Here is a 41,078-nt window from a genome sequence, read left to right on the forward strand (position 1 = left end):
CTCCTCGGCACGGTCCATAACCTCAACAAACTCATCAGCCACAGACCCCGAGGGCGCTCTTGACCTTCGGGGGCCGGGAGTCGTGCGACAGCCTCTGTACGGCCTCCCCGCTTTCACGTTTCCCGCACCCGGCGAGACGATGAAGCTGCCCGAACCCGACGCGGTGGCCTGGCGGATCGCCGCCGAGGGGTACGGAGCCGAGGAGACCTGGGAAAGCGCCTTTGGCCGTTTCTGTGGCGAGGTCGACACCACTCGGGTCCGTGCCCTGATCGTGGGCCTCTGGGAGGACCCGGAAGACACCGATCCCTCCGGCGTCATCGAAGCGCTGTTGAGCGCGCGTGACCGGCTGCCGGCCCTGCGGTCGGTGTTTCTCGGGGACATCGTGGTCGAGGAGTGCGAGATCTCCCGGATCAGCCAGACCGACGTCACGCCGCTGCTGGCCGGCTTTCCCGAACTGGAGGAGTTCGGCGTGCGCGCGGGAGAGGGCATCAGTGTGGGGGAAACTTTGAGGCTGGAGTTCCCCGCCCTGCGCCACGACGCGCTGCGCAGGCTGACCGTGCAAAGCGGTGGTCTGCCGGTGAACGTCGTCCGTGGTGTGGGGGCGAGCGAACTGCCCGCGCTGGTCCACCTCGAACTGTGGCTGGGCACCTCGGAGTACGGAGCCGACTGTGAGGCCGCCGACCTGGAGCCGATCCTGTCCGGTGCGCGGTTGCCCCGGCTGCGGCGTTTGGCCCTGCGTAACAGCGAGATCCAGGATGAGATCGCCGCCGCCGTGGCGTCCGCTCCGGTGGTCGCCCGGCTCGAGGTGCTCGACCTGTCCATGGGCACCCTGAGCGACGACGGCGCCGACGCCCTTCTGGGTGGCCAGCCGCTGACCCATCTCAAGAAGCTGGACCTGCACCACAACTACCTGAGCGAGCCGGTCCGGCAGCGCATACACACGATGCTCGAGCCTATGGGTGTCGAGGTGGATCTCGACCAGGACGACGCCGAGTGGGACGAGGGCGACGACGGCACCGTGCGGCACTACGTCTGTGTGGGGGAGTGAACGCTGAGTTCCTGTACGGCGTGGCGAAGCCAGTGGAGCGGCCGCTACAGGTGGCGCTGCCAGGTCTGGCCGACGAGGTGGTGGCCGAAGCTGTCGTGAGGTTCTTCGGCGACGAGTTCGAAGCCGTGCTTCTGATAGATGCGCCGGGCGGCGCCGAGCACATCGTTGGTCCACAGGGTGATCGCCTCGTATCCGGCCGCCCGCGCGAACCGCAGGCACTCTTCGACCAGGCGGGCTCCCAGGCCCAGGCCGCGCGCCGCCGGATCGACGAGCAGCAGCCGCAGCTTCGCGGTCCGGTCGTCCGCGCATACGCAGAAGACGCAGCCGGCCCGCACGCCGTCGACCTCGGCGATCCATGCCGCCTGCGGCCCGGGTTCCCTCGCGTCGGCGTAGTCGGCGACGATCCGGGCGACGAGCGCCTCGAAGCTGGTGTCCCAGCCGAACTCCCGGTCGTAGAACTCGCCGTGTGCCATCACCACCCAGCCCAGGTCACCGGGGTGGTCCAGCGTCCGAATGGCCACCTCACGCTCCGCCATGATGTCCACCCATGCCCCATCACTCTGCACTGAAACGACTGTTTCAGTAGACTAGCCCGGTGACCCGATCCGAACCAAGCCCGTCCCCGCGTCGGCAGGAACTGCTGGAGGCGGCCTACGCCTACGCGCTGCGCAGCGGTCTCGGCGAGCTGTCCCTGCGCCCCCTCGCCGAGGAGATCCACTCCAGCCCACGCGTGCTGCTCTATCTGTTCGGCAGCAAGGACGGCCTGATCCGCGCCCTGCTCGCCAGGGCCAGGGCCGATGAGCTGGCACACATCCAGCGGATCGCGGACTCGCGGAATGACAGCGGTGAGCTGTGGTCGGTCGCGCGTGAGCTGTGGCGGTGGCTGTCCGACGAGGCTCACCGTGGCCTGCTGACGCTGTGGGTGGAGAGCTACGCGCGCTCCCTCACCGACCCGGACGGGCCGTGGGCCGGTTTCGCCCGCGACACGGTCGACGACTGGCTGGAGCTGCTCGCCGCCGGCCAGCCCGCCGCACTGCGCGATACCGAGGAGGCGCTCGCGCAGCGCACCCTCGTGCTCGCCGTCCTGCGCGGGGCGCTGCTGGACCTGCTCGCCACCGGCGATGCCGCGCGCACCACCGCCGCGGTACACCTCCACCTCGAGCCGGCCCGGACGGGGTGACGCGGGCCGCCGCCGAACGGCGTCGGCGACGGCTCCGCCCCCGGATCAGGCGTGCGCGCCCGGACCGCCGCCTATCCCCGGCACGCTGCACTTCGGGACCTTCGACACCAGCCGGAACGACACCGCCTTGGTCGCGTTGTCCTTGCCGAACTCCGCCACGATGAGCAGCGTCGCACCGGCGACCCGTCGGCCGTCCGACGCGACGGTGTCGTCCGGGATCATGTCCGGGTGGATGATGGCCTTCGCGGGGTCGGACGGGAACGTCATCGCGTAGCCCGCGGTGGCCCAGGGGGCATGGGGCGGCGCGCCCGTGGGGCAGTTCTTGTCTCCCTCCAGGACAGCCGCCCGCACGCCCATCTTCTTCAGCTGCTTCTGGAGGCCGGGCAGGCCCTCGGGGCGGTTCAGGAGAAGGGTCAGGGAGCCGTCGTCCTCCCGGGTCACGGCGTACGCGGGCGAGCTGCCCGAGCCGGTCAGCGTCGGCACGACCACGGCCGCGGCGGCCGCCGTCGCCACCGCCGCGATCGCGAACGGGAGCCGAAGACGGTGGGCCGGGGCCCGGGTGGCGGGAGCGGGAGCGGGAGCGGGGGCCGGGACCGGGACCGGGTGCGTGGCCATGGCCGACAGCTCCGATGCCAGGCGCTGCTTGAACTGGGTGGGCGTGTTCATGAGACGGCCTCCAGGGTGGGTTCCGCGTGCGTGACGACGGGTGGGCGTTCGGCGCGCAGCGCGCGCTTCGCGCGGTGCAGGCGGACCCGCACCGTCGCCTGGTTGAGCCCGAGGACCTGGGCGGCCTCGCGCGGGGTGAGGCCGTCGACGGCCACCAGATCGAGCACCTCGCGCAGCGGCCGGCTCAGCGCGCTGTGCCGCTCCACCAGCTCGCGCGCCGCGCGTTCCGCGTCGATCCGCTCCTCCAGCGCGGCGATGTCCTCCTCGTCCAACATCCGGCGCCCGTTCAGCCGGGCCACCGCGTGCTGTTCGCGGGCGCTGCCCCGGTAGTGGGAGGACAGGACGTTGCGGGCGATGCCGTGCAACCAGGCGGCGGGCGTCCCGCGCCCGGGGTCGTACTGGCCGGCCGCCTCCAGCGCGGCGACGAAGATGTCGGCGGTGAGGTCCGCGGCCAACTGCGGGCAGGTGGTGCGCCGGGTCACGAAGCCGAGGACGGCGTCGAAGTTCTCCTCGTAGAACGCCGCGAATCCCGCGGCGTCCGGCCGCGGAGGCGCGGCCCGGCTCGCCCGTCGTTGGGGCACTGCGGCCCGTTCGGGTATCAAGGGCACCCGTTCCTCCAAGGTGGTCGGTGGTCCCTTCACCCACTACTTGGACGGGCGGCAGCCATTCGTTTCATCCGTCACGCGCGTCGGCGATCGCGGCGGTGTCCCCATGGAAGGGGCGGACCTCGGGGGGGCGGCGACGACCGCGTCGCCGCCCCCCGGGTCCCGCGCGCCCCTTCTGCCGCGATCTGGCCGAAAACGTGTGGTGCGTGCCGTCGCCGCAGGTCACGGCCGCGGGATGGAGCGCGATCCGCGCCCTCCTCGCGAGATTGAGCCGAAAGTGGACTTTTAGCTGAAGCTAAAGGTGGGATCCTGACACTGTGAAGAGAAGAAGGATGCCATGACGCCGACACAGCGCGGTTTGGAGTGATGCATCTTGCCGTGGAAGAGCAAGGGTGTGAGGGCGGACGCCGCGGACGCGACCGGCGCGCGGCTGGCCAGGCAGGCCACCGTCGAGGTGGCCGGGGTGCTGGGCAAGCGGGACATGAGCCGGGCCGATCTGGCCAGGCTGATGGACGTGAGTCCGGGCCGGGTGAGTCAGATCCTGTCCGGTGACGAGAATCTGACGTTGCGCAGCCTTGCCGCCGTGGCGGAGGCGCTTGAGCTCGACATCAAGATCAGCTTCGTTGAGCCCAAGGCCGTCCATCAGGACGCGGTCGCCATGGAGCAGGGCAGTTCCGACGTGTTCGTCTATACCCATTGAATATGGGGGGCGGGCACGTCACGGATGCGGCGCAGGGGCTTCGGCGAGCGGTTCGACGGCCATGGCCGTCCGCCGGATTCGCATGAGGTCCCTGTCGCTGCTGCGCTTCCCGTGCTTGTAGCCGAACTCGAGCATCTGCACGCAGGCCTCCCTGGCCTTGGCCAGCGCCTGCCGGCAGTCCTCCGCCTCCTCCCGCGTCCGGCGGTGCAGGTCTTTCGGGAAGTCCTGTAACTCTCGCCGCCGTCGGCTCGCCTCCGCGTCGGCCTCGACCTTCACGGCCTCGTCCAGGAGCGCTTGCACGTCTTCGTGCAGCCCGTCGATGGCTGTCTTGTCCTTGGTCTGCATGGCGCAGCCGCGCAGATGCGCGCGGGCGTCGAAGGCGAACATGCGCAGCTGTGCGATGTCCTCGAAGTCCCTGACCAGCCGGTGGCAGCGGCTGTACATGTCGTGGACGAGCCGCCGTTCGAGGTGGCCGAGCAGCACGGCGATGCCCAGCGTGATCAGGGCGACGAACGGCGGGGTGGACTGCTGGTTCTGCTGCTGGCGGACCCGCGGTGCCAGCGCGCCCCCGGCGGCGGCCGCTGCAACGGCGGGGGGCACGTCCGCGGCGTGCGGCAGCAGGAGCGTGATGGTGATCAGCGCGGCGGCGCAGGTGCACGCCGTGATCGTGCCGCACAGCGCGGCCGACCGGGCGGTCCCCAGCAAGCGGCCCTTCTCGGCGAACCGGTGCACCAGTGAAATCCAGGTGACCAGCGCGCAGAGCCCCATGGGTAACACGAAGTGTTGGAACCACCCCTGTTCATAGAGCTCGTACACCGCTCCCCCTGGTTACACCGTCCCGGATACCGGGCGTCCGGCCGTGGGGAGAGCGGGAAACCGGATTCCCTGTCCGCCTCAGTGCGGAAGTGTCGGCCAGTGGCCGTGCCATCCCCTCGCGGAGCGCCTCGTCGCGCCATCACGATAGTCCCACCCGAACGCGTAGCGCACAGGTCACTTTCTGTACAACTTTGGATCGTGGTTTGCGTCACGCGCAGGGGGGTTCCCCGGGTTCCCCGTGCAGACGGGTGTGCGCGGGCCGGGAAACCCGTTTCAAACGCTCCGTGCGCCTTCACCCCACACACCGCGCCCGCGCTTCCCCATCATGCGTGCGTGGGAATCGGTGGGCTCGTGTGATTTGTCGGTGACCGGCTGGGCAGCTCTGCTTGCGCGTCTTTCCATCTCTCGCCGACCGCGGAGGAAGTGATTCATTGATCCCAGGGGACGGGTGAGGTCATACGGCCGTGCGGCGGTACTGGGGTGCCGTCGCACGGCTTTGTGCGTCGTCGCGCGGTTTCGCTTGTGGCCACGCGACCTTGACACCGTCGATTTAGCTGACGGATAGTCAGAAAGCTTTCGACCCGCCCGGCCGTACGGGCGACGCCGTCGAGCGAAGGGGAGACCGCTGCCCATGCACCTCGCCCCCACCCCCCGCCAGCGGCGGCTGCGCGAGGAACTCCGCGGCTACTTCCGCGAGCTGATCACCCCCGAGACGCGCGCCGCGTTGCCGGACGACCCGGCCCGGCAGCGGCTGCTGCTGCGCCGCATCGGCGCCGACGGCCTGCTGGGGCTCGGTTGGCCGATCGAGTACGGAGGCCAAGGGCGTGGCCCCGACGAGCAGTTCGTGTTCTTCGACGAGGCGTACCGGGCGGGCGCGCCGGTCTCCATGGTCACGCTCAACACCGTCGGCCCGACGTTGATGAAGTACGGCACCGAGGAGCAGAAGCGGTTCTTCCTGCCGCGCATCCTCAGCGGCGAGTTCGTGTTCGCCATCGGCTACTCGGAGCCGGAGGCCGGCACGGACCTCGCCTCCCTGCGCACCAGAGCCGTGCGCGACGGCGGCGACTGGCTGATCGACGGCGCCAAAACCTTCACCAGCAACGCCCACAACGCCGACTGGATCTGGCTGGCCTGCCGCACCGACCCGGCGGCCCGCAAACACGAGGGCATCTCCATCATCCTGGTGCCGACCGACGCCCCCGGCTTCTCGTGGACGCCGATCGAGACGGTGGCCGGACTGACCACCACAGCGACGTACTACGACTCGGTCCGCGTCCCGGCCGACCATCTCGTCGGCCAGGAGAACGGCGGCTGGGGGCTGATCACCAACCAGCTGAACCACGAGCGGGTCGCGCTCGCCGCCATCGGCATGCAGGCCGAGGACTTCTACGAGGCGGCGCTCGCCCACGCCCGCACGCCGGACCCGCACACCGGCGAGCGCCCCGCCGACCGGCCCTGGGTGCGGTCCCGGCTCGCGGAGGCACACGCCCGGCTGGCGGCCACCCGGCTGCTCAACTGGCGGCTGGTGGGGGACGTGGGGGCGGGGACGCTGAGCCCGGGCGATGCGAGTGGGGTCAAGTTCGCGGGAACCGAAAGCGCCGTCGAGGTGTACAGGATGTGTCAGGAGATTGTGGGGGAAGCGGGGCTGATCCGGGCGGGATCGCCGGGCGCGTTCGGCGACGGCGAGCTCGAGCGGATGAACCGGGCCGCGCAGATCAACACCTTCGGGGGCGGTGCGAGTGAGGTGCAGCGGGAAATCGTGGCCACGATGCGGCTCGGCATGCGGCGGGGGCAGCGATGACCAGTGAGAGGGCGGGGTCGACCGATGAGCGGAAGGCCGGTCGCGGGGTGGCCGGCGACGATTTATACGGGCGCCTGAGGGCGTACGAGGGCCGGGCGGCCGCGACCGGGGGCGTGGGCAAGGACCCGGTCAACGAGCCGATGATCAGGCACTGGTGCGAGGCGATGGGCGACGCCAACCCGGCCTATCCGGCCATCGCGCCGCCGACGATGCTCCAGGTGTGGACGATGGGCGGGCTGTCCGGCCATGCGGGCGGCTCGGCGCGCTCCGAGGCGTACGACGAGCTGCTGGACCTCCTGGACGGGGCGGGCTGTACCTCGGTCGTCGCCACGGACTGCGAGCAGGAGTATCTGCGTCCCCTGCGGCCGGGCGATCGCATCACCCTCGACGCGGTGATCGAGTCGGTCTCGCCGCGCAAGACCACCAAGCTGGGCTCCGGCCACTTCGTCACGACGCGGATGGACATCCGGGCGGGAGGGGAGCTGGTCGGCAGACACCGCTTCCGCATCCTCAAGTACGCCCCGGCGCGCCGGGCGTCGGAGGGGAAGGCCCGCCCGACGGAGGCCAAGGAGGCGAGGCGCCCGCGCCCAGTGATCAACCGCGACAACGAAGGCTTCTGGGCGGGGGTCGCCGAGCACAGACTGCTCATCCAGCGCTGCACAGGCTGCGGGACGCTCCGTTTCCCCTGGCTCCCGGGGTGCGGTGCGTGCGGCTGCCAGGAGTGGGAGACGGTCGAGGCGTCCGGCGCCGGGACGGTGTTCAGCTATGTCGTCATGCACCACCCGCCGTTCCCGGCCTTCGACCCGCCATACGCCGTAGGCCTGATCGAGCTCGTGGAAGGGGTGCGGATGATCAGCAACATCACGGGCGTGCCGTACGACAAGGTCCGCATCGGCATGCCCGTCGAGCTGGAGTTTCTGCGCGTGGACGCCGATCTGGAGCTTCCCGTCTTCCGAGGGGCGGTGGCCTGATGGACTTCGCGCCCACCGTGGAGCAACAAGCCGCATGCGAGCTGGCGGCGGAGATCTTCGGTGATCTGTCCACCCACGAGCGGCTGTCCGCCCTCGGCACCGGCACGGACACCGAGCTGTGGAAGGCGCTGTGCGCGGCCGGGCTGCCGGCCGCCGTGGAGGAGATCGGCCTGGTCGGGCTGGTGCTGCTGATGGAGGAGCAGGGCAGGGCCACCGCCCAGGTGCCGCTCGCGGCGACTTGTGCGTATGGAGTGCTGCCGGTGACCGTCCACGGCACGGCGGAGCAGCGCGAGCGGCTGCTGCCCGCCCTGGGGGACGGCACGGCGGTCGCGACGGGCGCCTTCGGCCCGCGGGTGGCCACCGCGCGCCGGACGGCGGACGGCTGGCGGCTGAGCGGTACCTTCCCGGCCGTGCCCTGGCTGCGGGCGGCGACCCACGTCCTGGTTCCGGCCCGCGTGGCCGGGGCGGCGCCGCGCTGCTTCCTGGTCGAGGTCCAGGCCGCCGGGGCCGGATCCGTCGAGCGCAAAGCCGTCGGGACCGAGGCCGTCGGGACCGAGGCAGTCGAGATCGAGGCTGTTGAGACCACTGCGCCATGGGCGGCGGGCCGGCTGACCCTCGACGGGGCGCCCGCCGAGCCGCTCGGCGGCGAGGAGAGTCATGCCGATGTGCTCGGCCGGGCCCGCACCGCGTTCGCCGGGCTCCAGGCGGGGGTCTGCCGGGGCTCGCTCGACCGGGTGGTCCACCACACCGCGGTCCGCCAGCAGTTCGGCCGCCCGCTGTCCACGCATCAGGGCGTGCTGATGCGCGCGGCGGACGCCCATATGGACACCGAGGCCATCCGGGTCACGGCGTACGAGGCGGCCTGGCGCTACGACCAGGGCCTGCCCGCCGCCACCCATGCGCTCACCACCGCCTGGTGGGCCTGCGAGGCGGGTAAGCGGGTGGTGCACTCGGGCCAGCATCTGCACGGTGGCATCGGCGCCGATGTGGAGTACCCCGTCCACCGGCACTTCCTGTGGGGTCGGCAGCTGGACGCGTATCTCGGACCCGCGCCCGGGCTCCTGGACGAGCTGGGCGAAGAGCTGGCGGAGGTGGCCGGATGACGGTCCCTGCCACCGCGATCCGGGTCGGCGACGAGCTGCCGCCGCTGCGCATCCCGATCACCCGGACCCTCATCGTCTCCGGCGCGATCGCCTCCCGCGACTACCAGGACGTGCACCACGACGCCGAGGCCGCCAAGGAGAAGGGCTCGCCGGACATCTTCATGAACATCCTGACCACCAATGGCCTGGTGGGCCGGTACATCACGGATCACTTCGGGCCGCACGCCCGGCTCCAGAAGGTCGCGATCCGGCTCGGCGCACCCAACTACCCCGGCGACGAGATGGTGCTGACCGGGCGGGTCACGGCCGTCGCCGACGGCACCGCGGAGGTCTCGGTGACCGGGCGCAACGCGATCGGGAACCATGTGACCGGCAAGGTCACCCTGCGGCTCCCCCCGGACGGCCTGGACTCCCCGGACGGCCTGGACTCCCCGGACTCCCTGCACGGGGAGGCCCGATGAGCGTTCGTGGAGTCGACACGCTCGGCGGCCGGGCCGCGGTCGTGGGGATCGGGGCCACCGAGTTCTCCAAGGACTCCGGCCGCAGCGAGCTGAAGCTGGCGGTCGAGGCCGTCCAGGCCGCCCTGGCCGACGCCGGGCTCACCCCCGCCGACGTCGACGGCCTGGTCACCTTCACCATGGACACCAGCCCCGAGATCACCGTGGCGCAGGCGTGCGGCATCGGCGAGCTCTCGTTCTTCTCCCGCGTCCACTACGGCGGGGGAGCCGCCTGCGCCACCGTTCAGCAGGCCGCGCTCGCCGTGGCCACGGGCGTCGCCGACGTCGTGGTCTGCTACCGCGCGTTCAATGAGCGTTCCGGCCGCCGCTTCGGGTCCGGCGTGCTGCACCGCGAGCCCTCGGCCGAGGGCACCGCGCTCGGCTGGTCGCTGCCCTTCGGCCTGCTGACCCCCGCCTCCTGGGTCGCCATGGCCGCGCAGCGCTATCTCCACGCGTACGGCCTGGCTCCGGAGGTGTTCGGCCAGGTGGCCGTCGTGGACCGCCGCCATGCCGCCACCAACCCGGCCGCGTACTTCTACGGCAAGCCGATCACCCTCGCCGACCACGCCGCCTCCCGCTGGATCGTCGAGCCGCTGCGGCTGCTGGACTGCTGTCAGGAGACGGACGGCGGCCAGGCCCTCGTGGTCACGAGTGTGGAGCTGGCGCGCGATCTGCCGCATCCGCCCGCCGTGATCACCGCCGCGGCGCAGGGCGCCGGCCGCGGGCAGGAGCAGATGACGAGCTTCTACCGGGACGATCTGACCGGGCTGCCCGAGATGGGAGTGGTCGCCCGCCAGCTCTGGCGCAGCGGTGGGCTGTCCCCCGCCGACATCGATGTGGGCATCCTCTACGACCACTTCACCCCGTTTGTGCTGATGCAGCTGGAGGAGTTCGGCTTCTGCGGGCCGGGCGAGGCCCCCGGCTTCGTCGCCGACGGCGCGCTGCCGCTCAACACCCACGGCGGCCAGCTCGGCGAGGCGTATCTGCACGGTATGAACGGGATAGCGGAGGCGGTGCGCCAGATACGCGGCACCTCGGTCAACCAGGTTCAGGACGCGGCCCGCGTCCTGGTCACGGCGGGCACCGGGGTACCGACATCCGGGCTGCTCATCGGTGCAGACGGCTGAACCGTGCGCGTGTCTGCGGGCCCGGTCCCCCCACGGGCACTTTCACTCTTCATATGGACCGAAGAAAGAAGATCAGATGGAAGGTCGTCGGATGTGCGACCGGCCTGTCCGCGACGCTGGCCACGCTGATCGTCGGCGCCCCTTCCGCCGCCTCCTCTCCGGCGGCGGCCCCCGGCTCCTCCTCGGCGGCGGCCCTCCCCGACCCCCGGCCGCTGGGCGCCAAGGTCTTCCAGGGCTGGGGCTTCGACACGTGTCATGCCCCCTCGCTCGAGACGCTGCGTGCCTGGAGCGGCTCCCGGTACCGCGCGGTCGGCGTCTACTACGGCGGCCGTGGCCGCGCCTGCCCGAGCCAGCCGCACCTCACCGTGTCCTGGATGCGGGGGACCCGCACCATCGGCTGGCGGGTGCTGCCCATCTACGTCGGCTCCCAGTCCCCCTGCGTCCGCAACACGAACAAGAAGCACGTTCCCATCGGCTCCAAGCCCTCGTCGCAGGGGCGCAAGGAGGGCAAGGACGCGGTCAAGCGCGCCAAGGCGCTGGCCATCAAGAAGCGCAGCGCGCTCTATCTCGACATGGAGGCATACGACCAGACGCGCACCGGCTGCGCCAAGACCACCCTCTCCTTCATCCGAGGCTGGTGCCGCGAAGTGCGTTCACGCGGATATTTCCCGGGCTTCTACAGCAGCGCCGAGTCGGGGGTGCTGCATCTGGAGAAGGCCCGGAAGGCGGGCAAGCACGACCTCCCCTCCGTGATGTGGTTCGCGCGCTGGAGCGGGAAGGCGTCGCTGTCCGGTGAACCGGTCCTGGCCAAGAGCGCCTGGCATCCGCACCGCCGTATCCATCAGTACGTAGGCAATGTCACCGAGACGCACGGCGGCCGGACCCTGAACATCGACCGCAACAAGGTGGACGCACCCGTCGCGATCATCGACTGATCCCCCGGCCCTACTACTTCCGCGGCACACCCCCTGGGGTGCAACCCTGAGGTACTCTCCGCCACCCCTCCCCCCGCAGGAGGTGGTGCCAGCCCTACCCCTACAACCTGAGGCTGAGGCGTCTTCGGCACTTACGGCGGATCCCTGGCCCGCGGCCCGCTCCTAGCGTGGGAGGTATGACCACGAGTGTGTGCACCGGCGCGTCCACCGCCGCCTTTCCGTGTTTCGCGTCATATGTGCGGGCGCGGGGACCGGTGTTGCTGCGCACCGCCCGTTCGCTGAGCGCCAACGCCTGGGACGCGGAGGACCTGCTACAGACCGCGCTGACGAAGACATATCTGGCGTGGGAGCGGATAGAGGACCACAACGCGCTGGACGGGTATGTCCGCCGGGCGCTGGTGAACACGCGGACCTCGCAGTGGCGTAAGCGCAAGGTCGACGAGTTCGTGTGCGAGGAACTGCCCGAGCCGGACCCGGTTCCCGTTCCGGACCCCGCCGAACAGCAGGTGCTGCGGGACGCGATGTGGCGCGCGGTGCTGCGGCTGCCGGACCGGCAGCGGGCCATGCTCGTCCTCAGGTATTACGAGGACCTGAGCGAGGCTCAGACGGCGGAGGTACTGGGCGTGTCCGTGGGCACGGTCAAGAGCGCCGTCTCGCGCGCCCTCGGCAAGCTGCGCGAGGACCCGGCGCTCACCCGGGCCGCCTGAGCCCAGGCTGCCTGAGCCCGGCCCTCACCCGGGCCGCGTGAGCCCAGGCTGCCTGAGCCCAGGTTGCCTGAGCCCGGGCTGCCTGAGCTCGGGCGGCGTGATCAGGGGAGGGAGAGGGAGTTGGGTGTCGTGACCACCAGGTAGTGACATACCGCCCGGTCGGCTGCACAATCGGCGGACACCTCGACCCGCGCGTAACCGGAACCACCCCTGGAGGCCCCGGTGCTCAGCACGATGCAGGACGTACCGCTGACCGTGACCCGCATCCTCGTCCACGGGGCACTGGCGCACGGCAAGGCCCAGGTGATCACCTGGACCGGTGACGGCGAGCCGCAGCGCCGTACCTTCCACGACGTGGCACTGCGGTCCACCCAGCTCGCGAACGCCCTGCACGAAGAGCTCGGGGTCGAAGAGGGCCAGGTCGTGGGCTCGCTCATGTGGAACAACTGTGAGCATCTGGAGGCGTATCTGGCGGTGCCCTCGATGGGCGCCGTGCTGCACACCCTCAATCTCCGGCTGCCCGCCGACCAGCTGACCTGGATCGTCAACCACGCCGCCGACCGCGTGATCATTGTCAACGGCTCGCTGCTGCCGCTGCTCGCCCCGCTGCTGCCGCTGCTCACGTCCGTCGAGCACGTGGTCGTCGCCGGGCCGGGAGACCGCTCCGTACTGGACGGCTGTCGCGCCGCCGTCCACGACTACGAGGAGCTGATCGAGGGCCGTCCCACGCGCTACCCCTGGCCCGTCACCGATGAGCGCCGGGCCGCGGCGCTGTGCTACACCTCCGGCACGACCGGCGACCCCAAGGGCGTCGCCTACAGCCACCGTTCGATCTATCTGCACTCGATGCAGATCAACAGTATGGAGGGCTTCCGCCTGTCCGAGCGGGACACCCTGCTGCCGGTGGTGCCGATGTTCCACGCAAACGCGTGGGGCACTCCGCACGCCGCCTTCATGGGGGGCGCCTCCATCCTGATGCCCGACCGCTTTCTCCAGCCCGCGCCGCTCGCCGACATGATCGAGTCGGTCCGGCCCACCCTCAGCGCCGCCGTCCCCACCATCTGGCAGGGCCTGCTGTCCGAGCTGGACGCGGGGCCGCGGGACGTGTCCAGCCTGCGCGAGGTCTACATCGGCGGGTCGACCTGCCCGCCGTCCCTGATGAGGGCGTTCGAGGAGCGGCACGGCATCCGGGTCGTGCACGCCTGGGGCATGACCGAGCTCTCGCCGCTCGGCTCCGTGGCCCACCCGCCCGGCGGTCTCACGGCGGAGGAGGAGTGGCCGTACCGGGTGTCCCAGGGCCGGTTCCCGGCATCCGTGGAGTACCGGCTGACCGCGGCCGACGGCGGGCTCGTGCCGTGGGACGGCAGTTCGGTGGGCGAGCTGGAGGTGCGCGGCCCGTGGATCGCGGGTGCGTACTTCGGCGGGGCGGACGGCGAGCCCTTCCGCCCGGAGGACAAGTTCACGCCGGACGGCTGGCTGAAGACCGGCGATGTCGGCGCCATCTCGGAGGACGGCTTCCTGACACTGACGGACCGGGCGAAGGACGTCATCAAGTCGGGCGGCGAATGGATTTCGTCGGTGGAGCTGGAGAACCACCTGATGGCCCATCCCGATGTCGCCGAGGCGGCGGTGGTGGCGGTGCCGGACGAGAAGTGGGGGGAGCGCCCGCTGGCGACGGTGGTGCTGAAGGACGGCACCGGGGTCGGCTACGAGACGCTCCGGGCGTTCCTCGCCGAGCGGATCGCGCACTGGCAGCTGCCGGAGCGCTGGGCGCTGATCGAGGAGGTGCCGAAGACCAGCGTCGGGAAGTTCGACAAGAAGGTGATCCGCAGGCGGTACGCGGACGGCGAGCTGGACGTCACGCAGCTCGACGCGTCCGGGGCGTGAGGCCGGGGCGCCGGGCGGCGCCCAGCCAGCCCAGAACCAGCCAGCAGGCGGCGACGGCGCACACCCCGCCCCAGCCCCAGCGCCCGTACGCCGGCGCCGCGAGCGCGGAGGCGGCCGCTCCGCCGACGAACGCGGCGACGATGTAGGCGGTGTTGGCCGCGGCCGGGGAGGAGGTCGCGGTCAGGGCCCGGGTCTGGTTGGCGACCTGTCCCGTCATCAGCCCGGCGTGCAGCAGCACCGCCGCCACGCACAGCGCCCAGATCCGCGAGCCGCCGAGCCAGAAGAGCGGTACGGACGAGGCGGCGAGCACGTACGCGGCGCCGACCACCCGGGTCACGCCGAACCGGTCCACCAGCCCGCCGGACAGCGGCCCCACGGCGCTCGCGGTCAGCCCGAAGAGGCCGAACAGCCCGGCCGCGCCCGTCGACATTCCGTAGCCGGGCCCCGTGAGCAGCAGGGCCAGGGCCGTCCGCAGGGCGCTCCACGCCCCGTACATCCCGCCCTGCCGCAGGCACGCGCTCCGCACCTCGGCCGAGGCGGCGAGCACCCGGGGCACCCGGGCGACGCCCTTGAGGACCGCCAGCGGGTCGCTCTTCGTCCGCGGGCGGGTCTCGGCCGGCAGCAGCGCGGCCGTCGCGAGGCCGATGAGCGCGGTGAGGCCCGCCGCGCCGAGGAAGACCGCGCGCCAGCCGTAGGCCTGCCCGGCGAGCCCGCCCAGCACCCGGGCCGCGACCACTCCGGCGAACAGCCCCGCGACGACCACGCCGAGGTGGCGGCCGCGCCGCTCGGCGGGTGCGCGCTCGGCGACGAGCGGCACCAGCAGCTGCGGTACGACCGTGGCGGCGCCGGCCGCGAACACGGCGGCACCGAGCGCGGGCAGCCCCGGCGCCAGCCCTGCGACGACCAGGGCCACGCCCGCCGCGGCGGACAGCGCGCCGACGAGGCGGCGGCGGTCGGCGGTGTCCCCGAGGGGCGCGAAGAGCAGCAGCCCGGCCGCGTAGCCGAGCTGGGCGACGGAGGCGATCCACCCGGCGGCCGACGGGGCGACGCCGAGGTCGCGGGCGATCAGGTCGAGGAGCGGCGCGGCGAGGTAGATGTTGGCGGCGGTCACGGCGGTGCACAGGGCGATGACCGCGAGGAACACGCCGGTGGGCGGGGTGCCGCGGCGGGCGGGGGTGCTGATGGCGGTCGGCGTGACCGTATCCGTATCCGTATCCCTGCCCCTGTTCGCGTCTGTAGCCGTCATCGCCAACCCCTCCGTGCGGGCTCGTCCCGCGTAAGTAACCAACTGGTTGGTTGCCGAGTCTGCGACTCCGGGGGCATGTTGTCAACCAGCTAGTTGGTTACTCTGGGCTCATGGCACCAGCAAGGGACGCGGAGGCGACCAAGGCCCGGATCTTCGCGGCGGCCACCGCAGAGTTCGCCGCTCATGGCATCGCGGGGGCCCGCATCGACCGCATCGCCCGCGAGGCGAAGGCCAACAAGCAGCTCATCTACGCCTACTTCGGCGACAAGGCCGAACTGTTCACGCAGGTGGTCCAGCACGCCATGCTGGCCATCGCGGCCGCGGTCCCGCCCGACGCCGAGAACCCGGGCGACTATCTGGACCGGCTGATGGCCTACCACGCCGACCACCCCGAGCTGCTGCGGCTGATGCTCTGGGAGGGACTGGAGTACGGCGGCGACGGCGGCGGTGCCGGGATCGAGCGGCAGGAGCAGCGCCGCGCCTTCTACGCCTCGAAGGCCGCCGCCTTCGGCGCCGCGCAGGAGCGGGGCGCCATCGAGCGGCACCTCCCGCCGGAGCACCTGGTGTTCATCATCAGCGCGCTGGCGGGCTGGCCCCTGGCCGTCTCGCAGATCCGCAAGCTGCTGCTCGGCGACACGGAGGAGGCCGCGGCACAGCTGCGCGATTCGCTCCGTACCGCCGTCGGCCTCCTCACCGGCACGGACGGCAACGGCGGCACCAGCACGGACGGCACCGGCACCGGCAGTTCATGACGCGGCGCGCCGCCGGGACAGGGCCCGGCGGACCTCAGTTGTTGCCGATCTTGGCCAGCAGATCCACGATCCGGCCCTGCACCTCCGCGCTCGTCGAGCGCTCCGCGAGGAACAGCACGGTCTCGCCCGAGCTCAGTCGCGACAGATTGGCCGGATCCATGTCCGCCGAGGTGTAGACGACCAGCGGGGTGCGGTTGAGCAGCCCGTTCCCGCGCAGCCAGTCCACGATCCCGGCCCGTCGGCGGCGCACCTGCATCAGGTCCATCACCACCAGATTCGGCCGCATCTGCGCGGCGAGCGCCACCGCGTCCGCGTCCGTCGCCGCCCGGGCGACCTGCATGCCGCGCCGCTCCAGCGTCGCCGTCAGCGCGTCCGAGATCGGCTGGTGCTCCTCGATCAGCAGGACCCGCGGCGGGTGCTGCTCGCTGTCGCGCGGGGCGAGCGCCTTGAACAGCACGGCCGGGTCGGCGCCGTACGCGGCCTCGCGCGACGCCTGGCCGAGCCCCGCCGTCACCAGCACCGGCACCTCGGCGGCGACCGCGGCGGTACGCAGCGACTGGAGCGCCGTCCGGGTGATCGGCCCGGTCAGCGGGTCGACGAACAGCGCGGCCGGGTACGCCGCGATCTGCGCGTCCACCTCCTCGCGCGAGTGCACGATCACCGGGCGGTAGCCGCGGTCGCTGAGCGCCTGCTGCGTGGACATGTCCGGTGCGGGCCAGACGAGCAGCCGACGCGGGTTGTCCAGGGGCTCGGGCGGCAGCTCGTCGTCGGGCGGCGGGGTGTGGTGGTCGACGACCTCGATGGCGCCGTTCGGCCCGTCCAGCGGCTCCGGGCCCTCGGCGCCCTCGTCGGGCGCGCCGATCGCGAAGGCGCGACCCGCGCTCTGGGGCGAGCCCGGGCGCTGCGGATGCGACCCGGACCCAGGCCCTGACCCCGGCCCCGCCCCTGGCTGGGGGCGCGACTGGGCGCCGGGAGCGCCGGGGTGGCCGACCGGCTCCAGCTCCGCCGAGGCGGGCTGGCCGGCCGGGTCGGGCTTCGCCGCCAGCCTGCGCCGCCTGCCCAGGCCTCCGGCCGCGGCCGTGCCGCCGGACGGCGTCTGGAGCTGCGCCTGCGCGTTGTGCGGGTGGTGCTCCGAGACCTGCTGCGCGAACGGCACGCCCTGCCCCAGGGTGCGCACGCTGATCGCGCGCCCCTGTGTGGTGTCGGGGCCGGGCGCGGGCTCGGCGGCGGGCAACTGCTGCGGCCGGCGCTGGGGCTGAGGCTGCGGGCGGTGCTCCGCGGGGCCGCCCGGCCAGGAACCGGGCTGCGCTGCGCCGTCCTCCATGGCGGGCATGGCGGGCACGGCCTGTGCCCCGGGCATCGCACCGGGCTCCGGCTGTTCGTCGGCCAGCGGCCGCCGGGCCCGCCGCCGTCCGGTGGGCTGCGGGGCGCCGCCCGTGTCGTACTGCTCGTCGTCCGGGGCGTACGGACCCTCGTCCGCGCCGTAGGGACCGCCCGGGCGGGCGTTCGGGTCGTTCTGGGGTTGGTTCCAGTTGTTCTGTTGTTGTTCGGGGGTGCGTGCGGCGGGGAGTGCGGGCATGGCTCGTCCGCCTTGGGGGGCGGGGGGTGTGGCGGGGCCGGGAGCGGCCGGCCAGCCGCCGCCCTGCGGGGCGGCGTTGGGCGGTACGGGGCCGCCTCGTACGGCGAGGCCACCGCCGCCGCTCCTGCTCGGCACGGGCGCGCCGCCCTGGGCGACCTGGGCGCCGGGCCCGGCCGGTCCGCCCGGGGCCGCGCCTCCGCGGGGGTTCCGCGCTCCGTGCTGGGCCGGGACGAGGCCCACGGGCCCGAGCTCCGGCGGCAGCGCGGACTCCGGCGTCCGGTCGGCCGCCGCGGGCGGCAGCGCGAACGGGGACCGGCCCCCGACCGGGTCACCCGCGGGCTGCGGCTGGGCCTGGGGCTGACCTTGGGGCTGCGCCTCGTCGGCCCCGGCCCGTCCGGGCGCTTCGGAGAGCGCGCGCCGGGCCCGCCGCCGCCCGGCGGGCTGGGCGGTGGGCTGAGCGGGGGGCAGGGGGCCCGGGCCGCCGTTGGGGCTGTTCTGGGGTTGGTTCCAGTTGTTCTGTTGTTGTTCGGGGGTGCGTGCGGCGGGGAGCGCGGGCATGGCCCGTCCGCCTTGGGGGGCCGGGGGTGCGGTGGGGCCGGGAGCGGCCGGCCAGCCGCCGCCCTGCGGGGCGGCGTCGGCCGCTGCGGGCGGCAGCGCGAGAGCGGAACGCCCCTGTCCGGCCTCGGCCGGGGCGCCGCGCCGGGCCCGCCGCCCGCCCGGGGCGGACGGCTGCCCGGCCATGCCCTGGGGCGGCACCGGACCCATCGCGGCGGGCTGCGGACCGGCCTGTGGCGCACCGCCACGGGCATGGCGATGGGCCCCCGAACCCTGGCTGTCGGTATCGGCGTTCGCGGCTGCGGGTGCCGGCTGTTCCTCGTCCGGGTGGCGACGGGCGCGACGACGCCCGGTCGGGCGCGGCTCATCGGCGGTGTCGTCGCTCCCGGGCGCGGACGCGGGGGGCGCGGAACCGGCGTGCGGGGCGCGGGGATCGGCGCCCTGGGCGCCGGGCGTGCGCGGCGCGGTACCCCCGTTGGTGCCGCCTCCGTTCGTACCTGCGCCGCTCGTACCCGCACCGCTCGTCCCGTTTCCGGGTCCGCCCGCCGGGCCGCGCCGCGCGCGCCGTCCTGCCTGTGCCGCCGCGGCCGCGGCGGCCGTCGGAGTCTGGCCGGTGCCCGCGCCGCCGCCGGAGGTGCCCCGGCCGGAGGTGTTCCGTACCTCCCCGGTCCCGGACGTACGCCCCGACGCCGCCGCGGCGCTGTCGCCCTGCCTCGCCTGTTCGGCGGCGGCCGCGGAGATCGGCACCTCGAGGACGTACGCGTGCCCGCCCATGCCCGGCATCTCGTGGGTCTGCAGCACGCCCCCGTGCCGCCGTACGATCCCGCGGACGATCGGCTCGTGCACCGGGTCGCCGCCCGCGTACGGTCCGCGCACCTCGATCCGTACGACATCGCCGCGCTGCGCCGCCGCGACCACGATGGTCGAGTCGCCCGTAGCGCCGCCCGGGCCCCCGGTCGCCTTGCCGGTGGAGTCGACCCCGGCCACGTCCGCGATCAGGTGGGCCAGCGCCTGTGCCAGCCGCTCCGCGTCCACCTCGGCCTCGATCGGCGGCGCGTGCACGGCGAACTGCGCCCGCCCGGGGCCGATCAGCTCGACCGCGCCCTCGACGCCGGCCGAGACGACCTCGTCCATGGAGACCGCGTGCCGGGTGAAGTCCTCGCCGCCCGAGTCGAGTCGCTGATAGCTCAGGACGTTGTCCACCAGCGTGGTCATCCGGGTGTACCCGGCGGCGAGGTGGTGCAGGATCTGGTTGGCCTCGGGCCACAGCTGCCCGGCCGGGTCGTCGGCGAGCACGGCGAGCTCGCCGCGCAGCTCCAGCAGCGGGCCGCGCAGCGACTGGTCGAGCACAGCCAGCAGCTGGGTGTTGCGGGCGGCGAGCGCGTCGTACCGCTCGGCGTGTCCCTCCCGCTCCCGGGTGAGCTGGGCGGTGAGCTCCTTCCGCTGCTCGGCGAGCTGCTTCGTGAGCTTCTCCCGCTCCTCCGTGTGGCGCGCGGTGAGCTTCTTCAGCTCCTCGGCGTGCTCGGCCGTGAGGCTCTCGAACTCCTCCGCGTGCTTCGCCACGAGGGTTTCCTCGGGCCGCCGGTCGGTGAAGGTCATCACCGCACCGACGAGCTGATCCCCGTCCCGTACGGGCGCGGTCGTCAGGTCGACCGGTACGGCACTGCCGTCCTTCGCCCACAGCGTCTGGCCGCGCACCCGGTACTTACGGCCGGAGCGCAGGGTCTCGGTGAGCGGGGACTCCTCGTACGGAAGAGGGGAACCATCCGGGCGCGAGTGGTGTACAAGAGGATGAAGCTCCTGACCGCCCAGGTCGCTGGCCCGGTAGCCGAGGATCTGCGCCGCGGACGGGTTGACGAGGACCACCTTGCCCTCGGTGTCCACGCCGACCACGCCCTCCGCCGCCGCGCGCAGGATCATCTCGGTCTGGCGCTGTTGGCGGGCGAGCTCGGCCTCGGTGTCGAGCGTCCCGGTCAGGTCGCGCACGACGAGCATCAGCAGTTCGTCGCCGGTGTAGCTGTACTGGTCGGCGTAAGGAGTCCGGCCGTCCTCCAGATTCGCGCTGGTGACCTCGACGGGGAACTGCATGCCATCCGTGCGCCGCGCCATCATCCGCGTCGGCTTGGTGCGGCCTGCCTCGTCCTGGTCGTCGGGGCGGCGCATCGAGCCCGGAATGCGATTGGAGTCGAAGGAGGGGAGAAGATCCAGCAGACCGCGGCCGACGAGCGCCGTTCCCGGCACCTCGAAGGTCTCGAGCGCGATGTGGTTGGCGTTGACCACCGTGCCGTTGCAGTTCACCAGCAGCAGCGCGTCGGGGAGTGCGTCGAGTATGGCTGCGAGGCGAGCAGCGCCTCGGGATGGCCTGCTGCTCACGACGACGCTTCCTCCCTGATGTACCGCACCTTGCCCGACACTCGCGGTCGTTGTGCCGCCGCATCCGTGGAGTGTCCTCAGGGGAGTCTACGGGCAGCGGGGGCGGACGCGGCGGTAGATGAGAGGGAGGTCGCAGCACGACGTACGCGTCTCGGCGCACGCCTGGACAAACCTCCTGGCGAGCCTTACGAGCCCGTTACGTTCCAGTCCCGGCCAATCCTCAGGTCAGCTCCCAGGAAGGCGCAAAACAGTGGAAAATCTGTCCCATCGGGCGATCTCGCACCCATTGGCCCGGGAGAACCGCGCGTCCACCGGCCGCCCCGCCCAGTGACCGCGCAGCTGCGCGGTGGCCGGCCCCCCGTACTGCCCCGTGCACATCGCCCCGGGCGGCACGGGCGCGAACGGATCCCTCCCCCACACCACCGCCGAGTCCAGCTGATCGCAGGCCCCCTGCGCGGCCGGGTGCGTCCCCCCGGTGGGATGGCATGACAGCGAGTACGTGACGGAGCCCGCGGCGGCACTGCCGAACCGCGACACGGTGACCAGCAGGTGATCGGTGCTCCCGTCCCCGTACGGCAGGGGCAGCGGCACGGGCGCAGCCCAGGCGGCGGCGTTCATCGTGGCGGCGGAGGCGGCCGCCGCGACGACGGCGACGGCCAGGCGGTGCAGCAGGGGCATCGGGGCGCTCCAGGTGTGATCACGACGGGGCGCACTGCCCCTGCCCCTCTAACGCGCCGCCGTCGTGCGCGTTGCGCCGCCATAAGGGCTTTGCGATGCGCCCCGCCAGCCGAGTACCGTAGGCGGCGATTGGTGACATCCCACTGGGCTGTGACATCATCTGCACACACCGCGTCGCGCTCGCGCGAATAAGCTCGGTGTACATGGAGGCTTCGCCTAGTCTGGTCTATGGCGCCGCACTGCTAATGCGGTTTGGGGTAACCCCCCATCCCGGGTTCAAATCCCGGAGCCTCCGCTTTCACCGGAGCCCTGGCCCCTGCGGCCGGGGCTCCGCTGCGTTTCCCCTCGGGCACGTCCACCCGCCACCCGGCCCGCTGCCCCATCCGTGGCCCACCTGCCCCACCTGCCCCACCACAGTGATCATCCGGCACCCCCTGCCGATCTTCCGGATGGCCGCCAAAAGAGTGTTTTCCCAGGTCAGAGGGGGTGTGGGAAACGGATTTCACCTGACGCCGCAGGTCATGTAATGTTGTCCCCGCAACGCCGACCGGCAAGAAAAACCGCCGGGAAGCCAAGCGCTCGTAGCTTAACGGATAGAGCACTTGACTACGGATCAAGAGGTTGCAGGTTCGAATCCTGCCGAGCGCGCCCCAGCTCAGAGGCCCCTTCCGAACATCGGAAGGGGCCTCTGGCGTATGCGTTGACATCCAAACTGACATCAACGGCCACGCGGGTTGGATCAGGCGGGTACGGGGACGCCACTCAGGCCGTCATCGCCGTCGCCGTCGTTGATGTCACGCAGGGCATCGCCCACACGATCGAAGGCGGAGCGCTGCGAGTCGAGCCGGACGAACGTGTAGATGTCCATGGTCACGCGAATGGAACTGTGGCCCAGGACTTCCATGATCATCCGGGCGTCGGCCCCCTTCTCGTGCAGCAGTGACGCGCAGGTGTGCCGGAGGTCGTGGAAGCGGACGCGCCGGACCCCGGCCTTGTCGCACAGGAGGGTGAAGGCGCGGTTCAGATTGCGCGGCTCGATCGGCGTTCCGTACCGGGTGGTGAAGACAAGATCGTTGCCGTCGGCCCGCCACGTGTCGCCCGCCGCGAGCCTGTCTCCGTGCTGCTGGGCCCGACGAGCCCGGAGCGCCGTCACGCATTCAGCGGGCAGCGCTATCCGCCGAGCCGAGCGCTGAGTCTTCGGGGCGGCGATCAGCAGTTGCCCGCCCACGCGTTGGATCGTCTGGCGGATGGTGACCGAGCCGTCCGCAAGGTCCACGTCCTTCCAGCGAAGGCCCAGGACTTCCCCGCGCCGCAGGCCGATCCGTACGGCCAGCTCGTACGCCGCCCAGAGCCGGTCACCACGCGCGGCGGCGAGGAGCTGACGCCCTTCCTTCACCGTCAGCGGCTCTATCTCGCGCTTGGTGCCCATGCCCAGCTCGACGTTCTTGGCCACGTTGCGCGGCAGCTCGTCCTCACGCACCGCGTGTTCCAGCGCGGCCCGCAGCAGCACCAGGAGGAAGCGCACGGTCCGATCGGAGGGATATGACTCGCAGCACTCGCCGAGCGCGCAGCAGCGACGTTTCGTCTCCGGACGCGCCTTGTCCTTGCCCTGAGCGCAGCACTGGCACGTACGAGCGGTGGCAGTGAGGAAGGCACGGATGTCCCGCGCGGTGAGCCGCGCCAGCTTCTTCTTCCCCAGGCCGGGCACGAGGTAGTTCCGAACGAGGGAGTCATAGGCGGCGTAGGTGGCCGGACGTACCTTGATGCGCGCGACGTTGGCCAGCCAGTAGGTCAGGAAGTCGCCCAGGCTCAACTTGCTCGTGACGACGGGAACCCCGCTCTGCGAATCCGCCTTGAGCCGGGTGAGTTTGTCGTGCACCTCATCCCAGGTCTTGCCGTAGACGAAGCGCCGCTTGTACGTCCCGTCGGGAGTGAGGACGTACGCGGCTCCGTGCCAACGGCCGTCCTTCCGCTGGACGATCGTGCCTTCACCATTCACGTTCCTCTTTGCCATCAGGCGGCCTCTCGTTCGGTCTGTCGGGTGATGTAGTCGTGCAGGGCGGTTTCGGTGATGCGGCGACAGCGGCCGATGGTCATGGAGGCCAGCTCGCGCGAGCGGATGAGGTTGTAGACCGTCCAGCGGCTGACCTGGAGTCGAGCGGCGACCTGGTCCACGTTGAGCAGGGCCGTCACAGCCACGGGGCTCCTTCTGTCTTGAGGCGTTGGGCTTGGGTGAGGTCGTGGCGTACTTGGGCGGCGATGAGTTCTTCGCCGGGGCTGTAGCCGGAGGCGAGGTATTGCCAGTGGGAGAGGACGAGGGTGGTTTCCTCGCCGGACTCGGGCCGGTCGTCGGCGACGCGTGCTTGCTCGGTGCGCCAGGCGCGGCGTGCGTCGCGGAGTGCGCCGAGGGTGGTGGAGTAGCGGCGGGATTTGCTGGAGAAGTGGCCCCGGAAGCCGAGCATGTGAGCCCACTTCCAGAGCTTCAGTTCGGCGAATTCGGGGAGGTGGCCGAGGTCCCAGGCGGTTCGGATCATCTGGCGGACGTGGCTGTGCACGGGCAGGTCCGTGATGGGTTCGGACTGGCCGGTGCCCTCGCACGACTCGCACAGGTCCCGGAAGCCGTCGGGGCCGGTCTGGTAGCCGCGTCCGGCGCAGTGGGCGCAGCGCAGGGAGCGGTCCACGGTGCCGGAGTCCTCGGCGCTCTTGGTGGCGTACTTGGCCACGTAGGCAGCGACCTTCTGATCGGTCAGCTCGCCATCGCCCAGGGCGGCAATCTCCCGGATGTCGAGCTGATCACCCCACCTCAGCTCACGCTCCCCGACCGACTTGGAGACGACCTTGAGCACGGCCCGCCCGGCCGCCGTCTTGATGGCGTGGGTGAGTGCGTCGGTGGTGGCCCAGGCGGGCGGGGCCTGGTTGCTGCCGTCCGGGCCGTCGAGCCGGATAACGGCGTGGAAGTGGACCAGGCCGCGCCGCTGGTACTCGGCCACCTTGGCGAAGGAGACCCGCAGCGAGGCGTTCAGGGCCTTCTGTGTCATGCCGAGGTGCGCGGCCAGCTTGCGTCGCAGGTAGGTGGTGAAGCGGGCCCACAGCGCTCCGGCGTGCGCGTTCCACAGCACGGCCCCCGCGTAGTCGTAGGTGGCCGGGGACAGCGGCGTGCCGAGGGCCGGATCATCAGCCCCATGGTGGGTTCCGCAGCGACAGGGCAGGTTCTTGCCCGCGTTGGTGGTGCGGCGGTTGTGGACCGGCCCGAACGACGGGGCGGTGAGGGTGACGAACACCCGGGGGTGCGTGCGGACGGTGTCGGGGACGGTCTTGCCGCCGGAGAGTCCGGCTTTGATCAGGTGGTAGGTGTCGGCGGCGTAGAGGCGCGAGCAGGCCGGGCAGCGGGAGGAGCGGCGGTTGCCGCAGGCGGTCAGGAGGCGTCCGGTCGGTTCGTCGGCGGTGCTGTACGACCGCAGCACCGCGTTGGTCGTGGTGTCGAGGGTCTGTGTGGTGCCGACGAGTTGAACCGGGCGGGTGCAGCCCCGGACGCGGTTGATCTGGTCGTGGATGCGGTCGAAGTTGGGGAGGTGGGCGAGTTCGATGAGGTCCCGCAGGGTCAGGCTCGCCACGTGGCGCAGGTCCAGGGGGCGTTTCACGGGTGGCTTCCTTTCTGGGAGGAGGGCCACGAGCAGTGGCAGGCCAAGGCGTGCGGGTGCTGCTCGGGGCATGGCGAACCGGGCCCGGGAGGGCAGGGCGAGTTCGGATTGCCGGAACGGCCGGCACGGGGTCAGAGCTGGGCGTGCGCGGCGGTGGCCAGCGGGAGGGCGACGCCGAGGCGACTCTTGAGTTGAGCCGGGGTGATGGCCGTGCCGTAGTCGGCCTGGTAGGTGTCGGCGATGGTGCGGGCCGCGTTGAGCAGCGGCAAGGGCACGGTGACCGCCGGAGGTGTGAGCGGCGTTGGCTGGGCCGAGGCTGCCGCCGGTTCCGGAGTCGGGGCGGGGGCGGGCTCGGCGATCGGCGCGGGAGCTGTCTCGGCCGGAGCCGGGTCCGGGGAGACCGCCGAGGCGGGAGCGACGTGGGCGACAGCGTGGAAGTGGCGCAGGAGTTGCGGGCCGACGGCTCCCCAGCCCAGGAGGAGGAGCGGGGCGACGGCGTCCACGGCGGCGCGGCCGTAGTGCTTGACGACGAGGGGTTCGGCGATGTTGAGGGCCAGGGTCAGCAGTCCGGACAGGTGCATCAGGCGCGTGGCGCCCTTGATCTGCTCGGCGGGGATACCGCGCAGGGACAGGTAGCGCAGAGCCACTAGGAGGCCGACGACGGACAGGTCGACCATGGGGGCGATCAGCGGGGCGATCGGGCGCGGGACGCCCAGACGCAGGGCCAGGGCCCAGACGTTGCCGAAGGAGAAGACGAACGCGAGGGCCGCGATGATGGCCATGACGACGGTCACGGTGCGCTGAGTGATCCGATCCTCAGACATAGGTGTTCACCTCCTTTCGGGTGTCGGCTCGGCGAGGAAGTCACTTGGTGAGAAGGACCGACGCTTGGGCAGGGCTGGTCAGTTGTTCGTCGAGGAGTTCGGCCGGGTCGCGGGTCAGGTGCGCTGTGACGGCGGCGATGCGGGCCGCGTCGTCGTCGGCGACGTAGGGGGTGCGGATGCGGGTGAAGCCGGGGCGGTCCTGGTGGGCCATGGAGGCCACGCCGACATAGGCCGGATCCTGGAGCGCGGTCGGGTTGGCGTCCGGCCAGTTCCGGATGTCCTCCCCCAGCGCGACCACGGCCGCCTCAGCCGTCTTCTGCGCGAAGGACAGGCCCACCGGGCACACGTCCCGGATGAAGGTGGGGATGGCATCTCCGGTCGCCTTCTGGGTCGCGATGATCACCAGGATGCCGACGCTCCGGCCCTTCTTCACCAAGTCCTCGACCAGCCGGGCGTTGTCAGCGGCCAGCGCGGCCAGCTTCTTCGTCTGCGCGTCGGACCCCTTGTAGTCGCGGAAGTAGGTGTGTGCCTCATCCACGATCAACACCGCCAGCGGCCAGCCAGCCGACGGCCCGACGTGCCACATGTTCTTGACACCCAACACGGCGCGGATGGACGCCGAACGGTCCCGCCGCAGCTTCACCAGCCGCTTGAACAACGCGTTCGCTTCTTCGAGGTCATCGCCGACGAACGCGAACATGCGTTGCGCCAGGTCGGCGTAGTCGCCCTCATGGGAGGAGGTCACCTTGCCGTCCGCTACGGCGTACTGGATCGCCGCAGAGGGTGCGGTGTCGCAGATGAACTTGTTGACCAGCGAGGTCTTGCCGAACCCGGGCAGACCGGCCACCGTGGCCCCGGGCACGTCCGACAGGCTCACGTCGATCGGCTGGGCGTACTCGTCCACCCCCAGGCCCCACACGGCCAGTTCCTCGGGAACCTCACCCGTGGGTATGTGCTCGGTGGGGACGATCAGCGGATCAACTCGCACGCCACGGATCACCAGGTGCCCAGGCTTGTCCGGCAGGACCGAGACCCGCGCACACCGCCACGCGTCCGCCAGGTACGGGGCCGCCCGCTGGAACTCCGCCAGGTACGGGGCCGCCCGCTGGAACTCCGCCAGGCTCACTTTCGGCAGGCACACCGCCCGTACCACCACGCCGTACCGGTCGGCCCTGACCTTGATCTTCGGGATGAGGACCCGGGGCTTGGGCACTTTCCCGTCCGGCGCCACGATCACCGCAGCCGGAGGCGTCTTGTCGGTCACCGACAGGCCCGCCATCGGAGCCAGCCGACGCCAGCCACGCCGCACCCGGACCGCTTGCCGGATGCTCGCCCGCGTCATCTTGTCGGCACGCACATAGCGCACCACCCACCACACGGCCCATACGGTGCTCAGGGCCAGGGCCGCCCCGGCCAGAGCCGGGGCCAACCCGATGACTTCACCCACCGTCACAGTCAGTCCTGGTTCTCGTAGAGGAATCGGTACAGGGAGATCCGCAGTTCCAGCAGGTCACGGCCAGCCGCGATCTTCGGGTAGCCGTGCGACTCGATCACCTCGACCACGTCCAGGAGCAGGCCATTGGTGAACCGCGAGTCGTCATCCCCGCTCTCCGGCTCGACCGGATAGACCGGCTCAGGCTTGGCGGTCGTCACTTGACCAGCTCCAGCGACACCGCCCGGTAGGCGATCCCGTCGGACAACTGCCCGTTGAAGATCCGCGCCCACGGAGTGGCGAACAGCTCCGTCGGCCGGACCGGGAGGCCCAGGTTCAGCCCGTCCGGCAGACCGGACTTCGGAACGGTGATCTTCATCTGTTCCGCCCGGCCGTCCTCCATGAGGAACACCGTCAGCGTGAACAGGTCCTCACCGGTGTCCCGATCTTGCGCGATCTTGCCCGTCTCCTGGTCCGCGATCTTCGGCACCGGCAGCGTGCCAACCATGAACATCGTGGAGGGCAGCAGTCCCACGCGAATGCGCGCCATGTTTCGAACTCCCTTTCGGTATCCACCGCGCTCTGCGGCGGGCTCCAAGTAGAGCGCATCACTGCTAACAGTGTCAACGGAGATCTCAGAGCTAGCAGTGATGACCTATGGGGAGGGCTGTGTTAGATGTGCTAACTCGGGCTACCCTGAGCCCATGAAGCCGCCGACGAACGACCCGCGCCCGCCGTATCGGCAAGTCGCCGACGCCGTTCGACGTGACATCGAGGCGGGCAGGATCAAGCCGGGCGAACAGCTCCCTTCCTACCGGGAACTGGAAGAGCGGTTCGACGTCGCCAGCATGACCGCCCGCAGTGCCGTGCGCGTCCTACGCGATGAGGGTCTGGTCTACACCGTCCAAGGACGCGGCAGCTACGTGGCGGATGCTGTCGGCCCCGGAGGCGAGCTGATCGAGGTCAAGACCTACACCGGGGGCCGGGCGGCACCCGGGGCAGAGTCAGGCCCGGACAGCACTAAGGCCGCCGGGTCCCTGACTGAAACCCTCCATGCACTCCGTGATGAGCTGCGCACGTTGAACGCAGAGGTCAAGGCGCTCAGGCGGGAAGTTGACGATCTGAAGGCGCATCAGAGCCGGGAGCGCTCGACTCCCTGATCTCCGCGATATCGACGCGCAAGGCTTCTACCTCGACGCGCAGGCGTTCAGCCATCGATGCGACCTCTGCCAGTAGTGAGTGTTCCTCGTCGCTCAGCATCCTGTTCCCCCGTTCATGATCTGCGCGACAGCACGCGCCGTTCTCCCGCTGGCAGCACGCCTCAACGAGCCGATCACGCTCCGCTCTTCTTCCTTCGGACTCCACCGCACTGGGCAGGCTGACATGGCGCCCAGAGCGCGAGCTGTTCAAAGTTTCTTTACTGGATCAAGGCGGCCCGCTTGCGCGGGCCGCGCGCGCTGGCGGCCCGTGGCCGCCGCCCGCTCCTGTCTCCGCCCCGCTCAGCGGCACCCCCGACCCACTCAGCGCGCCACCCCACACCAGCAACCCACCAGAGGCAGCCAGCACCTGGAACAGCCGCCCGCGATGCGTCCGCCGACCACAGCCGAGACGCCGAGGCAGCAGCACGACCAGGACCACGCGCCCGACCGGCCCCCGCAGCCGGAATCCGCGGTGACCCCGGCGCGACGGTCGAGGCTCCGTGGCTGGTGGCGGACGGCAGGAGAGTCTTGAGGCACCTCCCCGGTTCGGGTCCCGCGTCGGGCAAGGCCAGGGGGCCACTCGTGCTAATTGCGGGCAGGTCCAAAGCCTGCCCGAGTTGCCAACGAGCGTACGGCCCCCTGACCATGCCCGACCCCAAACCGGGCAGGACACCGCCCCAACACTCTCCCGCCGGCCGCGTGCCCACAGCGCGCCACTCCCCCCGCCAGCGCCGAACCCCCACTCCGCGACCGCCACTCATCGCTACCGCCCCTTCCCTTGCTACGAACTGATCAGCGTTCTTCGCGGGCGGTGTCGAACGAGAGCACGACGACCGCCCCGGTACCATCGGCACCGGGGTCCTGATCTTGGGCTCTCGACCGGACTACCCCGTGGCCTGCCAGGGTTTAAGGGGGTGGTCCGGTTTTGCATGTGTGGTTGTTGTGCGCGGTCCGGCTCCCCACCTCGGGTGTGGTGAGTGCAGAGAGCCGGATCGCAGACGGCGGAGTGTGCAGGTCCGCCGCCACTCCCGAGGCGCAGTGTGTGACGTCAGTGAGGCGGGGGAGCCCACAGGATGTGTGCTTGCCTCACGGACACTGAGCCAAGGGGAGTGGGAGGGCGGGGGCTACCGGGTCCTTCCCGGGGCGCGGCAGCTCCCGCCCGGCTCTCTAGGTCATCGACCGTGCCTCCGAGGTCACCCCGGAGTTGTCGAGCAGGAACTGACAGGTGTAACCGAGGCTCCGGACGTGCCAGTCAGCCGACTGCAAACCAGAGCCGAGCCCTTGACGGAGCTCATGCGGGATCAGGTCCAGCCTGCTTCGTTTCTGGTACCAGGCCACGGTTCCCCGGTTCAGGCGATTGATCCGCTTGTCGGCAAGCGGCATCAGCGCCTCAATGTGTTCCACCAGGGACTCATGCAACTCGCAGAGTTTCTCGTATGGAGGCAGCGCCGTCCGCTTCACCACAGCACTGGCGATCGTCGCCTCAATCGCGCAGACGTCCACCTCGTCAACGTTCACGGCAAGCTCCCACGGCCAGACGGGTTTTGAACAGGAAGACCGTAGAAGCAAAAAGCAGGGTGGACCCGGAAGAATTTTCCGGGTCCACCCTGCTTTTTCGCGAAGTCAGCGGCTAATCAAGCGCGCCAAGGTGCACAGCGAGCTCGTGAGCGTCACGACGGGCACTCCGCTTGTGCAGCCGACGTGCCAAGTCGCGGGCGAACTCATGTGCGCGCATCTGTTCTGGCGCGGCCTTGTACGCCCGCTTCAGATGATCGATGGCATCGTCCGTCCTTCCGGCCTCACCGTACGCCCGAGCGACATCCAGACGCGCTCTCGCCCGCCTCTCAGGGGGGAACCCGGCGGGAGGCTTCACCTTGGGAGCTATATCGACGGCCCGTCGCACATCCTCGAACTCAAGCGCCAGCGCCAGCCGATGAATCTCAACGTTGGTCGGACCGAACGCCGTCCACATCTCGTTAGCGTCTGTCCCGAGCCGATCGGCCGCCCGCTGAGCCTTCCCGATCATGTGGTCGGCCAGAGACCTGTCACGCACCCGCGCAGCCGCGACAGCCCCATTCAGATGAAGCGTTCCGTACAGGGAGAGCGAGACCGGCGACGTCTCCCACCAGCCATTCGGCAGATCAACGTCAGCGTCCTGGGTGACGCTTACGGCCTCCTCCGCCAGTCCGGCACCGAGCTGGACGTGTGCCACGCACCGACGCAGCGCGACTATGGCATCCAGATCTCCCGAGGCATTCGCGGCTACATCGCCCTGATCAGCAGCCGTCCAAGCCAGATTCGTCTCACCCAGCTTGCGGAGGAATGCCGCCGTGACGTGGCACGTCAAGGCAAACAGCCGGAGTGCCTGAGCCTTGTCCTTCCCCGAGGAATACTCATGCGTCGCCATGCGCGCGTCAGCGAGAAGCGACGGAAGGCGCCCGGCCAACTGGGCGTATTGGGATTCCTGGTACATGTCCCAGGCGTCGCTCACCTCCACGGTGAGGCGTTCCAAGCGAAGTGGCTCCCGGGCGTCGTACAAGGAGCCAGCCAGCCGCCGGGAACGCATCAGAGCGGCGCGAATAGCGGGCACGCTGCCCGCGTGATATCTGTGATCGTCCAGGAGAGTCGGGGCCCCTGCCAGATCTTCCACATGGACCCGCAAGGCGTCCGCCAGGTCCGCGAGCATCTTGACGTTATTCACCGGGATACGGCCTGCCTCGACCCGATACACCCAGTCCTCGGAGCGGTTGAGCAGTGCGGCCAGTTGCCACTGATGAAGGCCGCGACGCTTGCGGTAGAACTTCACGCGCTTACCGAATGGGAGGCTGTCAGTCATGCCACGCACTGTTGTTTCTCCTCACTCTTCTCGGCCGAGTGTCACACGCTGAGCCGCGTCCCGGTAGACACAGAGACCACGTTCAGCCCCTCAGGACCACGGCCAGTAGGGTCATGACATGCCCGAGAACGAGCAGGTACAGCGGATGGCACGGCCGCGCATGGCAGCGGGCGCCGTCTTCTTCGACGCCCAAGGGCGCGTCCTGCTGGTTCGTCCCTCGTACAAGCCGATGTGGGAGATCCCCGGCGGCTACATCGAGACGGGGGAGTCCCCCTTGACTGCGTGCCGCCGCGAGGTCGAGGAGGAGCTAGGCATCACGCCTCCCATCGGGCCGCTACTGGTGGTCGACTGGGCGCCGAACGAGGCCGAAGGTGACAAGGTCCTGTACCTGTTCGACGGCGGGGAGCTGAGCCCGGACGCGGCAGCGTCGATCAAGCTCGCCTCTGACGAGCTGCTGGCCGCCGAGTTCCACGCCGTGGAAGACCTCGATCAGCTCTTGATCCCGCGCCTCGCCCGCCGTGTGAAGCGGGCCGTGGCCGCACGGGCACATGGACACCCTGTGTATCTGGAGCACGGCGAACCGCCTGCCGAGTAGTTCGAGCGTTGCGGAGTGGATCAGAGCCACGAAACCGTCCGAGATGTGGACGGTGGGCGCAGCAGGTTGAGGGACTCCAGTAACGGCTGACGGCCAGACGCTGCACAAGACGAAGCGATCTGCCCCGGCACGAATTCCGTCCCGCACCCGGATACCCTGCCTGGGCTTACGTGCCGAGGGCCCCATTGAGGGCCCTCGGCAGCTCTACACACCTTTTCCGCGCTACGACCTATCGCGAACAATCATGAAGATGATCGCGATCAGTAGAAGCGACATCGGATCCATCTGTTCGGTCTCCCTCGACTCTTATGCCTCTATGGGCGGTGGGTTGCAGGGAGACCGGTACTTGGTGCTTGAGCACCACCAGTATGCATCAACACAGGTCTAAATGGGGTGTGTTGATCCTCAACACGCCTGTGTGGGTATGCCCTGTAGACGAGATACTGAGCATTTTCCAACCTGGGTGAGCTGGCATGTGTGCTGCCAGGGACTTGTAGCTGACGGTTACCTTTCGCCGTGACGGCGGTGGCGTCGTCGCCTCCAGGCATACGGAACGTCCATCTCGGTGACGACTTGGGAAGTGTATGGCATCATGCGCGGGGTGATCGCTGAACGGGGGCTGCGATGTCGGGTGGCATTCTGATGGGGTATCTCCCCTCTTTTGCCTTTCTGGGTTTCGCTGTGGTGGGTAACTGGGCGCGTTGCACTTTGAAGCGGCGTGGTGTGCGCACGCAGGGGCGACTGGGCGGGGACAGTTGGGGGACTGGGATCCTGTCGGTGGACGTCATCTACCGAGACCACGAGGGAGAGCGGCACTACGTGACCGTAGCTCCCGAGTACCTACCCGACGGAGGGAGCTCGTCCGTCGTCGAGGTTGTTTACGATCCCCGGAATCCCGAGAGGGCGATGTCGGCGGGCGAGTTTGAGCGGCCCGCCTGGAGGACCATCGAGGGCGGGTTTTTCTTCATCGCGGTCGGCGTTGCCCTGCCTTATACGGTTCTCCTGCTCTTGGGATGAGGGGACAGCCCCTCGCGGTCCGTGAGCCCTTTCTAACCTCGCGCGCTGGCCGAGTAGTTGGCCTGACAGACGGGGGAAGCCCCTGGTAGATGGGTTTTCGACCAAGAGAACCGTCTCCACTAGGAACTTCGCATGCTTGTCTACCCGTCCGGCGTCGAAGTGTCCGGCTCCGCCCTCCGCTTCCTCGCCGCCCGTCTGCGGGAACGTCGGCGCGCCCTCGGCACCCGATGGCGGCGCCTGAGCGCCGGCCAGCAGGCCCTGCTCGCCCTCGCCCACCTCCGTAACGGACAGCCCTATGCCCAGCTCGCGGCCGGTTTCGGGGTCGGCACCACGACCGTCTACCGGTATGTCACCGAGGTCGTCGAGCTCCTGGCCGCCCTCGCCCCCACGCTCGCCGAAGCCGTACGGGCCGCGTCGATGAAGGCGTATCTGATCCTGGACGGAACGCTGCTGCCAATCGACCGGATCGCCGCCGACCGCCCCTTCTACTCGGGCAAACACAAGAAGCACGGCATGAATGTGCAGGTCATCGCCGACCCGAAGGGTCGTCTTCTGTGGGTTTCCCCGGCCCTGGCCGGCGCCGTCCATGACGTCCGGGCCGCACGCGAGCACGGCATCATCGACGCTCTCGCCCAGGCCGGCATCACCTGCTGGGCGGACAAGGGCTACCAGGGCGCGGGCGACACGGTCCGCCTCCCGTACCGCGGCCGATGGGACGGCCTCTCCACCGGTCAGCAGGCTGTCAACCGGTCCCACGCGAAGGTCCGGGCGCTCGTCGAACAAGCCATCGCCACCCTCAAGTCCTGGCGGCTCCTGCGCAAACTCCGCTGCTCGACGACCAGGATCACGAGCCTTGTCCAAGCTGTCCTCACCCTCCATCTCGCAAGCTCAGACTGAGGATGGAAAAGGCTCACTGGCGCCCGTCAGACGCTGGATGGTGGCCCTCAGAATCGTGCCTGTGCATGCGGGCACACGGAAGCGTACCGTCGGTGCAGATCACTGCGGCCGAGATGACATCAATACTGACATCAACGGCGTCACACATCGCCCGTCTACGACTTGTGCCGAGCACCAGCACAGGTGGAGGCCGAGACCCGCGCCAGGCCCCTGCCCGAACCTACGGATCAAGAGGTTGCAGGTTCGAATCCTGCCGAGCGCGCAGCAGCCAAGGGGCCCCTTCCAGAGATGGAAGGGGCCTCTTGCATTGACCAATGACGGCGGTCGTTGACGGCAACCGCCGAGCGCTCCCCGGGGGCTGCGGCGGCTCTGCCGCAGCCCCCGGCTTGCAGGGCGGGTCCGGGGTGGACGGTGGTGCGCCGTCCGCCGGGGGTGTCAGCCGTGACGGTGGTGGCCGTGCCGGCGGCTGTGGCCATGGTGGTGATGGCGGCGCTGGTGGGCGTGGCAGCCGGAGAGCTGGAAGGAGGCGATACGGGTGTTCCAGTTTCCGGTGCCATTGGCCGGTTGGTACTGGTTGGTGTACCAGAACGTACAGTCGTCCACCGGGTCGATCGCCATGGAGGTGTAGTCACCCCAGCGGTTGCTCCCGGTCTGGGAGCCTGCGCCGGTCCACACGGTGGTTTCGTGGAACGTCATCAGGTTCGGCGGGTCGTGCGCCAGGCGTCCGGTGACTCGGATCGAGGGACGGGTCCGGGAAGACGACTGCGAGTATCCCAGGGCGATGTCGCCGTTCTTGTCCATGGCTGCGGAGCCCATCCACCGGTACGTGGGGTCCGGAGCGTAGGTGCTCTGCTGATGGACGACCGGTCGGCCGTGGCGCAGCCGCAGTTCGTACCAGCGCACGCCCACGCCGCCGCGGGCATCGACCGCGTGGTTGACGACCAGGGACTGGTGGTCGCCGAAGTTGCGGTAGGCGAACCGGTACATAGGAGAGTAGGAGAGCGAATCCAGTTTCTGGGCGGTGCCGGCCTGGGGGACGCAGCGGGCGGGATCGGTACTCTCGCAGGCCCGGGTGTAGGGGGCCACCTTCAGCTCCTGCGGGCCCGTGAGGGTGGTGCGGGTCTGGTCCGTCCAGTCGGCGTGGAACCGCCAGTACTGCAGCCTGTCGTCGGTGGGGCCGAGGTTGATCAGCAGGTTGGGCTCGCCTCGCGGTGGTGGGGTCTTGCCGTCGAGGTCCGAGCCGAGCGGGATGGTCGACGCCGGGAGGGTGTAGCACTGCTGGTCGGCGTCGGCTCCGCGCAGCATCCTGTGCCGGTCCCAGGCGCACGCCTCGAAGAGCGACCCGGCGGCGGTGGCGGTCACGTAGTAGGCGTCCGGCCACACGGCGAACTTCGGGTGGTCGGGGAGGGTCTGATATCCGAAGGCGTAGCGGTAGTACTCGCCGGTGGCGTCCGGGGTGCGGGAGACGCCCACGCACAGTCGGTTCGTGTTGGTTGCGGGGTCGCTGGCGAACTGGTTGAGGATCCAGCGGTGGGCCAGGGAGTCCCAGCGGACCTCGGGGTCCCCGAGGGAGTCGTTCTGAGCGGTCTCGCACGGTCCGCCGAACCCGCTGAACAGGGTTTGGGTCGTCAGCGGCCCCAGCAGCGTGTTGCCGGACTTGGAGTACACCGCGAGTTTGAAGTTGGTGATCTCTACGACCTGGCGGGAGCCTACCGAGGCGTTGGGGTCAGGAGGGGTGCCCCCGCCCTCCCGGATGCCCTCGAAATTGACGCCCAACCGGATCCGACCCCGTCTGCCGTTGTGGTCCTGCACCACCTGCTCGGGACCGGTGGCCTTGGCGGAGCGCGGGTGCGGCCCCTTTTTGGGGGGCATGGGGTCGGAAGCGCGCCGGGGCTGTCCGGATCTTCGCGACAGCTCACGCAACGGTGGCGAGGTGTCATGGTGCACCGCGGGGCCGGAGTCAGGGGACCGAGTGGCCCCCGTGTGGTCGACCGTCTTGGGTACCGTTCCGGCGGCGGGCACGGCGGGCACGGCGGGCACGGCGGGCACGGCGGGCACGGCGGACCACGCGGGGGAGGCCAGCAACGCTGCCCCCACTGAGGCGACGGCAACGATCGAACGCAAGGCACGGGATACGTGCATCAAACCTCCGAACGGGTCGGTGAGCCGACCCGTTCGGCCGCGTGGCGACGGCGGCATTCGAGACGAACCCCACGCGTTCGCGGGGCTGCCGCGACCCCCGCGCGCCAGGGGCACGCTTCGAGGCCACAAGATGAGGGCGGGTGACTCATGTGATTGTTTGGAAGACCTAGTTATCCATCTCGTCCGCTCACTGCTGGGCTGACGGGTGTCGTGTCGGGTGCGGTTCAGCCGTATGGCGCTGCCTGCATGACGGGCATTCGAGAACCCACCGCTGCCCTCACCGTGGTGGCGGGTGCGAGGGGCGAGGAAGCGAGACCGGTCAGACGGCACGTACAAGCCCCCGAAAGCCCCCCGGGCGATCGTCGCGGCGGAGAGCGGAGCCCCAGCCCAGTGCTGTGCCCGAGCCTACGGATCAAGAGGTTGCAGGTTCGAATCCTGCCGAGCGCGCCCATCGAGCTGCGCTGCCGCGTGGTGGCTCAGGCCGCCGTGGCCACCGCGCCGCGTCCGCCTCGCACTCGCCCACACATGGGGGTGGCGCGCAGGTGGCGGTGCCCGCGCGAACGGACAATGCTGCCATGTACGCGGATCTGCTGCCGGAATCCACCCTGCGCGATGTCGTCGACCTGGGCGTACGCCTTGTCGAGTTCGCTGGCGCGCTGGTCATCTTCGCAGGCGCTGCCTGGGCGTTCGTGCAGTTCGTCCGGTACGGAGCCGGCCGGCTGCGCAGCCGGGGAGAGCCCGAGGCCGCGGCCTTCGGCTTCAACCGGATCCGACTGACCCTCGGCCGTTTCCTCGCCCTGGGGCTTGAGTTCCAGCTCGCCGGAGACATCCTGCGGACAGCCATCGCGCCCTCCTTCCCCCAGATCGGCCAGCTGGCCGCGATCGCCGCGATCCGGACCGCACTGAACTACATCCTCGGCCGCGAGATCGAACAAGAGCGTCAGGAGATCGAACGGCTCACCCCCAGGGACGATGCCACGGCTCCAGGAACCGCCCCGTGACCATGCTGCTGGCGCGGACTGCCGTTGTGGTCACGGCTCTCGGACTGGTCAGCGCCGTGTGCGTCGCCGTCCGGATGCGCCGGGTGCAGCCCGCCGTGGCGGTGCTCACGGACTTCCTCGTGGCAGCCGGCCTCATCCACCTCGCCGGCCACCCCTCCTGGAAGTCCCTCGCAGCAGCCGCAGCCGTCATCGGCGTACGACTGCTGGTCAGCTCCAGCCTCCGCATCCAGGCGAAGCGGTAACCGAGCGTGGCGCTCGGCTTGGCGTCCTGATTCCCGGGCCGGACCGGAGGTCATCGGGGTGATCGTGGACCGTCACCGCGTGGCGGAGGGCCCGGGTGCCCGGCCGCGCCCGAGCATAGAGCTCATGCAAGCTGACAGGCCGCCAGGTGCCGCGCTGAGCACTCCGCGCGCCGCCGGGGTGGTGGGCGTGATCTCAGCCCTGCTGCTGGCCACCGTCATCCTGCTGTTCCGCGAGGCGGTTCCGACCGAGTCCACTGATCCGGCCGTCTGGTTCGCCGACTCGTCCAAACGGGACGAGTTGCGGGCAGCCGTGCGTCTGCTGCCGTTCGGTGGGATCTTCTTCCTCTGGTTCATAGGTGCGGTGCGTGCCTACATCGGACCCAGTGAGGACAAGTTCTTCAGCACGATCTTCCTGGGCGGCGGGTTCCTGTTCGCCGCTGTGCTCTTCCTCCTCGCCGGGACTGCGTACGGCGTCATCACGGTGGCCGACAACCCTCATGCCAGCGCACTGTTCCCCCTGTGGGAGCACGACCGTCAGACCATCCTCGGTCTGATCTCCAGCTACGCCACGCGCCTGGCTGCCGTCTTCGCCATGTCCACGACGATGATCGGGCAGCACCTCGGCATCTTCCCGCGCTGGCTCGTCTGGCTCGGATACCTCGTGTTCCTGGGGCTGATCTTCGTCGTCGGCATCACCACATGGATCGTGCTCGCGTTCCCCCTGTGGATCCTGGTCGTCAGCGGCCACATCCTTGTGATCAATTTCCGTCCGCCGCACCTGGAAGGGCCGACGAAATGACCTGCGGGAAACCGACGCGGGCGATCTCGGGCCGGCACCCCGGAAACCCTCTCCCACCTGCGCGGGCCTGGTCACGAGGCATTCGCCGGTCTCACTCCCGAGAGGCGAAAGCGTGTCGTATGTCCTTAATCTACTGTGAGGACGCTCGCCGCAGGGCCCGAAGACGCAAAGGGGTAAAAGACGCCCGGCTGGGCCGGTTGTCGCGCTAGGCAAATCGAGGTGGAGAGCATGTCGGATCGGCACTCCGTGGACGGTTCCGTCGAGGACCTGGTGGTCAACCCGCTGTTCGCGCGCCCTGGCGAGGCTCACCGCCGGTCGCGGCTCCAGCTCGGCGAGCAGCCGATGCTGCCGGAGACCGCGTACCAGCTTGTTCACGACGAGGCGATGCTCGACGGCAACGCGCGATTGAACCTTGCGACCTTCGTCGGCACCTGGATGGACGACGAGGCCAGGCGTCTGTATGCCGAGACCTTCGACAAGAACATGATCGACAAGGACGAGTACCCGAGTACCGCAACCATCGAGGAGCGCTGCTGGAAGATCCTCGCGGATCTGTGGCACGCGCCGGACCCCGCCGCGAGCATCGGGTGCTCCACCGTCGGCTCCTCCGAGGCGTGCATGCTCGGTGGCCTCGCGCTCAAGCGGCGCTGGCAGGAAGCGCGTCGCGCCCAGGGCAAGTCCGCCGACCGTCCGAACCTTGTGATGAGCTCGGCGGTGCAGGTGGTGTGGGAGAAGTTCTGCAACTACTGGGACGTCGAACCGCGCTTCGTACCCATCAGTGAGCAGCACAAGACCCTCGACGGGTTCAATCTTCGGGCGTACGTCGACGAGAACACCATCGGCGTGGTCTCCATTCTCGGGGTCACCTACACCGGCATGTACGAGCCCGTCGCGCAGCTCAGCGCCGCACTCGACGAGATCCAGCAGGAAACCGGGCTGGACATCCCCATCCACGTCGACGGCGCCTCAGGGGCGATGGTCGCCCCGTTCCTCCAGCCCGAGCTGGCCTGGGATTTCCGGGTGCCGAGGGTCGCCTCCATCAACACGTCCGGCCACAAGTACGGACTGGTCTACCCCGGCATCGGCTGGGTGGTGTGGCGGAGCCGGGACCTGCTGCCCGACAGCCTGGTTTTCAAGGTCAGCTACCTGGGCGGCGACATGCCGACCTTCGCCCTGAACTTCTCCCGCCCCGGCGCCCAGGTCCTCTTGCAGTACTTCCAGTTTCTCCGGCTCGGCCGCGAAGGCTACCGGGGGGTGCAGCAGGCCTCACAGGACGTGGCCAAGTTCCTGGCCGAGCGCATCGGCGCGATGGACGCGTTCGAGCTGTGGAACGACGCGTCCGACATCCCGGTGTTCGCCTGGCGGCACGCCTCGGGGTACACCAAGAACTGGACGCTGTACGACCTGTCGGACCGGCTGCGCCAGGAGGGCTGGCTGGTGCCCGCCTATCCCATGCCTGACAACCTGGCCGACATGACCGTGCAGCGGATCGTGGTGCGGAACGGGCTGAGCATGGACCTTGCCCGTGCCCTGCTCAAGGATATCGAGGAGAGCGTGCACTACCTCGACCGATTGGCCCAGCCGCTGCCGGCCGAGGCCCGCACCGGCTTCCACCACTGACCGGGCCGGGCACCGTTCCGAGCGCCGACCGCCGCTGGGAGGTCCCGCGACGTGGGTCCACAAGCCCTCTTGCTTCGTCAAACTCCATGGCGAAGACGTTGGGGCTCCGGCTGACCGCGCGTCCCAGGGACAGCGTAGGAGCCACGCCGATGGCCGGCGGATCCACGCGTCGTGAGGCTCATGGCTCGGATACGGGCTTGCGTGCCAAGACGTAGCCTTGCGGTGTCTTCTCGGCAGCGTCGGGCTGCCGCGTGATTGTGGCCCAGACCTCGAATCCAGCGTGTCGCAGCAGGTCGGCGATCTCGTCCGGTTGCTGCCGGTACCAGTCGAGGCAGATGGATTTGCCGAATGCCTCGGAGCGATGACCCCGATCATCACCGACCTGGAAGACAAGCATCACCTGCCCACCCGGTGCGAGCACCCGGTGAAACTCGGAGAACACTTCCGACCGTCGCTCCCATGGGACGTGGATGATCGAGTAGTAGGCGAGCAAACCGCCCATGGAGGCATCCGGTAGACCCAGGGCCAGCATCGATCCCACCTCGAACCGCAGATCCGGGTAGGTGCGGCGGGCCAGGTCGATCATCCCGGGCGAAAGGTCGATGCCGAACGCGTCCATGCCCAGTCGGTGTAGCACCACTGTTGCCTGGCCGGGTCCACAACCTACATCGGCAACCGGACCGTTTCCGCCTGCCTGTACCAACTCCGTGAAGGCGCCGAGCAACGCCCGGTCGAGAGGTTTGGCGTCCAGGTCAGGGCTCGCCATGTCGGCGTACTCCGCGGCCATGACGTCGTAAGAGGCTCTGGTCGCATCGAGAAACGGCTCGTCAGGCATGACCCTGAAGGCTAGCCAGCGCGGCGTGCCCCCTGCACCCTGGCGCACGTAACGATCGCGGGCAGGGCTGAGCGCGCCCCAGCTCAGAGGTCCCTTCCGATCATCGGGAGGGGCTGGCATCAACGGCCACACAGGTTGGATCAGGCGGGTACGCCGTCCTTAGTTTTTCGCAATGCCCACAATGACCAGCCAGGCCACGATGACGACGGTGACTGCGGAGGTCCACGCGACCGGGGCGACACCGGGGCGGCGAGAGAAGGCGCCCCAGGTCCCTACGAGCACGGCCGAGGGGGCGGTGACAGTGGAGATGGCCATGGCGAGGTTCAGGGTGAAGTTGTCGCAGACAGCGTGCTGCTCGTAGTCGCAGTTGGCCGTGCCCCAGGGGAGCAGCATCCCCGTCCAAAACAGCGCCCCTGCCATCAGCCACAGCAGGATGGCGCCGAGCACCCTCAGCGCCATACCGGCCGTGTCCGGCCGACCCCTGCGGGCTGCGGCCATCGCCGCGTCGCGCTCGGCATCGAGCTGCCGGCCCATCCGGTCGTTCCCCCCTTGCTGATGCATGGCCACCATGCTGGACCGGCCGCCGCCCGGTCCGGATCCGTCCGCGTACTCAGCCGCTCCGCGGAGGTACTCAGCCACCTCGCCGCAAGAGCATCGGGCCCTTGCCCGAACCTACGGATCAAGAGGGGCAGGTTCGAATCCTGCCGGGGAAGGTTCGGCGTCACCGCAGGGACTCGCTATTGCTGGACCGGTGGGCAGTAGCCGGTGTCCT

At 70.1% G+C, this 41,078-nt stretch carries 39 protein-coding genes and 2 tRNA genes; 22 read left to right on the forward strand and 19 right to left on the reverse strand.

Annotated elements, in window-relative coordinates:
• Positions 1-139 precede the first annotated feature (139 nt).
• Positions 140-1,048 carry an STM4015 family protein gene (locus ABTY62_RS41085; protein ID WP_352134580.1) on the forward strand — a complete coding sequence of 303 codons (909 nt, stop codon included), beginning with the start codon at positions 140-142 and terminating at the stop codon, positions 1,046-1,048.
• Between the two features lie 44 nt (positions 1,049-1,092).
• On the opposite strand, the gene ABTY62_RS41090 is transcribed toward ABTY62_RS41085, so the two are convergent.
• Positions 1,093-1,584: a GNAT family N-acetyltransferase gene (locus ABTY62_RS41090; protein ID WP_352134485.1), complete on the reverse strand. Its 492-nt coding sequence runs from the start codon at positions 1,582-1,584 to the stop codon at positions 1,093-1,095.
• Between the two features lie 59 nt (positions 1,585-1,643).
• Here ABTY62_RS41090 and ABTY62_RS41095 point away from each other — a divergent pair, with 59 nt between their 5' ends.
• Positions 1,644-2,228 (forward strand): TetR/AcrR family transcriptional regulator, encoded by a 585-nt coding sequence (locus tag ABTY62_RS41095; RefSeq protein WP_352134486.1) that lies wholly within the window; start codon positions 1,644-1,646, stop codon positions 2,226-2,228.
• A gap of 45 nt (positions 2,229-2,273) precedes the next feature.
• Here ABTY62_RS41095 and ABTY62_RS41100 read toward each other — a convergent pair whose 3' ends face one another.
• Together ABTY62_RS41100 and ABTY62_RS41105 are read right to left on the reverse strand one after the other, a co-directional pair.
• A complete protein-coding gene (locus tag ABTY62_RS41100) occupies positions 2,274-2,894 on the reverse strand; it encodes a hypothetical protein (RefSeq protein WP_352134487.1) in 621 nt (206 codons plus the stop codon).
• Positions 2,891-3,502: an RNA polymerase sigma factor gene (locus ABTY62_RS41105; protein WP_352134488.1), complete on the reverse strand. Its 612-nt coding sequence runs from the start codon at positions 3,500-3,502 to the stop codon at positions 2,891-2,893. Before ABTY62_RS41105 ends, ABTY62_RS41100 begins: the two co-directional genes overlap by 4 nt.
• A gap of 391 nt (positions 3,503-3,893) precedes the next feature.
• Between ABTY62_RS41105 and ABTY62_RS41110 the strand changes: the two genes are divergently transcribed.
• Positions 3,894-4,199, forward strand: coding sequence for a helix-turn-helix domain-containing protein (locus tag ABTY62_RS41110; RefSeq protein WP_352134489.1), 306 nt, complete (start codon positions 3,894-3,896; stop codon positions 4,197-4,199).
• An 18-nt stretch (positions 4,200-4,217) separates the two neighbouring features.
• On the opposite strand, the gene ABTY62_RS41115 is transcribed toward ABTY62_RS41110, so the two are convergent.
• Positions 4,218-5,015: a hypothetical protein gene (locus tag ABTY62_RS41115; RefSeq protein ID WP_352134490.1), complete on the reverse strand. Its 798-nt coding sequence runs from the start codon at positions 5,013-5,015 to the stop codon at positions 4,218-4,220.
• Positions 5,016-5,646: 631 nt separating this feature from the next.
• Here ABTY62_RS41115 and ABTY62_RS41120 point away from each other — a divergent pair.
• From ABTY62_RS41120 to ABTY62_RS41155, 8 genes are all read left to right on the forward strand, one after another.
• Entirely contained in the window at positions 5,647-6,816 is a 1,170-nt protein-coding gene (locus ABTY62_RS41120) for an acyl-CoA dehydrogenase family protein (protein WP_352134491.1), read from the forward strand.
• Entirely contained in the window at positions 6,813-7,787 is a 975-nt protein-coding gene (locus ABTY62_RS41125; protein WP_352134492.1) for a bifunctional MaoC family dehydratase N-terminal/OB-fold nucleic acid binding domain-containing protein, read from the forward strand. The genes ABTY62_RS41120 and ABTY62_RS41125 overlap by 4 nt, the downstream gene beginning before the upstream one ends.
• Positions 7,787-8,890, forward strand: a complete 1,104-nt coding sequence (locus ABTY62_RS41130; RefSeq protein ID WP_352134493.1) for an acyl-CoA dehydrogenase family protein — start codon at positions 7,787-7,789, stop codon at positions 8,888-8,890. The genes ABTY62_RS41125 and ABTY62_RS41130 overlap by 1 nt, the downstream gene beginning before the upstream one ends.
• Entirely contained in the window at positions 8,887-9,351 is a 465-nt protein-coding gene (locus ABTY62_RS41135; protein ID WP_352134494.1) for a MaoC family dehydratase, read from the forward strand. Before ABTY62_RS41130 ends, ABTY62_RS41135 begins: the two co-directional genes overlap by 4 nt.
• Complete coding sequence (locus ABTY62_RS41140; protein WP_352134495.1) at positions 9,348-10,514, forward strand: lipid-transfer protein; 1,167 nt, start codon at positions 9,348-9,350, stop codon at positions 10,512-10,514. The genes ABTY62_RS41135 and ABTY62_RS41140 overlap by 4 nt, the downstream gene beginning before the upstream one ends.
• Positions 10,515-10,567: 53 nt before the next feature.
• Entirely contained in the window at positions 10,568-11,449 is an 882-nt protein-coding gene (locus ABTY62_RS41145) for a DUF1906 domain-containing protein (RefSeq protein ID WP_352134496.1), read from the forward strand.
• 176 nt (positions 11,450-11,625) lie between these two features.
• Positions 11,626-12,156: a SigE family RNA polymerase sigma factor gene (locus ABTY62_RS41150; RefSeq protein WP_311726116.1), complete on the forward strand. Its 531-nt coding sequence runs from the start codon at positions 11,626-11,628 to the stop codon at positions 12,154-12,156.
• 222 nt (positions 12,157-12,378) lie between these two features.
• Complete coding sequence (locus ABTY62_RS41155; protein WP_352134497.1) at positions 12,379-14,043, forward strand: long-chain fatty acid--CoA ligase; 1,665 nt, start codon at positions 12,379-12,381, stop codon at positions 14,041-14,043.
• Here the strand turns inward: ABTY62_RS41155 and ABTY62_RS41160 are convergent.
• Positions 14,015-15,289, reverse strand: a complete 1,275-nt coding sequence (locus ABTY62_RS41160) for an MFS transporter (RefSeq protein ID WP_352134498.1) — start codon at positions 15,287-15,289, stop codon at positions 14,015-14,017. The two genes, ABTY62_RS41155 and ABTY62_RS41160, sit on opposite strands and share 29 nt — an antisense overlap.
• Before the next feature lie 110 nt (positions 15,290-15,399).
• Between ABTY62_RS41160 and ABTY62_RS41165 the strand changes: the two genes are divergently transcribed.
• Positions 15,400-16,041, forward strand: a complete 642-nt coding sequence (locus tag ABTY62_RS41165; RefSeq protein WP_352134499.1) for a TetR family transcriptional regulator — start codon at positions 15,400-15,402, stop codon at positions 16,039-16,041.
• 34 nt (positions 16,042-16,075) lie between these two features.
• Here the strand turns inward: ABTY62_RS41165 and ABTY62_RS41170 are convergent, their stop codons facing one another.
• A complete protein-coding gene (locus tag ABTY62_RS41170; protein WP_352134500.1) occupies positions 16,076-20,548 on the reverse strand; it encodes a response regulator in 4,473 nt (1,490 codons plus the stop codon).
• Between the two features lie 225 nt (positions 20,549-20,773).
• Positions 20,774-21,226: an SSI family serine proteinase inhibitor gene (locus ABTY62_RS41175; RefSeq protein WP_352134501.1), complete on the reverse strand. Its 453-nt coding sequence runs from the start codon at positions 21,224-21,226 to the stop codon at positions 20,774-20,776.
• A 205-nt stretch (positions 21,227-21,431) separates the two neighbouring features.
• Between ABTY62_RS41175 and ABTY62_RS41180 the strand changes: the two genes are divergently transcribed.
• Both ABTY62_RS41180 and ABTY62_RS41185 read left to right on the forward strand, forming a co-directional pair.
• A tRNA-Ser gene (locus tag ABTY62_RS41180) sits at positions 21,432-21,521 on the forward strand.
• A 280-nt stretch (positions 21,522-21,801) separates the two neighbouring features.
• Positions 21,802-21,874, forward strand: a tRNA-Arg gene (locus ABTY62_RS41185).
• A 91-nt stretch (positions 21,875-21,965) separates the two neighbouring features.
• Here the strand turns inward: ABTY62_RS41185 and ABTY62_RS41190 are convergent.
• The 7 genes from ABTY62_RS41190 to ABTY62_RS41220 form a co-directional block, all read right to left on the reverse strand.
• Positions 21,966-23,240, reverse strand: a complete 1,275-nt coding sequence (locus tag ABTY62_RS41190) for a site-specific integrase (protein ID WP_352134502.1) — start codon at positions 23,238-23,240, stop codon at positions 21,966-21,968.
• Positions 23,240-23,425, reverse strand: coding sequence for a helix-turn-helix domain-containing protein (locus ABTY62_RS41195; RefSeq protein ID WP_352134503.1), 186 nt, complete (start codon positions 23,423-23,425; stop codon positions 23,240-23,242). The genes ABTY62_RS41190 and ABTY62_RS41195 overlap by 1 nt, the downstream gene beginning before the upstream one ends.
• Complete coding sequence (locus tag ABTY62_RS41200; protein WP_352134504.1) at positions 23,416-24,867, reverse strand: replication initiator; 1,452 nt, start codon at positions 24,865-24,867, stop codon at positions 23,416-23,418. Before ABTY62_RS41200 ends, ABTY62_RS41195 begins: the two co-directional genes overlap by 10 nt.
• 131 nt (positions 24,868-24,998) lie before the next feature.
• The gene (locus ABTY62_RS41205) at positions 24,999-25,691 is read right to left on the reverse strand and encodes a DUF2637 domain-containing protein (protein WP_352134505.1); all 693 of its coding nucleotides are present in this window, start codon (positions 25,689-25,691) and stop codon (positions 24,999-25,001) included.
• A 40-nt stretch (positions 25,692-25,731) separates the two neighbouring features.
• Complete coding sequence (locus tag ABTY62_RS41210; protein WP_352134506.1) at positions 25,732-27,144, reverse strand: P-loop NTPase family protein; 1,413 nt, start codon at positions 27,142-27,144, stop codon at positions 25,732-25,734.
• Positions 27,145-27,146: 2 nt separating this feature from the next.
• Complete coding sequence (locus ABTY62_RS41215; protein WP_352134507.1) at positions 27,147-27,344, reverse strand: hypothetical protein; 198 nt, start codon at positions 27,342-27,344, stop codon at positions 27,147-27,149.
• On the reverse strand, positions 27,341-27,673 hold the full coding sequence (locus tag ABTY62_RS41220) for an SCO3933 family regulatory protein (protein WP_352134508.1): 333 nt from the start codon (positions 27,671-27,673) through the stop codon (positions 27,341-27,343). Before ABTY62_RS41220 ends, ABTY62_RS41215 begins: the two co-directional genes overlap by 4 nt.
• Positions 27,674-27,827: 154 nt before the next feature.
• On the opposite strand from ABTY62_RS41220, the gene ABTY62_RS41225 reads away from it, so the two are divergent.
• A complete protein-coding gene (locus ABTY62_RS41225; protein WP_352134509.1) occupies positions 27,828-28,283 on the forward strand; it encodes a GntR family transcriptional regulator in 456 nt (151 codons plus the stop codon).
• 1,206 nt (positions 28,284-29,489) lie between these two features.
• Here ABTY62_RS41225 and ABTY62_RS41230 read toward each other — a convergent pair.
• The gene (locus ABTY62_RS41230) at positions 29,490-29,840 is read right to left on the reverse strand and encodes a DUF6415 family natural product biosynthesis protein (RefSeq protein WP_352134510.1); all 351 of its coding nucleotides are present in this window, start codon (positions 29,838-29,840) and stop codon (positions 29,490-29,492) included.
• Between the two features lie 112 nt (positions 29,841-29,952).
• Positions 29,953-31,158, reverse strand: coding sequence for a helix-turn-helix domain-containing protein (locus tag ABTY62_RS41235; RefSeq protein WP_352134511.1), 1,206 nt, complete (start codon positions 31,156-31,158; stop codon positions 29,953-29,955).
• 118 nt (positions 31,159-31,276) lie between these two features.
• Here ABTY62_RS41235 and ABTY62_RS41240 point away from each other — a divergent pair, with 118 nt between their 5' ends.
• The 3 genes from ABTY62_RS41240 (at position 31,277) to ABTY62_RS41250 (ending at position 33,667) form a co-directional block, all read left to right on the forward strand.
• Complete coding sequence (locus ABTY62_RS41240; protein WP_352134512.1) at positions 31,277-31,753, forward strand: NUDIX domain-containing protein; 477 nt, start codon at positions 31,277-31,279, stop codon at positions 31,751-31,753.
• A 777-nt stretch (positions 31,754-32,530) separates the two neighbouring features.
• Positions 32,531-32,770 (forward strand): hypothetical protein, encoded by a 240-nt coding sequence (locus tag ABTY62_RS47640; RefSeq protein WP_502997621.1) that lies wholly within the window; start codon positions 32,531-32,533, stop codon positions 32,768-32,770.
• Positions 32,771-32,902: 132 nt separating this feature from the next.
• Complete coding sequence (locus ABTY62_RS41250) at positions 32,903-33,667, forward strand: IS5 family transposase (RefSeq protein ID WP_352134514.1); 765 nt, start codon at positions 32,903-32,905, stop codon at positions 33,665-33,667.
• A 435-nt stretch (positions 33,668-34,102) separates the two neighbouring features.
• Here the strand turns inward: ABTY62_RS41250 and ABTY62_RS41255 are convergent, their stop codons facing one another.
• Positions 34,103-35,764, reverse strand: coding sequence for a hypothetical protein (locus tag ABTY62_RS41255; RefSeq protein ID WP_352134515.1), 1,662 nt, complete (start codon positions 35,762-35,764; stop codon positions 34,103-34,105).
• Positions 35,765-36,384: 620 nt separating this feature from the next.
• Here ABTY62_RS41255 and ABTY62_RS41260 point away from each other — a divergent pair.
• From ABTY62_RS41260 to gad, 4 genes are all read left to right on the forward strand, one after another.
• Positions 36,385-36,810 (forward strand): DUF1622 domain-containing protein, encoded by a 426-nt coding sequence (locus tag ABTY62_RS41260; protein WP_352134516.1) that lies wholly within the window; start codon positions 36,385-36,387, stop codon positions 36,808-36,810.
• Complete coding sequence (locus ABTY62_RS41265) at positions 36,807-37,052, forward strand: hypothetical protein (protein WP_502997622.1); 246 nt, start codon at positions 36,807-36,809, stop codon at positions 37,050-37,052. The genes ABTY62_RS41260 and ABTY62_RS41265 overlap by 4 nt, the downstream gene beginning before the upstream one ends.
• Positions 37,053-37,110: 58 nt before the next feature.
• On the forward strand, positions 37,111-37,851 hold the full coding sequence (locus ABTY62_RS41270; RefSeq protein ID WP_352134517.1) for a hypothetical protein: 741 nt from the start codon (positions 37,111-37,113) through the stop codon (positions 37,849-37,851).
• 228 nt (positions 37,852-38,079) lie between these two features.
• Positions 38,080-39,471 (forward strand): glutamate decarboxylase, encoded by a 1,392-nt coding sequence (gene gad, locus ABTY62_RS41275; protein WP_352134518.1) that lies wholly within the window; start codon positions 38,080-38,082, stop codon positions 39,469-39,471.
• Between the two features lie 178 nt (positions 39,472-39,649).
• Here gad and ABTY62_RS41280 read toward each other — a convergent pair whose 3' ends face one another.
• Together ABTY62_RS41280 and ABTY62_RS41285 are read right to left on the reverse strand one after the other, a co-directional pair.
• A complete protein-coding gene (locus ABTY62_RS41280) occupies positions 39,650-40,306 on the reverse strand; it encodes a class I SAM-dependent methyltransferase (RefSeq protein WP_352134519.1) in 657 nt (218 codons plus the stop codon).
• Positions 40,307-40,465: 159 nt separating this feature from the next.
• On the reverse strand, positions 40,466-40,867 hold the full coding sequence (locus ABTY62_RS41285) for a hypothetical protein (RefSeq protein ID WP_352134520.1): 402 nt from the start codon (positions 40,865-40,867) through the stop codon (positions 40,466-40,468).
• Positions 40,868-41,078 lie beyond the last annotated feature (211 nt).

It is taken from the genome of Streptomyces sp. NPDC097640 (assembly GCF_040302705.1).
In the GTDB taxonomy this organism is placed as follows: domain Bacteria; phylum Actinomycetota; class Actinomycetes; order Streptomycetales; family Streptomycetaceae; genus Streptomyces.

Excerpts from the sequence above, each read along its gene's own strand:
- ABTY62_RS41190 (WP_352134502.1), bottom strand. The coding sequence starts at position 23,240 with ATGGCAAAGAGGAACGTGAATGGTGAAGGCACGATCGTCCAGCGGAAG.
- ABTY62_RS41260 (WP_352134516.1), top strand. The coding sequence starts at position 36,385 with ATGTACGCGGATCTGCTGCCGGAATCCACCCTGCGCGATGTCGTCGAC.
- ABTY62_RS41145 (WP_352134496.1), top strand. The coding sequence starts at position 10,568 with ATGGACCGAAGAAAGAAGATCAGATGGAAGGTCGTCGGATGTGCGACC.
- ABTY62_RS41160 (WP_352134498.1), bottom strand. The coding sequence starts at position 15,289 with ATGACGGCTACAGACGCGAACAGGGGCAGGGATACGGATACGGATACG.
- ABTY62_RS41130 (WP_352134493.1), top strand. The coding sequence starts at position 7,787 with ATGGACTTCGCGCCCACCGTGGAGCAACAAGCCGCATGCGAGCTGGCG.
- ABTY62_RS41205 (WP_352134505.1), bottom strand. The coding sequence starts at position 25,691 with ATGTCTGAGGATCGGATCACTCAGCGCACCGTGACCGTCGTCATGGCC.
- ABTY62_RS41250 (WP_352134514.1), top strand. The coding sequence starts at position 32,903 with ATGCTTGTCTACCCGTCCGGCGTCGAAGTGTCCGGCTCCGCCCTCCGC.
- ABTY62_RS41125 (WP_352134492.1), top strand. The coding sequence starts at position 6,813 with ATGACCAGTGAGAGGGCGGGGTCGACCGATGAGCGGAAGGCCGGTCGC.
- gad (WP_352134518.1), top strand. The coding sequence starts at position 38,080 with ATGTCGGATCGGCACTCCGTGGACGGTTCCGTCGAGGACCTGGTGGTC.
- ABTY62_RS41150 (WP_311726116.1), top strand. The coding sequence starts at position 11,626 with ATGACCACGAGTGTGTGCACCGGCGCGTCCACCGCCGCCTTTCCGTGT.
- ABTY62_RS41165 (WP_352134499.1), top strand. The coding sequence starts at position 15,400 with ATGGCACCAGCAAGGGACGCGGAGGCGACCAAGGCCCGGATCTTCGCG.
- ABTY62_RS41235 (WP_352134511.1), bottom strand. The coding sequence starts at position 31,158 with ATGACTGACAGCCTCCCATTCGGTAAGCGCGTGAAGTTCTACCGCAAG.
- ABTY62_RS41225 (WP_352134509.1), top strand. The coding sequence starts at position 27,828 with ATGAAGCCGCCGACGAACGACCCGCGCCCGCCGTATCGGCAAGTCGCC.
- ABTY62_RS41100 (WP_352134487.1), bottom strand. The coding sequence starts at position 2,894 with ATGAACACGCCCACCCAGTTCAAGCAGCGCCTGGCATCGGAGCTGTCG.
- ABTY62_RS41240 (WP_352134512.1), top strand. The coding sequence starts at position 31,277 with ATGCCCGAGAACGAGCAGGTACAGCGGATGGCACGGCCGCGCATGGCA.
- ABTY62_RS41280 (WP_352134519.1), bottom strand. The coding sequence starts at position 40,306 with ATGCCTGACGAGCCGTTTCTCGATGCGACCAGAGCCTCTTACGACGTC.
- ABTY62_RS41135 (WP_352134494.1), top strand. The coding sequence starts at position 8,887 with ATGACGGTCCCTGCCACCGCGATCCGGGTCGGCGACGAGCTGCCGCCG.
- ABTY62_RS41285 (WP_352134520.1), bottom strand. The coding sequence starts at position 40,867 with ATGCATCAGCAAGGGGGGAACGACCGGATGGGCCGGCAGCTCGATGCC.
- ABTY62_RS41085 (WP_352134580.1), top strand. The coding sequence starts at position 140 with ATGAAGCTGCCCGAACCCGACGCGGTGGCCTGGCGGATCGCCGCCGAG.
- ABTY62_RS41090 (WP_352134485.1), bottom strand. The coding sequence starts at position 1,584 with ATGGCGGAGCGTGAGGTGGCCATTCGGACGCTGGACCACCCCGGTGAC.
- ABTY62_RS41175 (WP_352134501.1), bottom strand. The coding sequence starts at position 21,226 with ATGCCCCTGCTGCACCGCCTGGCCGTCGCCGTCGTCGCGGCGGCCGCC.
- ABTY62_RS41120 (WP_352134491.1), top strand. The coding sequence starts at position 5,647 with ATGCACCTCGCCCCCACCCCCCGCCAGCGGCGGCTGCGCGAGGAACTC.
- ABTY62_RS41140 (WP_352134495.1), top strand. The coding sequence starts at position 9,348 with ATGAGCGTTCGTGGAGTCGACACGCTCGGCGGCCGGGCCGCGGTCGTG.
- ABTY62_RS41220 (WP_352134508.1), bottom strand. The coding sequence starts at position 27,673 with ATGGCGCGCATTCGCGTGGGACTGCTGCCCTCCACGATGTTCATGGTT.